We start from the raw sequence: 56,459 nt of genomic DNA, 5'->3' as shown, positions 1-56,459 counted from the left end.
ATGCCACGGCGTTCGTGCATCAATACCCCGGCACGCCTGAGCCTCTGATCTGGGAAGGCATCATCAACAGCAGTTGGGCGGGCGCCGTCGGTGGCCTGGGCGCGCTAGGCAAGGTCAAGGCGGCCAAGGCTAGCCTGGAACAGGCCATGAAACTCGACCCCAACGCCCTGCAGGGCTCGGCCTATACCAGTCTGGGCACGCTCTACGACCAGGTTCCGGGCTGGCCGATCGGTTTTGGCGACAGTGAAATGGCCGACAAGCTGCTGCGCAAGGCCCTGCAGATCAACCCCAATGGGATCGACAGCAACTACTTCTGGGGCGATCATCTGTATCGGCAAAAGCGCTACCCTGAAGCCACTGCCGCCTTGCAGAAGGCTTTGCAGGCGCCGCCCCGGCCAGGGCGCGAGCTGGCCGACCAGGGCCGGCGTGGCGATATCGATGCTTTACTCAAGGCCATCAAGGACAAACAGGACTGAACATGCGGCTGCTGCTGCTTGAGGACGATACCGCGCTGGGTGAGGGCATTTGCGACGGCTTGCGCCAGGCGGGCTACACGCTCGACTGGCTGCGTGATGGCGTGAGTGGCTTGCATGCGTTGCAGCACGAAGGGTTCGACCTGGTGATCCTGGATCTCGGCTTGCCCCGCCTCGATGGTATCGAACTGCTGCGTCGCGTGAGGGCAGGGGGTAACAGCCTGCCGGTGCTGATCCTCACCGCACGGGACAGCCTCGATGATCGTATCACCGGGCTGGATGCAGGCGCCGATGATTACCTGGTGAAGCCTTTCGACCTCAACGAGCTGAAGGCCCGGTTGCGTGCCTTGCTGCGGCGAAGCGCCGGGCGTGCGACGGTGCTGATCGAACATGCCGGTGTGAGCCTCGACCCTGCCACCCGGCAAGTGCACTACAACGGTGTGGAAGTCATCCTGACCCCCAAGGAGTATCGACTGCTGCATGAGTTGCTGGCCCAACCCGGCAAGGTCTTCACCCGCGAACGCCTGACCCAGCTGCTGTACGGTTGGGATGAGGAGCCCGAGAGCAATACGCTGGAGGTGAACATCTACCACCTGCGCAAGAAACTCTTCAATGGCCTGATCCGCACGGTCCGCGGTATTGGCTATCTGGTCGAGGGCAAGGCATGAGTTCGCTGCGTCAACGCACACTCTGGCGGGTCATGTTCCTGCTGTTGGCCGGCACTGGCCTGCTGGTGCTCTACAACTACCACGACAGCCGCCATGAAATTAACGAAGTGTATGACGCGCATCTCGCCCAGAATGCGCGCCTGCTTCAGGGGGTCATGAGCATGCCTGTGCAGGGCAGCTCGCGTGACGACATGTACCGCGCTTTCAACGAAGCGTTGGGGCAAGCCGGTCGCAGAGGGGGCGGCCACCCTTACGAAAGCAAGCTGGCATTTCAGGTCTGGGGGGAGGGTGGTGTGCTGCTGGTGCATACGCCGAGCGCCCCCCGGCTTGATCCGATGCCGAGCGCCCCGGGTTTCTACGACTTTGTCAGTGGCGACAAGCAATGGCGCGGTTTCGTCTTGCAGGTACCGGAAAAGAACTGGTTGATCTGGGTCGGCGAGCGTGACGATGTGCGTTACGACCTGATCGACCGGATCGTCCGCCACACCGTGTTCCCGTTCCTGCTTGGTAGCCTGGCCCTGGCGCTGTTGGTCTGGGCCGCCATTGGCTGGGGGCTGCGGCCGTTGCAGAACATGGCCAATGTCATCCGTGGGCGGCACGCCAATTCGCTGGAACCGCTGCAACTGGTACCTCTGCCATCGGAGCTTGAACCCATGCAGGCGGCCATCAACCGCCTGCTGGCGCAGATCGAGGACTTGCTGCGGCGTGAGCATCGCTTCATTGCCGATGCCGCCCATGAGATGCGTACGCCGCTGGCGGTGCTGCGCCTGCACGCGCAGAACGCGCTCGAGGCCAGTCAAGAGGCGGAGCGCCACAAGGCCTTGGGTTTTGTCATCGGCGGGGTCGACCGCTTGACCCGGGTGGTCAATCAACTGCTGACCCTGGCCCGTGTCGAGCCTCGCCTGGGGCAACGCGCTACCGCTCAGGTCGACCTTGCCGAGGTGGTGACCGATACCATGGCCGAGCTGACCCCCTGGATACTGAACCGTGGCCTGGAGCCTTCGCTGGATATCGGCGAAGGGGATCATCATCTGGCCATCGATGCCGGTGCGCTGACGATCGCCCTGCAGAACCTGGTTTCCAACGCGGTGGAACATTCGCCACCCGGTGGGCGCATCACGGTGCTGCTCAGGCGTCTGGACAGTCGTTTCGAACTGATCGTCGAGGATGAGGGGCCGGGTATCGACGAGGCGGAGTTGTCGCGCGTTTTCGAGCGCTTCTACAGCCGTAACAGCCCCAATGGGGCTGGCCTTGGATTGTCCATCGTGACCACCATCATCGACCGGCTTGGCGGCCACGTGCGTCTCGAAAACCGTGTCAGTGGCGGATTGGCTGCCACCATGTCACTGCCGCTGGCCTGAGGCAGCCGCAGCGCTCACCTCAGACTCCCTGCACTGACTTGATCGGCATTCGATCAGGCGCCCGTCGACGGGTTTCGGTATCAATACCTCGCGCTGCCAGACGGTTACCCCTGAGGCCAAAGCCACTCAAGCAGTCGCTGCCCTTAGAACTGAGCCCCGGCGTCGCATGCTGTGCTGACAGTGTTCGCCCTGAGCATGATGGGAACCGTTGCACCTGGCTACCCTGCCTGCCTGTCAACGGCGTAATCCTTGAAACCAGCCACCCGATTCCATGGAAGCACTGCACATGCCTATCGACTTCAGGCCTGCCCAAGCCACGGACGCGCACGATATTGCGCGCTTCTTTCAACTGACATCGGAGGGCATGGCCGATTACATATGGAGCAAGCTTGCCGCACCTGGAGAAGCATTGCTTAGCGTCGGTGCGTACCGCTATGCCAGGGAGCAGGGCGACTTCTCCTATAAGAACTGCCTGATGGCCACGTCCGAAGGGCGCGTAATCGGCATGATGCACAGCTATGCCTTGCACGAGACGCCTGACCGGCCTGTCGAGACAGACCCGGTCCTGGCGCCTTATTGCGAAATGGAAATACCCGACACCTTGTACATCTCCAGCCTGGCCCTGGAGGAGGGATGGCGCAGCCAGGGCCTGGGCGCCCAATTTCTTCGCCATGCCCAGCAGCGCGCCGAGGGCGCTGGCCTGGATGGGCTGTGCCTGATCGATTATGCAGAAAACCACGGTGCACGCCGCTTCTACGAGCGTCACGGTTTTCAGATTGTGAAAACCTGCCAGATCGTTGCGCACCCGATGCTGAGGGTCACCGGTGACGCCTATTTGATGTATCGCCCCAACCACAACGTGCTCGAGAAAAGATCATGAACCAGAAACTCACCGTGTTCCGCGAACTGGATATCCAACCGGTGCGCGACCTTCCTTTTTTTGCCGAGGTCGTGGAGGGCAGCCCCCATACGCTGACGTCCAGTTACTATCACGATGAACAGCAAGGTCGCATTTCCGGCGAATGGGAGGCCACTACCGGAGCGTGGCGCATCGACTACAAAGTCTGGGAGTTTTGCCATGTCCTCAGTGGCCGCTGCGTCATCGAGCTTGAGGGTTGCGCCCCCGTCACACTGGCCGCTGGCGATACGTTCATCATCGAACCGGGCGCCAAGGGTAGATGGACCGTACTGGAAGACATGAAAAAGAACTTCGTGATCCTGGTGCCCACGAACTAGGACCGTTCACCCCGGTTGACAGCTGGCTGCATCACGCCAGCCAGTATGGCCGGCGCCTGAAACCTGTATCAGGCCTGCCCGCGCACGGCTGTTCAGCATCGTCGAAGTCTTCCTGTCGACGAGAAACACAACGTGAACCTCGCAACGATCATCACTCGTAGTGCCCACTACTGGCCGCACCACATTGCCGCGGCCGACAGTCACAACCGTGTGACCTACACCCAGCTGGAACGGTGCGGCAGCAGGGTGATCCATGCCTGCAAAAAAATACCCTGTCCGCTTCGCTGCCACGTTCAGCATGAATAGGTCCTTCGATGTTAAAATCTATACAAGTCAGCTAAAATATCTGTACATTGTGCTAGTGTTGTACAGTATTTAGGCGTGCTCGAGGTCAGTATGGCGCACCCTGGTCGTTGGACCGCGCTTTGCCTGCTAGTGGTTGCCCTGTCAGCGGCAGCGGACTGGCGGGCGGAACTGCCAGCTGCGCAACGGCTGGGTGCCGGTGAGTTCACCTGGTTTGGCCTGCGTCTATACACAGCTCAATTGTGGACAGTAGGTCCTGTTCATGACTGGAACCAGCCTTTCGCCCTTGAGCTGCTGTATCACCGCTCGCTGTCCAGGGACACGTTGGTGCAGGCCAGTCTCGAAGAAATGCGCCGCCTCGATACGGGCGGAATGACGCCGCAGCAACGTACCGCGTGGACCGATGCAATTGAGCAGGCATTCGTCGACGTGCATGCCGGTACGCGCATTACTGGCCTGTACCTGCCGGGGCAAGGCTGTCGCTTCTACGTAGATGGCAAGCTCAGCCGCGAAATTGCCGACCCGGTCTTTGCTCGCCAGTTCTTCGCCATCTGGCTCGACCCCCGCGCCAGGGATACCCAACTGCGTCAGCGCCTGCTTGGGCTGGCTGGCAACGACCAAGGACCATGAACATGTACAAGGCGCTGTTGCTGGCTTTCTGTGTGCTTCTGGGCAGCTGTGGCAATGTCGGTGTCGAGCAGTATGCCCAGCAGCAACCCAAACTGGACCTGGCTGCGTTCTTCTCGCGACCGGTGCAGGCCTGGGGGATGTTCCAGAAGCGTTCCGGGGAGGTGGTCAAGCGCTTCCACGTGCGCATTCACAGTCACCGCGAAGGTGAGCGTCTGATTCTCGACGAGCAGTTTCTCTATAGCGATGGCACACGCCAGCAACGTACCTGGACGCTGGTGCCCGACGGCCCCGGCCGCTGGCGCGGAACGGCGGGGGACGTGATCGGTGAAGCCCGAGGCGAAGTGGCGGGCAACGCACTGCGATGGCGTTACCAGCTGGACCTGCCAGTTGACGGAAACCACTGGCAAGTGGACCTGGACGACTGGATGTACCTCATGGATGACGACACCCTGATCAACCGCTCGAGCATGAGCAAACTGGGCGTGGAGATAGGGCAGATCACCCTGTTCTTCCGCCGTCTGCCGGAGGGCACACCATGAACTTGATCGCGCTCACTGAACTGGTTTCGACCGGCGAGGCAAAGGAACTTGAACTGCTGTCGCTGGAAGGAGGCTTCTACCTGCTGCGCGCCTTGACTGACGTAGGCCCCGTGACCTTGAGCGATGCCCTAGGGCAGCCCGTTCGGGTGCGCTCCACTACTGAACTGAGGCATTTGCTCGGCGGCCTGCCCCCCGTGCCGTGCATGCTGGTACAGCAGGTGGTGCATGATGAGATGTGCGGGCAACGTGACGGCCCGGTTGCGCCGCTGCGGCTGCCGATATCGCTCGCCAGCCAGTGGTAGCCTGAACGATGCGCCTGGGCCTGGTGCTGGGTGACCAGCTGTCGTTCGACCTGGCAAGCCTGGCCACGCTTGACCCTGCCCGCGATGCGATCCTGATGGCGGAAGTTGAGGGTGAGGCCCGGTACGTGCCGCACCACCCGATGAAGATCGTGCTTATCTTCAGTGCCATGCGGCACTTTGCCCAGGCCCTGCGGGAGCGGGGTTGGCAGGTGCATTATGTCGAGCTCGATGCTGACGGCAACAGCGGTAGCATCGTTGGCGAGTTGCGGCGCTGGCAACACGCCTTGGGCGCCACCCACATTCACCTGACCGAATGCGGGGAGTGGCGCCTGGAGCAGGCTTTGCGCGATGCCGGCTTGCCCCTTGTTTGGCATCGGGATACGCGTTTTCTATGCTCCCGCGAAGCCTTCGCGCGCTGGGCCGACGCGCGTCGCCAACTGCGTATGGAGCACTTTTACCGTGGCATGCGCAAGCGAACCGGCCTGCTGATGGAGGCCGATGGCACCCCGGCAGGTGGGGCCTGGAATTTTGACGGCGACAACCGCAAGCCGTTACCGCGCCAGCTACGCGGGCCGTTCGCTGCGCATTTCGCGCAGGACGGGATCACGGCAGCGGTGGTCGCCCTGGTACGTCAGCGCTTCAGCGACCACTATGGAGCCATCGACGGCTTCGACTACCCGGTGACCCATGCCGAGGCACGTCAGCTCTGGCAACATTTTCTGGACTTCGGGATGGCGGCCTTCGGTGACTACCAGGACGCTATGGCCGAAGGCGAGCCCTTCCTGTTCCATGCGCGCATTAGTGCGGCGCTCAACATCGGGCTGCTCGATCTGCGTTGCCTGTGCCAAGAGGTCGACAAAGCCTGGCGCGAGGGGCGGGTGCCGCTCAATGCTGCCGAAGGTTTCATCCGCCAGTTGATCGGCTGGCGCGAATATGTGCGGGGCATCTACTGGCTGCGCATGCCGGAATATGCCGGGCTCAATCATCTGGGCAACGAGCGTGCGCTGCCGGCATTCTACTGGACCGGGCGCACCCGCATGCGCTGCATGGAGCAAGCTATCGGGCAGACCCTGCGACTGGGGTACGCTCACCATATCCAGCGGCTGATGGTGACCGGCAACTTCGCATTGCTGGCCGGCATTGTGCCTGGCGCGATCTGTGAATGGTACCTGGCGGTTTACATGGATGCCTTCGACTGGGTGGAGTTGCCCAACACGCTCGGCATGGTAATGCATGCCGATGGCGGCTACCTGGGGTCCAAGCCCTACTGCGCCAGTGGTCGTTACATCCAGCGCATGTCCGATCACTGCAAGGCGTGCAGCTACAGGGTCGACCAGGTGATCGAGGAAGATGCCTGCCCGTTCAATGCCCTTTACTGGCATTTTCTCATCCGTCATCGGCCTCAGCTCTCGGCCAATCCGAGGCTGGCGCTGGTCTATCGTAGCCTCGATCAAATGTCGGCCGACCGTCGCGATGCGGTTTGGCAGCGTGGCCAGGTACTGTTGGCCCGGCTCGATGCCGCGCAACCAATATGAAAAAGCGGGTTGCCCTGACCGGGTATGGATGTTCAGTCAGCGCTCGGCCTGCCCCAGTTGCCGGCGCAACTCAGCCACTTCAGCCTCCAGCTCGCGTACCTTTTCCTCAGCGAAAATCTGTGCTGTGACGTCGCGCTGAATGCCGATGTAGTACGTCAGCTGGTCCGCCTCGTTGTGCACGGGAGTGATCGATAATTCGTTCCAGAACAGGCTTCCGTCCTTGCGGTAGTTGCGCAGCACCTGGCGGCAGGGCCTGCCTTCGCGGATCGCCTTGCGGATGACTGCAAGGCTCTCCTGGTCATGATCCTCGCCCTGAAGAAAGCGGCAGTCCTGATAGAGGATGTCGTCCGCGTAGTAACCGGTGAGGTGCTGGAAAGCGGGGTTGACGTAAACAAGGATGCTGTCATCGCCTTCCTGCTCGGCGACGACGATGCCATCGTTTGACTGCTCAACCATCAGTTGCAGGAGTTTCGCGTTTATCATGGGGCCACCCTACAGGCGTTTCGTATGCGATATGCGCAGCGTATCTTCTATGCAGAAGGTTTCGGCGATGTATGTTGCATCATGAACCAAGACGGCTCAGCGCAGAAGGCGCATATGGGTTTAGAATGTTTCACCCTCTGGATGCCCCTCGTTATGACTGACGCCACTTCACCCGACCTGCTACCGATGCGCGATGTAGTCAGCTTGACCGGCGTCAACCCGGTGACCTTGCGTGCCTGGGAGCGGCGGCATGGCTTGATCAGCCCGCAGCGCACCGAGGGCGGCCATCGCCTGTACACGGCGCGGGATGTCCAGCGCATACGCGACATCTTGCGTTGGACTGGCAACGGCGTGCCGATCAGCAAGGTCGGCGAAAGGCTCGCGGGCCAGCCTGAGGTCTCTGCACAGCAGCTCTCGGCCTTTGACCAATGGCGCGCCAGCGTGGCGCGCGCCTCCAAGGCTTTCGATGCAACGGCGCTTGAAGGCATCCATGGGCAGTTGTGCACACTTTTCCCCACGGCCACCGTCCTGCGGCAAGTGCTGATGCCGGTTTGGCACGACCTGGCTGCAGGGGCTGCGCCAGGCGAGCGCAGCCAATGGCTGTTTCTCGACACGTTCTTGCGTGCACGCTTGCTGCTGCGCCTGCAAATGAACCAGGCCGATGCGCCGCGAGTGTTGCTGGCCGCTACCGAGGGGCAAGCCGAACTCAAGGTGCTGTGCGCCGGGCTGCTGTTGAGCAGTGCGCAGCAGCGAATCGAAGTGCTCGGTTGCGGGCAGCCGCTGGAAGAGCTCCCTGTCGTGTGTGCGGCGATGCGGCCTGCGGCACTGGTGATAAAAGTCCAGGCCCCGCTGAGCCCCGCCTTGATCAGGCGCTTGCGCGCGTTGCAGATGGAAATCGAATGCCCGCTGGCCTTGGTTGGCGAGGGGCTTGTCGATACTCAACCCGCCTTGAGTGAAGTGCCCCTCGCTCTGCTGGACGAGGGTAGCGCTGACACTGCGCGCATGCTGAACGCCTTGCACCGTGGTGCCCTCGACCTTTGATCGATGGGCTTGCTTCTGGACACCACCTCGTCTTCCACAACAGCTCATGATTCAACGGCGCAAAAAAGCGCGTACTCAATAGAGCTTGATCACAGACTATCGGGATCGCCGAAGAACATTTGTATCCTCGACCTCAACCAGCGTTCCGCCGGGTCGTTGTCCTGCGCCCCGCGCCAGGCCATATGCAGCTCGAATGAGCGCACGTCCATCGGCAGGTCCTCAGCCCGCAAGCCTCCCGCCGAGGTCAAGGCATCGGCCGTATAGTCCGGCACCGTGGCGACGATATCGGTGCCCGCCAGCAAACTCCCCAGGCCATTGAACTGCGGTACCGCCAGCACCACATGGCGCTTGCGGCCTATCTCCTCCAGCGCCTCGTCGATGAAGCCCGACAAGTCCCCGGCAAACGAAACCAGCGCATGCGGCCGCGCGCAGAAGTCATCGAGGGTGATGCTGCCCGGCACGCTGTCGGCGCGCAGCAGCTTGGGCTTGCTGCGCCGCAGCACCTTGCGCTTGGCGTTGGCTGGCAGTTCGCTGGTATAGCTGACGCCCACGGAGATTTCGCCCGAGGCCAGCAGGGTTGGCATCAACAGGTAATTGACCCGACGTACCACCAGGACGATGCCGGGGGCTTCGGCGCGGATGCGCTTGAGCAATTGCGGCAGCAAGGCGAATTCGGCGTCGTCCGACAGGCCGATGCGGAACACTGCGTTGCTGGTGGCCGGGTCGAACTCGGCGGCGCGGCTGACCGCGGTGGAGATCGAATCCAGCGCCGGTGACAGCAGGGCGAAGATTTCATGAGCGCGTGCCGACGGCTCCATGCTGCGGCCGGTACGCACGAACAGCGGGTCGTCGAACAGGTTGCGCAGGCGCGACAGGGCCGCGCTGATTGCCGGCTGGCCGAGGAACAGCTTCTCGGCTGCGCGGGTCACGCTACGCTCATGCATGAGGGTTTCGAACACGATCAGCAGGTTGAGGTCTACGCGACGCAGGTCGTTTCGATTCATCGGTGCGCTTCGCCTAAAGTGGGGCAGGGGTGAATCTTAAGGCCAAAGGCTGTTACCCTGCACCGATTTCCGGGGGCCAATGCACAGGAAAGTCAGGTGCCCAATCGATGACAGGCATGTCGACTATTAATAGCCACTGATGGTCTAACCGCAAAAGCCCGGATAAAGTCCGTGGTAATACGAGATTCACACAGGCGAGGTATGCGATGTCCCGCATGATCCGTTTCCACAAGTTCGGCGCTGCCGATGTGCTCCGTTGCGAGGAGCAGGCCGAACCGTCACCTGCCGTCGGCGAGGTGCAGATCCGCGTCGAGGCGATCGGCGTGAGCTGGTATGACGTGCTCTGGCGGCAGAACCTGGCGCCCTCCCAAGCCCGTCTGCCGGCAGGGATCGGCCACGAGATGGCCGGTGTGGTGACTGCGGTCGGCGAAGGCGTCGATGACATCGCAGTGGGCGACCGGGTCGCCAGCTTCCCGGCCACCAGTGCCAACGATCACCCGGTGTATGGTGATGTCATCGTGCTGCCGCGCACCGCCATCACCCGCTATCCGGACCTGCTGTCGCCGATCGAGGCCAGCGTGCACTACACGCCGCTTTTGATCGCCTATTTCGCCTACGTCGACCTGGCACGCGCCAAGGCCGGGCAGACCGCGCTGGTCACCGATGCCAGCCATTGTGCCGGGCCGGCCTTCGTGCAACTGGGCAAGGCGCTCGGCCTCAAGGTGTTCGCCGCCACCCGCGAGCCCGAGCAACGTGACTACCTGCTGGGCCTGGGGGCCGACAAGGTGATCGTCACCGAGGAGCAGGACTTGCTGATGCAGGTTGGCAAGTACACCGACGGACGCGGCGTGGACATGGTCCTCGATGGCATGGGCGGGCCGCAGATGTCGCTGCTGGGCGATGTGCTGGCGCCGCGCGGCAGCCTGGTACTGTATGGCCTGCAGGGGGGCAACCAGACACCGTTTCCTGCCTGTGCGGCATTCCAGAAGAACATCCAGTTTTACGTGCACTGTATCGGCAACTTCACCGGCAAGCCGGAACTGGGCATCAGCCAGGATCAGGTGGCGCTGCAACGGGCCTTGCGCGATATCAACCAGTTCACCGCCGATCAGTTGCTGACTCCGCAGATCATCAAGGTGTATCCGTTCGCCAAGGTGGTCGAGGCCCATAGGTACATGGACGAGTGCCCATGTGGTGGGCGGGTGGTGCTGGACATGGCTACGGCCTGAAGCACGTGGGTAATGAAAAACCGGGCTGATGCCCGGTTTTTTGCATTATGGCTGGTTATATTTACATGGACTGCGGTCATTAACTTTGTAAATAGATGTTTCCATTAGCAACATGGAAGTGTTTTCAAGTGAGGTTTCCGCGCTGTGCGGGGTTGTGTTTGCCGATTTCTGAATGGTGTTTTCAGCAAGATCTGTATCTTTTAATCCTTGGTCAACGCTCGATAATGGCGTATCGATAGTTGGCGCAAGGAGCGTGCAGTGGAGAACAACAGGCACAGCAGTGCGCGATTGAAGATGAGGGTAAGTCCATGGATGGGTTCATGTTTTGCGTTCGTGGAACGACAGCGTATTACAACTTCGAAGTTTCCCGGATTTTTGTAGGAAGTTTCTTCAAATTAAATCCGCTGTACTAAATCCTGTGCAGCGAATTTTGTTGTGAAATGAAGTTGAGGTAACGCCGTGAGCATTGTGCACGACCAGGCTATGCACTTTATCTACCAACAGGTGCTGGAACGCCTGTTGAGCCATATGTCGAAGGAGCAACGCGCCTCCCTGCAGTTATTGATACAGCGTCTGCTGGTGGCCGCTGGCGGGCCGGAATATATCGGTACGTTCAGGTTGCTGGTGGTACACGGGGCAGATTGTCGTAGTGCCCGGCTATTGGCGATCTTGCGGGCCGCCCAGTTGAGCATTGCCTTGCGAGCACCGGTCACCTTCAAGTTACGGGTGTTGGTGGCCTGTTTGCCCACAGCCAGCAGCGCCGTGCTGGAGCAGCACGAGCGCACCTTCAGCGCCTTGTTCATGCATGATGACCCGCGGGTGCTGTTGCAGATGGTCGAGGGCGCCGACGTGGTGCCCTTCTGTCGCCGCGCCGATGCCGCAGCCCGGCAGTGGCCGTTGACACGCGAAGCGTTGCTCTTGTTCGGTCACCTGGTCGATGCGCGCCCGCAAGCGTTGCTGGGCAGCCGCACCCACCTGGAACTGGCCGATGCCGTTCGCCGGGCACTGGCCGAGTACCCGGGTGCCGATGCACTGGTTACCGCCGTGCCCGCCCATCAGCGACGGCGCTTTGCGGCCTGGGCCCGGCGCAGCCTGCGCTTGGCAGGTGCCACCCGCCTTGGCTCGCTGCATCAATGCGTCGATAGCCTGGCCAGCGGGTTGGGCCAGTTGCGTGCCGCCGTCGATTCACCGGGTGTGGCCATCGCTGTGTCCGATAGCACCCGTTCAAGGGCATTGCCGATGCGGGTCATCGTGATCGACGATCTGTTGGCCCAGTTGCTCCGCGACGGCCAACTGGACGTGATCTTGGGTTGCGGCCTCGAGGTGATACAGGAAGGCCCGCCGCTGGCGGCGTTTGTCGACCCTCTGGCGCTGGCGCAGCTGCCAGAAACAGGCGCTTGCGGACAGGCGCCTGACGCATCCCGGTTCAGCCAGAGCGAACCGGCCGGGCCGCAGGCGCTGCCGCCGAGGCGCTTGGCCAAGGGCTACGGGCTTGAGCAGACCCAGGTCGCCTGCATGTTGTACCGGCCGTTTTGCGACCAGGGGGCGGGTCTGGAGCGGTTTCTGCAGTGTTGTCACGCTGACATGCTGGTCGCGTTGCCTTACCTGCATCGGGCCTTGCAGGGCAAGTCCTGCCCTGATGCCGTCAAGGACTGGATCGTCAACACCAGCGGCTTGCAGTTGGCACAGTTGCGCATGGTCTACAAGGGGCGGTTGGGCACGGGAGTACGGCCTTTGCTCGCCAACCTGGCAAGGCGCGATGTGCAGTTGCGGTTGCTGAGCAGCCCTGCGCCGTTCAAGGCCTCATCCTGATGGGCCGTGAATTCGCCTATCAGGTGGTGTACCGCTATCTGGTCGCCTTGATCGACGAAGCCGAGCGGGGAGGGCAGCCACGCTTGCCTTCGCTGAGGGCCTTGTCCAGACGCCTGGGGGTTTCATTGGCCACGGTGCAAGCGGCCTACAGCCTGCTCGAGCATGAAGGGCGGGTACATTCGGTGCCAAAATCCGGCTATTTCGCCCAGGTTGGCCTGCAAGCTGGCCGGGCCGACGTGGTCCAGGCGCTGCCCGCGCAGCCGCTGCTGCGCGCACTGTTCGCCCATGAGCGGCGCCTGGGGCGGCTGCGTACGCAACCCGCGCGGGTGCTGGGCGGGCCACGCCTGCGTGATGCCCTGGCCGAACGCTATACGCGCGCTTCGCGTCAGTACTGGCGGCCTGAGGATGTGCACCTGGGCCCGGATGTCCAGGCGTTGCTGGAAACGCTGCTGCTGGCGTTGGGGCTGCGTGGCTGTGCCGTGGTGGTCGCTTCGCCCTGCTGTTGGCGGATCCTGCGGGTATTGCAACGCTGTGACATGCGGGTCCTCGAACTGCCGCTCGATAGCGGCGGCAGTCCGGATATCGGCAGCCTGTCGACGCTGCTGGGCTGTGAGCCAGTGCGCATGATGATCATGCCTTCGTGCCTGGGTTTTCCTGCGGGGCGCCTGATGCCCCAGCACGCCCAGCAGCAGCTTGCCGAGCTGCTGGCGTTGCACCCGGTCTGGTTGCTGGAGAACGATCTCGACAGCGAGTTGTGTTTTTCCTTGCCTGTGGGGTCTCGGCTGCGCGACTGGGTTGACCCGCGTCGGCTACTGGTACTGGGTTCGCTGGAGGCGAGCATGGGGGCCGAGGTACCCTATGCCTACCTGTTGGGGTGCCACCCGGCGTTGGCAGAGGCGTTCTCCCAGCGAGCCTTCCAGCTTGCCCCGCTGCGCCAGCAGGCGCTGGCGCAGATGATCAGTTCGGGCGAAATCGACCAGCACCTGGGGCGGATGCGGGGGGTACTGCAGGGGCGTATGGCACAACTTTGCCAGCATTTGAGGGCGGTGTTGGGAGCGCAGGTGGCGTTCGACATGCCTGATGGCGGGTGCGCCTTGTGGGTGCGCCTGTCACCGGAAAGTGTCGGCGCTCGAGCCGTGGCGGCGACAGCGGGCTCGGCATTACAGGTGCTGGCCGGTGAGCAATTCAGCGTCCACGGGCGTTATCGGCAATTTCTACTGCTGACCTGGTTGGGCGAGCAGCCCGGTACACTGATCGAGGCGCTGCAACGCCTGGGGTTGGCCTTGGCGGTTGACACCGTTCGTCGGTAGAGCGCCGCAATCAACCACGGTGCTTGCCTGTGCAGCTGGTCTGTATGTATAAACAGTGTTCACTCTGGCTGCCTGACCCCGTCTTGTGATCGCTCACCCTGTCGATGACCCGCTGTATTACCTGCACAACTTCCGCCAGGTACTGCAGTGGGTCGACTCACGTTACGCCGACCTGCTCGACGAGCAGGAGCGGGCCTTTCTCCATGCCTTTGCCAAACTGGCGCAGCCGGCCCAGGCGCTGATGGTGCGCATGGTGATGCGCAAAGGCGAGCTGTTTCGCTGTGACCGCCTGGACTATGCCGAAATCGGCGACAGCATGGCTGCCTTGCAACCGCTGTTGGCATTGGGTTGGGTGCGCGAGCCGGAGGTCCTGAGCCTTGAACAGCTGTTCGCGCTGTTGCGCAAGGATGAACTCGCCGCAGGTTTCGCTGGGCTGTTAAGCCGCCCGCGGGCGGCCAAAGGCGACCTGCTTGAACAACTGCGGCCCCTGTCGCTGGTCCCCAGGCCGTTGCGCGAATGGTTTGCCCAGGCCCCGGTGGGGATCGTGCAATGGTGCCTGCAGCCACTGTGCGATCGCATGCGGCTGCTGTTTTTCGGCAACCTGTATCAAGACTGGTCGGAGTTTGTGCTGGCCGACCTGGGCGTGCTGCGTTTCGAGCAGGTCGCGTTCAGCCCTGACTCACGCGCTCTGCAGCAGCGCAGCGAGGTCGATCAGGCAATGGCGCTGCACCAGTGTGGCGAGCGTCTGGAGCGGGGGGAAGACCCCGCGTCGATCCTCGCGTCACTGGCCGACCTGAGCTTCGACAACCCGTGGCTGGCGCGGCGCCATGGCCGGCTGCTGTTTGCCCTGGGCCAACAGTGCGAGCGCCTGGGTGACTGGGACCAGGCCCTGGCGGTGTATGCCCGCAGCAGCCATGCGCAAGCGCGTATCCGCCAGGTTCGCGTGTTCGAGCGCAGCGAGCGTTGGCAGCAGGCTTATGCCTATGCACGGGAGCTGGCGGCTGCACCGGCCAATGCCCTGGAAGTGCAAGCGCTGCAGCGCATGTTGCCGCGGCTGGCACGCAAGCTCGGCGGGCCGGCGCAGCGCCGCCGGCGTGCAGCACCCCTGGAGCTGATCGAACTGGAGCTGCCACGCGAGCAGGCCGGGCTGGGTGTGGAGGAGGCCGTGCGGCAACACCTGGCGCAAGCGGGAGGGCAGGCGTATTACGTGGAAAACACATTGTTCAACAGCCTGTTCGGCTTGTTGTGCTGGGAGGCGATCTTCGCTCCGATTCCGGGGGCCTTTTTCAACCCGTTCCAGGCGGCGCCCCAGGACTTGCATGACAGCGACTTCCAGCACCGGCGTGCGGAACAGTTCCTGGCCTGCCTGGGGCGCCTGGACGATGGCTCCCATCGCCAGGCCATCCTCGACTGCTACGCGGCCAAGCAAGGCCTGCAATCGCCGTTCGTGTTCTGGCCCATGCTCAACGAAGTGCTGCTTGATGAAGCATTGGCGTGTCTGCCCGCCGCGCACTTGAAACAGTGTTTCCTGCGCCTGTTGCAGGATATTCGCAACAACCGCGCCGGCATGCCTGACCTGATCCAGTTCTGGCCGGAGCAGCAGCGCTATCGGATGGTCGAGGTCAAGGGCCCGGGTGATCGCCTGCAAGACAATCAGCTGCGCTGGCTGGAGTTCTGCGCCGAACAGGGTTTGCCGGTTGCGGTCTGCCATGTGCGTTGGAGCGAGGCACCATGAGCTACCGCGTGGCAGTGCGGGCGTTGTGCGAGTTCAGCGCCAAGGTCGGTGACCTGGACCTGCGCTTTACCCCGTCCCCCACGGCCCAGGAAGGTATCGAAGGGCATCGCCGGGTGGTCGCCCGGCGCGCAACAGGCTATGAGGCGGAAATTGCCCTTGAGGGCCAATACCAGAGCCTGCTGGTGCGCGGGCGTGCCGATGGCTACGACCCGGCCGCCAATCGCCTGGAAGAAATCAAGACCTACCGTGGCGACCTGGCCCGCCAGCCGGCCAATCACCGGCAACTGCACTGGGCCCAGGCCAAGGTCTATGCCTGGCTGCTGTGCCAGGCCCGGCAGTTGCCGGCCATCGAGGTGGCGCTGGTCTACCTGGATGTCGACAACGACAGCCAGACGCTGATCAGCGAGTCCTGTCGCGCCGATGAATTGCAGGGCTTCTTCGACACCCAGTGCCAACGGTTTCTCGGCTGGGCCCAGGCCCAGCAACAGCGACTTGCCGAGCGCGACCAGGGTTTGCTGGGGTTGGGCTTTCCTTACCCGCAGTTTCGCCAGGGCCAGCGGCAACTGGCCGAAACCGTGTACAAGGCGGTCAGCACTGGCCGCTGCCTGATGGCGCAGGCCAGTACCGGGATCGGCAAGACCCTCGGCACCGTGTTCCCGCTACTCAAGGCGATGGTCCCGCAGAAGCTCGACAAGGTGTTCTTCCTCACTGCAAAGACCCCCGGGCGGGCGCTGGCGCTTGACGCCCTGCGCCAGATCAGCGCGGGTTCGCCACAGCCGGCCTTGCGCACCCTGGAGCTGATCGCCCGGGACAAGGCCTGCGAATACCCGGGCAAAGCCTGCCATGGCGAGTCCTGCCCGTTGGCCCAAGGCTTCTACGACCGCCTCCCGGCCGCACGCGCGGCGGCGGCTTTGCGGCCCATGCTCGACCGCGCCGGCTTGCGCGAAGTGGCATTGGCGCATCAGGTGTGCCCGTACTACCTCGGCCAGGAAATGGCCCGTTGGGTGGACGTACTGGTGGCCGACTACAACTACTATTTCGATGCCCACGCGTTGCTGTTCAGCCTGACCCAGCTCAACCAGTGGCGGGTTGCGGTGCTGGTAGACGAGGCGCACAACCTGGTGGAGCGCGGCCGCAACATGTACAGCGCCAGCCTTGACCAGGGCCAGCTGCTCGCCTTGCGCCAAAGCAAGCCGCAAGGGCTCGGCAGTGCCCTGGACCGGCTGAACCGGCAGTGGAACGCGCTGTACAAGGAGCAGCGCGCGCCTTACCAGGCCAGCGACCAGTTGCCGGAGTCCTTCCTGCGTGCCCTGCAGCAATGCATCGGGTTGATCCAGGAGCGGATGAATGAAAAGCCGGCCGAAGTCGATGCCCAGGTGCTGCAGTTTTTCTACCAGGCGCTGCAGTTCAGCCGGGTGGCGGAACTGTTCGGCGAGGATTTCCTGTTCGACGTCAGCCTGCGCGAGGGCTCGCGCAAACGGCGCCTGGCCAGCCTGTGCCTGCGTAACGTCACCCCGGCCCGGTTGCTTGCGCCGCGCATGCAGGCCGCGCGCAGTGTGGCGCTGTTTTCCGCCACCTTGAGCCCGAGGCCATTCTACGCCGACCTGCTCGGCATGCCTGCGGACTCCGCCTGGCTGGATGTGGCGGCGCCGTTCCGTGCCGAGCAGCTCGAGGTGCGCATCGCCAGCCAGGTCTCGACTCGCTATCGGGAACGCCAGGCCTCACTGGCGCCGATCACCGAGCTGATTGCCGACCAGTATCAGCGCCAGCCAGGCAACTACCTGGCGTTCTTCAGCAGTTTCGACTACCTGCAGCAGGTAGCCGGGCTGGTCGCCGAGCGCTATCCGGGCATCCCGCTCTGGGCGCAGGCGCCGGGCATGGATGAAGGCGCACGCCAGGGCTTTCTCGATCGCTTCGTCGCGAACGGGCAGGGCGTGGGCTTTGCCGTGCTCGGTGGCGCGTTCGGCGAGGGTGTCGACTTGCCTGGCACGCGCCTGATCGGCGCCTTCGTCGCCACCCTTGGCCTGCCCCAGGTCAACCCGGTCAACGAACAGTTCCGGCAACGTCTGCAGCGGCAGTTTGGCGCCGGTTTCGACTACGCCTACCTGTACCCCGGTGTGCGCAAGGTCATCCAGGCCGCCGGCCGGGTCATACGAGGCGACCAGGACCGCGGTGTGCTGGTGCTGATCGACGAACGTTTCGCCGAGTCCAGGGTGCAGCAGATGTTTCCCGCATGGTGGCAGGTGGCAGTTAAATAATCCCGGGTGGCCCCATCGCACGGCATTGCAACTCCCAGTACACTGCGTGTTCCAACACCAACATCCGTTGAACTCGAGGTTTTTGCATGACGCTCAGTCCTTTGGCAGGCAAGCCGGCTCCGGCCAGCGTGCTGGTCGATATTCCCCGCCTGCTCACCGCCTATTACACCGGCCGCCCCGACGCCGCCGTGGCGGCTCAGCGCGTGGCCTTCGGCACTTCGGGGCACCGGGGCAGCTCGTTCGACCTGAGTTTCAACGAGCACCACGTGCTGGCGATCACCCAGGCCATCTGCCTGTACCGCCAGGAAAAAGGCATCGACGGCCCGCTGTTCATCGGCGCCGACACTCACGCGTTGTCCGCGCCGGCCGCAGCCAGTGCACTGGAAGTGCTGGCCGCCAATGGCGTGCAGGTGATGCTGTCCAAGGATGACGAATACACCCCGACTCCGGCGGTGTCCCATGCCATCCTCTGCTACAACCGTGGCCGCAGCCAGGGCCTGGCCGATGGCATCGTCATCACCCCGTCGCACAACCCCCCGCAGAGTGGCGGCTTCAAGTACAACCCGCCCAACGGCGGCCCGGCCGACAGCGACGTGACCAAGTGGATCGAGGCCAAGGCCAACGAACTGCTGGCTGCGAACCTTGCCGGGGTCAAGCGCATGGCCTATGCCCAGGCGCTGCAGGCTGCCACCACCAAGCGCCACGACTACGTGGCCAGTTACGTGGCCGACCTGGAAAACGTCATCGATTTCGACGTCATTCGTGGCGCCAACCTGCGCCTGGGCGTCGATCCGCTGGGTGGGGCAGGGGTGCGCTACTGGTCGGCGATCGCCGAGCGCTACCAGCTGAACCTGGAAGTGGTGAACACCGAAGTCGACCCGACCTTCCGCTTCATGTGCGTGGACTGGGACGGGCAGATCCGCATGGACCCATCCTCGCCTTACGCCATGCAGGGCCTGATTGGTCTGCGTGATCGCTTCGACGTGGCCTTCGCCTGTGACCCGGACCATGACCGCCACGGCATCGTCACCGCCGATGGCCTGCTGCAGCCGAACAACTACCTGGCCGTGGCCATCGACTACCTGTACCGCAACCGCCCGCAATGGCGCAGCGACGCTGCGGTGGGCAAGACCGTGGTGTCCAGCGGCCTGATCGACCGCGTCACCGAGCGCCTGGGCCGTGAACTTTATGAAGTGCCGGTGGGCTTCAAGTACTTCGCCCAGGGCCTGTTCGACGGCTCGCTCGGCTTTGGTGGTGAGGAGAGTGCCGGTGCCTCGTTCCTGCGCAAGGACGGCACGGTCTGGGCAACGGACAAGGACGGCCTGATTCCAGCGTTGCTGGCAGCGGAGATGACTGCCCGCACCGGTCGGAACCCGAGCCAGGCCTACAACGACTTGACCGCAGCGCTGGGCAAGCCATACGCCACCCGCGTCGAGGCCAAGGCCGATGCCCGGCAGAAGGCCGCCCTGAGCAAGCTGGCGCCGGAGCAGGTGAAGTCGACCGAACTGGCCGGTGAGCCGATCGTGCAGATCCTCAGCCAGGCGCCGGGCAATGGCCAGGCGATTGGTGGCCTGAAGGTGATGACCGCCAATGGCTGGTTTGCTGCGCGGCCTTCGGGGACGGAAGACATCTACAAGATCTACGCCGAGAGCTTTGTCGATGAGGCGCACCTCAAGCGCCTGGTGGAAGAGGCGCAGGTGCTGGTGGATGCAGCGATTGCCTGATTGACCTGAGCGGGGCCGCGCTGCGGCCCATTCGCGACACAAGGCCGCTCCTACAGGAGAATGCATATCCCCTGTAGGAGCGGCCTTGTGTTGCGAAAGGGCTGCACAGCAGCCCCCTGGGTCCGAAAGTCAGGCGACATCGACCAGGACGATTTCGCTGTCCTCGATCGCGGTCACCCGCAGCACTTCTTCTTCCTCGATCGCCACACCATCCCGGCCCTTGACACGCAGTCCATTGACCTCCACCAGCCCCTTGGCCGGCACCAGGTAACCCCGGCGCCCGGCATCGAAGCGGTATTCGGCGGTTTCGCCAGCCCGCAGTGTCGCAGCCACCAGCCGTGCGTCGGTACGGATCTGCAGGCTGTCTTCATCACCGGCCCGGCCGCTGGCCAGGGTCACGAAGCCTTCGCCGCGCTTGCCTTTAGGGAATGGGCGGGTCCCCCACGACGGTGCATCGCCTACCTTCTCCGGCACGATCCAGATCTGGAAGATGCGGGTGTCGACCTCTTCGAGGTTGTACTCGCTGTGCACGATGCCGCTTCCCGCACTCATCACCTGCACGTCGCCAGCTTCGGTACGACCTTTGTTGCCGAGGCTGTCCTGGTGGGTAATGGCGCCTTCACGCACATAGGTGATGATTTCCATGTCGCGGTGCGGGTGTGGTGGGAACCCGCTGCCGGCGGCGATCAGGTCATCGTTCCACACCCGCAGGTTGCCCCAGTGCATGCGCGCCGGGTCGTAGTATTCGGCGAACGAGAAGTGGTGGTGAGCGTCGAGCCAGCCGTGGTTGGCGTGGCCGAGGCCTTCGAACGGTCGCAGTTGCAGCATGGTCGTGCTCCTTGAGTCAGTGGAATGAAGCCATGATGCGCCAAATAAACATCGAAAATAAGCGTAAATATCGGCTGATAATCATCATATTAATAGATTGATGATGGCGAAGTGGATTATGCGATTCATCGCCTAATACACTGATCTGCAAGCATTCGCTGGCGATTTTCAGCAGATGCGGCGAACATGGCCTGCTGATTTGATTTTCAACGGAGTGACCGTGGCCCACGAGCAACCCCAGGCCCCCGCCGAACTGACCCCGCCCGCTCAATTACCCTGGTTGCGCCGCCTGGCGGCCCGCCTGCTGGGCCGCGGCTTGACCCGCCTGCAGGCACAACATCGCGACTCCTGGTTCCTGGGCCACGTCACGGGCCAGCGCAGCGGCCATGCCGATGGCCTGCGCGAAGGGTTCGAGCGCGGGCGAGCGGAAGGCTTTGAGGCCGGGCGCCAGGTGCTGGTGATCCGCGACGCCCGCCCTGATACCGCCGCCGTGCCTGGGCAGGACGACAATCTGTTCGACGATTGGCGTCTGCCTTTGAATGCCGAGCTGAAAAAGCGCTTCAAGGCCGACGTTGCCCAGCGCCTGCCCGCCGAGGCCCAACCCAGTGCTGCGCAGTGGAAGCTGATTTTCAGCGACACACCGTCCACCTGTGTGGTGGCCGGCGCCGGGGCAGGCAAGTCGACCTCGCTGGTGCTGCGCATCCTGCTGTTGCGTCACTACCTGGGCTACGAGCTGGACGCGATGACTGTGGTCACCTTCACCCGCGAGTCGCGCAAGGACTTCATCAAGCGCCTGGTGCAGGTGTTCGCCCTCTGGCAGCTCGACCTGCAACCGGCCAAGGCGCGCGAGCTGGTGCGCACCTTCCATTCACGGATCCTGCCACTGGTGCGCAGCTTGCCAGGCTTCGGCCAGGTGCGCGCGTTCGAAACCCTGGGCAATGAGATGCCGGCCGGCCGCGAAGCAGAGGCCGACAGCAACCCGTTCGACCTGCGCCTGAACGATGCCCAGCGGCAACAGCTCAACCAGTGCTACAGCCAGTTGCTCGGCGCCAGCCCGCGCTTCGCCGAAATCATCGCCACCTTGCGCCGCGAGGCCCTCCAACTCAAGCCGTTGGACCCGGACCACCCGGACGTGCAGAAGCGCGTGCAGGTTACCCAGCTAGCCGCCCAGCGTGACGAAGAACTGTGCGATGTAATCGAAGACCTGTGGTTCGCTGCTGGCGCCTGGCCGATCAAGGGGATCGAGCCGTGCCGCGAAACGGTCGAGATCCGCGGCAGCCGCTTCCATGTGCACGGCCGCCTGGAAGGCCTCGATGCCTGGGTGGTGCTGGGCTTCGACCCCGCCGAAAGCGCCCAGTACCAACGCCCCGGCGCCAAGCTGGCGGTGCGTGCCGAGTGGGCGGTCAAGCGCACCTTGCTGCAGGCGTTCTGCGACAAGCCGCTGATCTGGCTGGACAACTACGCCATGGCCCGGCGCCTGGCCGCATCGCTGGCCGGTGATGCCGTGGCCGGGCCGGGATTCGAGTACAAGGTCAAAGGCGAGCTGGCCCCGGCGCCGTTGCTCGACGCCTTTGTCGGTGCCGCCAACTTCATCGAGAACCTTGGCCTCGAGGTGAACCCGGCCGTGGCGGCCATGAGCTTCCCGCCCGGCGACACCGACGCGCTGTTCTTCGAGGCGTTGGCGCTGTACTGGAAAGCCCTGGAAGCGCACTTGCTCGACCAGTCGCCACCGGTGATGAGCTACAACCGCATGTTCGCCCTGTTCGGCGAGAACAACCCGGAGAACCTGCAGCTGCTGCCCGACCCGCTGCTGCGGCCACTGGCGCACCTGATGATCGACGAGTTCCAGGACGTCTCGCCGCAGATCGTCAGCTGGCTGCGGGCCAGCCTCGCGGAAATCCGCCGCCGCGGCCCGGCCATGCACACCGGGCGCAATGCCCAGCATGCCTCGTTGATGTGCGTGGGGGATGACTGGCAGTCGATCTACGGTTGGCGCGGCAGTTCACCGAAGTACTTCATGGAGTTCACCAAGGCTTTTCCGTCGCCGGCCAATACGCGGGTGATGCTGGTCGACAACTACCGCTGCCAGCAGCAGGTGATCGATGCCGCCGAACACTTGGTCAAAGGCACCCCGGCGATTGCCGGCAAGAAGGCCCGCGCCAGTGGGCCGGCCGCTGAGCTGCCGGTGGCCCCGGTGCGGGTCTTCGACCGTGATGAGGCGGCGCTGGGTGAGACGCTGATCGAGCATTACCAGCGCGGCGAGTCGGTGATGATGCTGTACCGCAAGGGCAGCGACAAAGCCCTGATGAACGAGCACCTGCAAAGTGTCCTGCACGCCGAAGCCCAGTTGCCTGCCGAGCAGCGGCGCCTGCGCCAGTTGACCTACCATAGCGCCAAAGGCTTGCAGGCCGATGCCGTGTTCATGCTCGGCGATTGCCAGTACCTGAGCAGCTCGCCCTACAAGAACCAGGTGTACCGCCAGGCGGGCCTGGGCAAGGCCGGCGATGCCCAGCCGTTCGATACGGCGCAGAAGGAGGAGGTGCAGCGCCTGGCCTATGTGGCGGTGACGCGTGCGGTCAGGCACTGCTATTGGCATGTCGAAGCGGCCAACGCAGAGGCAGCGGGTGTGCCGCGCGCGTCGAGCCAGGTGGATGGGCGGCAGGCCTTCTTCGAAGACCTGCGCGGTCAATGATCAGTCGTTGAGGGTTTCCGCTTGCCGGGTAAGGCTCAGTAGCAGCCCGGCCTCGACTTGTTGCTGCTCGTGCGTCAAGGCGCCCATCGCCTTGTAGAAAGCGGCCTGTTCGAGTGGCAATCGGCGTAACAGGCCGCTTTCGTCCAAGGGCGAAGCCGGCATGTACGCGCTCAGCGTGCGCGTGATGGCGCTGTCCAGCCAGGTGACCGGCTCATAAGCCGCGTCCCAACAATAGAACAGGTAGTCGATGCCGGGTCGCCAGAAGTCGGTAATGGCTTCAAACTGGCTCGCATATCGGGTTTTCAGGTAGTCGACCCAGACGGTTTGCCCGGCCATCCATTGTTGACGTGCACTGGCGTCGGCATCGAGTTCGAGCACGGCAGTGCCCACGTTGTCGATTATCGTCTGGTTGATCCTCGCAGTACCTCGATAAAGCATGCCCCTGCTGGGTTCGGGAAAGTCGAGGCTTTCGGCCAGGGACTGACGCAGGGCCAGGCGGACTTCAATGTCATCGACCAGACCGGTTTCCAGGTCCACATCGGGAAAGGCTACAGGGGAGTCCAGCACATCGTAGGCTGGCAGCTCGTCGTCCATGACATCGTCCAGCAGCGCCTGCTTGCGTTGATTGCGCTTGAGACTGATGCGGTCAGCCAGTTCGTTGACCTTTTCCCGGCGATACAACTGGCGGTACAAGTCGGCAAGCGGCTTGATGCTGCCCTGTGCCTGGCCCGCTGCCCGGTTGGCCAGCAATTCGACCTCCAAGGCGCTGAAGGCCTCGGCGCCGGCATCGCCACAGGTGGGCGGGTAGAGTTGCGCCACTTCCGTCAGGCGGTCTCGCAGCGCGGTGTCTTCGCTGGCTTGCTCGAGCAGCGACCATACACGCATGCGCAGCCCTTGCGGATCGCTTTGCGCTTCTTTCGAATAGGTCAGGCGCTCGATCACGCCTTGCAGGGCACCGTTTTCGTTCTGGTCAAACAAGTCGGCCCAGAGCTGATCCTGGCGGCTGCTCGCCGGGTCTCGCCAGAACTCCTGCCACTCCGGCCTCTCGGGCGTATGCTCGAAGGTGTTGACACCGCTGGCGCGTAGACGCCTGAGGGATTCGGCCTCGATATTGTTGTAATTGAACAGCCAGTTGCGTTCAGGCAGGCGGGCGGCGACATCGCGTGCAAACGGGCTGCGGAGTATGTTGGGCAGGTCCTGGACATGGTGGATACGGTTGCACGACAGGTTCAGATAGCGCAGCTGATACTGGGGTTGGTTCATCAACGTGGTGAGGCCGTTGGGCCATGCCTGCAACTGGCAGTTGTTCAAGTCCAGATGGCGGAGCCGAGCCATGAAACCGACGTCGGGGGCGACTTGCAAGGGATTGAAGTCCAGCTCCAGCCGTTGCGGATGGACAAGGTCCTGGAACCGTGCCGCGAGGTCTTCATCGAGTGTGATGCGGTTGCTGCCCAGCCTCAGGACATCTAGGGGCCTGTTGCACAGAAAGGCCAGTGTGTCCTGGTCGAGGGTCAGCCGGTTACGACGCAGGTTCAACTGGCGCAGGTCGGGCATCGCGGTCAGCACCCGCTGCGCAGTGGGCGAGAGGACTTCCAGCGTATTGCTGGTCAGGTCGAGCGCGCGCAGCTTGGGCACCGCCGCAAGCGCCTGATACAGCGCCTCTGCAGGGAGGTGCGGGTTGTCGGTCACTTCCAGCATTTGCAGGTTGGGGAAGCATGACAGAAACTGCTGGTCCAGATGTTGCAGTTCCAGGCCGGTCAGTTTCAGTTCCCGGACATGAGGCAGGCGGGCGTTGATTGCGGGTAGTCGGGGTATACGCATGCGTTCCAGCACGAGCACCTGCTGGTGGCTGCCTCCCTCCCGACGCCAGGCCTGTATGAGTTGCTCGGCACACTGTTGTCGATCGAAACGATCGTCCAGGCCTTGCGCATCCTTGACCCATTTGCGCAAGTCATTATCGAGATCGCGCAGTTCTGCGCGCAAGCGTCCGATCGCAGAGCCGAGGTCGCCGGTCTCGGCCAGTTCGGCCTGCAAGGCCGCAATCTGTCGACCGTTCAGGCCAGGGAACAGTGAGCGCAGCCGCCGCGCAGCAACGCTGGCATCGAGGTGAGTGGCGCCGCGACCACTGAGCGGGTAACCGATTTGACCATGGGCCAGGCGCATCGGCGAGCGCACACCGGGCTTGATCGGTTGCTGGCCAAGCAGCGTCGCACAGCCAGGGCGGTCGGCAAGCGCGATGTCCAGCAATCGGGCTTCACCCGCTTGCGGATGTGCAGTTTGCAGGGCTTGGCGCAGCAGCGCGCTGTCCGCATTGGCCAGGTTGGGCCGGTACAGGCCCAGCAGGGCACGGTCAAGGCGGGCGCGGGCTTGCAGGTAGCGCGCTTCTTCAGCCACGCGCAAGGGCACGCGGCCACTCGCCATGCGTCGCCGCTCGCTGCTGCCAGCATGGGCAACCAGCTCTTCCAGTGCGTTGTCGGGCAAGCCGGGAAACTGCCGGCCGAGCGTTTGTGCCTCGGCGCTGAGAGGCGTTTGCTGGCTTTTGCGCATGCTGTCGAAGAGATCGCCGCGGCGTTCTGTCAAACGGTTCGCCAATTGCTCATCCAGAGCGCGTGCTCGCTGTTCCGGCGCCATGCCTGGCAACAACTGTTGCAAGGCTTGCTCATCCATCTGCTCGACGACGACATTGCTCAGGTTACCTGAGTCGAGATCTTCCCGGCCGATCTCGATGGATAACGCATCGGGCGCGCCTTCAGCACCGAAGTACACGGCATCCCCCCAATTTTCAGGTCCCGTGAACACCTTCAACCGGTAACGCGCTGGCCACCCCGGCATGTTGGTCAGTTCCGGCAGCGCAAATTTCTTGTAGGCCGCCAGTGGCAGGCCGTGGCGCACCCGGGTGATGATGCTCTGGGTTTCGTTATCCAGACGCAGGCGCAGCAAGGTATCGGCCAGCAACGCTGGCGGGCGAACGCCATTGATCTGGCTGTGGCGCAGGCTGTCTGCATCGCCACCGGCAATGCGCAGGGCCGTGAGTTGTTCCGAAGGCTCAAGGCCGTCGCTGAACTGGCCAAGCCCGTTCAACAGCTTGCTGTCGTCCCATTCGAGCGGGTCGTCATGATCCAGCTGCCAACGTTTGTCACCCAGATAGCGCAACGCCGGGCTATAGGCATCGGGGGTTTGAGGATGGCGGACACGCCATCTACCGTCGCCGCCTTCGAACACTTCGTACAGCTGCCCCTCAAGCAGTAGATGGTCTTTGCCACTGATGACGTAGAGCCCCAGGTCGTTGGGCTGTGCGTCTGCAGGCAGCAGTTCGCCGCTGGCATAAGGGCGCATGTCAGGCTGCCAAAGGCTTTGACGGCCACCTTTCCAGACGCTTTCCAGGGCATCGACAAACCCCGACGCCTTGAGCAGTTTTGCACCGACTGCAACGCCCCCGATCGTAGCCGCGTTGATGGCCAGTGATTCCAGTTGCAACAATGCCTCATGGGTATCGCCGTTCTCCCAGGCCTCAAAGCCGGTGAACACCGAGTCCATGATGTCGTAGGCGAACACGCCGAGCATGACGACGTCCAGGCCTGGCACGAAGAACGCAGCCACATTGAGCACGGTCATACCGATATCTAGCCACCGTGCAAGCCGTGCCTTGCGTGCCTTGGCGTCGGCCTCGGCAGTGGGCACCGCAATCGCTCGCGCATCAGCCATCAGGCGTCGCGTGTGGTTGCGGTACAGCACCGGCCAGATGGGCAAGGCCAGCTTGGCGGAGTCGAACGGCACGTGGGGCTTCACTACGGGCTTGCGCTCGGAAGGGGGGCCTTCGAAGAGGGCGGCTTCCAGCTTTTCGGTGAGTCTGGCTTGATTGTCCTGGTCAGCGGATGCGATCAGTTGGTGGCGGAATGTGGTTTGCAGCAAGCGTTGCAGTAAATGCGCGCCAGCCTTCTGCAACGAGGGGAATTCCCTGAGGGGTTGCTCCTGATCCTGGGGAATGTAGAGCATGCAAGGGTTGGCCTGGTCGGTACGATCCGGGCCAATCAGCAGGGCATCATTCAGCGGGATGCCGAACAGGCTGAAGCGCCAGCAGTGAAGCGTGTCGCCGGCATAGTGCGGTGTAGGGTGGTTATCGCATAACTGGGTCAGCGCATCGCGCCCCTTGCGCGTCAAAAAGCCTTTGAGGCAGGCAATCATTGCCTGGGTTTTCAGCGCCTGCCGGCTTGCTTCAATCCATCGCTGTTCGATCTCTGCTTGCCGGGGCCCCTTGTAAATGGCTTGCAGGTGGTCTTGATAGCGCTGGCCCAGGTCCAGCGCTCGGCATTGATCGATGAACATCTGTGGCGTGAGGCCGCGGAGTCTTGTGTTGTTGCGGCCTTTGGTCAGGGTGTCATACGGGCCTGCTTGCTCAGACGCGGCAAAATTATGCAGGGCGGCTTCCATCAGGGAGCGTGGTTGCGGCGGCCCGTCGGGTTCGGTGATGAAGGGTTGGGGCTGGTCCAGTGAAATCTCCAGGCCGGGCGGGTTTGTTTGCTTGATGAACACCTTGTAGGGCTGGTGGATGTATTGGGCCTGGTCCACTTCGACATCCAGGCCCAATTGCTCGCTCAGCAACGGTTTGCAGAACTCATGGATCTGCTTGAAACCCCTGAGCGCGCCGCGCAACGCCTTGAACTGCGCATCGCGATCGCCAATGAGTTGCTGCACAAGCGCCTGGTCGTCGTGACTGGCCCCAGCGTACCAACTGTACGGCGCGCCATTTTCATCCAGGTAGTCCTTGCGCACGGCCTGGACGATGCGGCGGGTATGCTCAGGATGCATCGTTCTCGCCCAGAGCGGCAGGCTGCGATCAATCTGGGCTTGATGGTAGGGCATGGGTGGGGTTGGCATGATGGTACTCCTGTCGAAAGAAGCGCCATTCGGCAGCCTGCCCGGCCTCACGAGGTGGTAATCAGTTGCGTGCAGCGGTCGGTCCTGTGCATGCAGGGGTCGGCGAGGGGCCAGCGTGGGCAGGCTGACTGAGGGATGGTGGAGTACGGCATGTTTTCAGGGAGAACTCCAATGCATTCGCTGTGCAGTCCCAAGGATCATTTGCTGGACCTCGATGGTATTGAAATTGCGGTACGCACCTGGGGGCCAGAAGACGGCATCCCAGTGCTGGCCTTGCATGGCTGGCTGGACAATGCGGCCTCGTTCGAGCGCCTGGGGCCATTGCTGGAAGGTTGCTTCGTGGTGGCCCCCGACCTGATCGGCCATGGCCGTTCCGATCACCGCCGCCACGACAGTGGCTATTACCTCTGGGAGCATGCCGAGGACATGCTGGCGGTCACCGACAGCCTGGGCCTGTCCCGGTTTCACGTACTTGCCCATGGCATGGGCACCGGCATCGCCTCGCTGCTTGCGGCCATGACCAGTGGCATCGCCAGCATGATCTTCCTCGATGGCATCGGCGCGCCGTTCACCGTGGCCGAGGATGACCGTGTACAGCACCTGGCACGCGCGTATCGGCTGAAGAAGATGGTCCAGCGCAGCCAGTTGCAAGGTGCTGGCGAGCCCCATGGCAGCCGGTTCGACAACCTGGAAACAGCGCTCGAACAACGGCGCAAGCGCCTGGACGGCGAACTGAGTGAGGATGCCGCGCGCCTGCTGGCCCTGCGCGACCTGCTGCAATTGCCTGACGGTTACTGTTGGCGCCACGACCCACGGCTGGTGCTGCCCGAGCCGATGCCGCTGACCGAGCGCGAGGCGTGTGACCTGTTGCGGGAAATCCGCTGCCCGTTGTACCTGATGTTCGGCAGGCAGGGCGCATTCAGCGGCCACGGTTTCGAACGGCGCCAGGCGGCTTTGCCGGGCCATGCCAAGGTGTCCTGGCACCCCGGTGGGCACCATTTCCATCTCGAGGCGCCGGACCGCGCGCTGGTCGACCAGCTTCTACGCATCCTCGCCCGCCATGAGGGGGGGCTGCTACAGCGCCTGGTGAACGAATAGCGGGCTATGGGATTTCGTGGCGGCGCAACTGCAGCGGTTTCTGGGGTGAGGGTATCTGGCGATGCTGGCAAGTGGATATTGCCGCAAAGCCGATTATGCTTCAGTTACCTTGCTGCGATCCGGGGCGGCTGACCTCGTCGTGCTTCGCGCAACCTTTGTAGCCCTTGGGCCTGGGTGCGACGGTTAAATGGAAGTGAGGTACTCCGGCCTGCGATTAGCGACAAGACGGAGGCAACCCATGGCGGTTCTCGACAGCGCTTCCACGGGCAGTAGCGCGCCCCAACGGGGCATCACCAAGGAGGAGCGCAAGGTCATCTTCGCCTCCTCGCTGGGCACCGTGTTCGAATGGTACGACTTTTACCTGTACGGCTCGCTGGCAGCGATCATCGCCAAGCACTTCTTCGCCGGCGTCAATGAAACCACCTCGTTCATCTTTGCCTTGCTGGCCTTTGCCGCGGGCTTTGCCGTGCGGCCGTTCGGCGCCATCGTGTTCGGCCGCCTGGGCGACATGATCGGGCGCAAGTACACCTTTCTCATCACTATCGTCATCATGGGCCTGTCTACCGCAGTGGTGGGGCTGCTGCCCAGCTATGCGGCGATTGGTGTGGCGGCTCCGGTCATCCTGATCACCTTGCGCCTGCTTCAGGGGTTGGCGCTGGGTGGCGAGTATGGCGGTGCAGCCACCTATGTCGCCGAGCATGCGCCCAAAGGCCGGCGTGGCTTCTTCACGGCGTGGATCCAGACCACCGCCACGCTGGGTTTATTCCTGTCGTTGCTGGTGATCCTGGCCTGCCGCACCGTCATGGGTACCGAAGTGTTCGAGGCCTGGGGCTGGCGAGTGCCGTTCCTGCTGTCGATCGTGCTGCTGGCGATTTCGGTGTATATCCGCATGCAGCTCAACGAGTCGCCGGTATTCATGAAGATGAAGGCCGAGGGCAAGGCGTCCAAGGCGCCGCTGACCGAGTCGTTCGCCCGCTGGGACAACCTCAGGGTGGTGATCATGTCGCTGTTGGGCGGCACGGCCGGGCAGGCGGTGGTGTGGTACACCGGGCAATTCTATGCGCTGTTCTTCCTGCTGCAGATGCTCAAGATCGACCCACAGACCGCCAACCTGCTGATCGCCGGGTCCTTGCTGATCGGCACGCCGTTCTTCATCTTCTTCGGCAGCCTGTCGGACCGTATCGGCCGCAAGAAGATCGTCATGGCCGGCTGCATCATCGCTGCGCTGACCTACTTCCCGATCTTCAAGGCGCTGACCGAGTACGGCAACCCGGACGTGTTCGTTGCCCAGGAGCAGAACCCGGTGGTGGTGGTCGCCGACCCTGGCCAGTGCGCGTTCCAGTTCGACCCGGTGGGCAAGGCCAAATTCACCAGCTCGTGTGACATTGCCAAAAGCCTCCTGGCCAAGCGCGCGATCCCCTACACAAACCAGGCAGCCGAACCTGGCAGCGTGGCGCAGGTTCGTATCGGTGAGCGGGTGATTCCGAGCTTCGATGGCAGCAGCCTGGCGGCTGCCGACTTGAAGACCCAGGCCGATGCCTTCACCGCGACCATGGCCGGGGCCTTGAAGGAGGCCGGTTACCCGGAAAAGGCCGACCCGGCGAAGATCCATTACCCGATGGTGCTGTTGCTGCTGACCCTGCTGGTGATCTACGTGACCATGGTCTACGGGCCGATCGCGGCCTGGCTGGTTGAACTGTTCCCGGCGCGCATCCGCTACACCTCGATGTCGCTGCCGTACCACATCGGTAATGGCTGGTTCGGTGGTTTCCTGCCGACAGTGGCGTTCGCCATGGTGGCGGCGACCGGGGACATCTACTACGGGCTGTGGTACCCCATCGTGATTGCGCTGATGACGGCGGTGTTGGGTATCTTGTTCCTGCCGGAGACCAAGGACCGCGATATCTCATAGGCAGGTCCGGCCTCTTCGCGGCGCAAACCGCTCCCACAGGTGCAGTGCAGGGCCTGTGGGGGTGGCTCAGCGACCGCTCAATCGAAATAGCCACGCAGGGTGAAGGCATACCCGGTATCCACCGCCTTGGCCTCGCCCCGGTTCCAGCGTTTGGTCAACACGAACTCGAACGCCGGTTCGTACAACCCGTCCCTGATCAGCGCCCCCGCCAGCACCTCGACGTCATACCAGCCGTTTTCCAGCTCGATCATCGGCCGCCCCGGCACCTGGTAGCGGGCCAGCAGGTCACCCAGCGTCTTCGGGGTGAAGTGCTGCAGGATGCGCCAGGTGTACAGCATCAGCGCACGGTTCTCCACGTGCAGCACATAGCCGTTGCGCCGGTGCTTGAGACGGCTGCCGGGTTCGAGCAGGGCGGGTGGATGGCCATCGAGGGTGAACAAGATGTGATAGGGCAGGTTGTCGACGCCTGCCAGGGGTATCACCACGCCTTCGGCCACGGCCTTGTCGCCACTGTCGTTGCTGGTGAATTCACGAGCCAGGTCGTCGGACAGGTGATTTTCTTCTTTGAAACGATCGAGCAGCTGGATATCGCCCAGCAGGAAATAGTCGACCAGGTCGTTGAGCACTTCGCTGAATTCGTGGCGCATCTGTTTTCCTTGTTGTGGCGCACGGGATACAGCTGCAATGTAGCCAATGGCAGCACCGGCTGCCATGGGCGCCGCTCAGTGTTTCTGAGCGATCTGGATCAGGTTGCCGCAGGTGTCGTCGAACACCGCGACAGTGACCGGGCCCAAGTCGGTGGGCTCCTTGGTGAACTTCACGTTGGCCTTGCACAACCGGGCATACTCGGCCTGGATGTCGCGCACGCCGAAAGTGGCGGCTGCAATGCCGTCCTGTTTCAGCGCTTGCTTGTAGAGCTTGGCGGCGGGGTGCGCATCGGGCTCCAGCAGCAGCTCGACACCATTCGGGTCATTGGGTGAGGTCAGCGTCAGCCAGCGATGCTGGCCCATGGGGATGTCGTGCCTGGGCTCGAAGCCCAGTATGTAATGGTAGAAAGCCAAGGCCTTGGCCTGGTCGTCGACGAGGATGCTGGTGACAACGATCTTCATAGGCGTACACCGTACCTGCGGGTCGTTACCTACCAGTAAAGACGTTCTGGCCTGTTTCACCAGCCTTGAGCATTGAAGCGCCTCTACGCTGCGTCAAATTTGTAATACCTTTCGTTGATTTATGTAAGGCTGCTCCCTAACTGAGTCAAACCACTTTTCCCCCCTGCGTATGCAACTATCGTGTGGTTCCTTAACACGCGTAAGAGGAACAGACATGACGCTCAAATCCATGCTCGTTGCTACTGCCATCAGCATCCCGGCGATCACTCAAGCAGCCACTGCTGAGCCGATCAAGGTCCCTGTTGGCTCCCCTACCATGGTTCATCATTTGAAGTACGAGGTGATGTACAGCGAAAAGCCGTTCGAGCTGGCGAGCATCTACTACTACGACAATGGTATCTACAAGATCGTGTCGCCTGGCGAAGATCACTATGGTGTATACGTGATCGTGGGGCAGTCGACCGATTCGGTCTACAAGATCAGTTACCTGTCACTGCCCTCCGAAGATTGGGGCAGAAATGTCGCAAGGCATGATCTGACCTTCGACAATCAGAAGCAGGTCTTCACTCAGCAAGCCCTTGCTTACACGGACCAGAACATACCCCCGCAGCATGGCAGCTTCGTTCAGGCAGAAAACACGGCTAGCGATCATGCCAGTGTTAGCTGGCAACATCCCTGACGGCAGGTACGGGGCACTGACGGCTTGGTACCAATGTCCGGCCGGCGCTGGTAACACAAAAAGTATGTTCAAGCCTTAGGCAAATCCTTCATCACCCAGCAGCCCGCTGAACCAGGCCACAAGGTAAAGTGACAGGAAAATTCCAAGGCGCCCGCGAGCGGCGCCAACGAGGTGCCTGTGGCTTCCTACACCCTGCGACAACTCAAATACTTCGTCACCACCGTCGAGGCCGGCAGCGTCGCCGAGGCCTCGCGGCAGCTGTACATCGCCCAGCCGTCGATCTCCACGGCGATCAAGAGCCTGGAAGAAAGCTTTGGTGTGCAACTGTTCATCCGCCACCACGCCCAGGGCGTCTCGCTGACGCCAAGTGGCAAGCGTTTCTACGCCAAGACCAAGTCGTTGTTGCAGATGGCTCACGAGTTCGAGCAGAACGCCCTGGCCGACAACGACACCGTGGCCGGTCAGATCGACATCGGTTGTTTCGAAACCGTGGCGCCGCTGTATCTGCCGCGGCTGATCGCCGGATTTCGCGAGCGCTATCCGGGCGTGGACATCCGCCTGCGCGACGGCGAGCAACAAGACCTGATCCAGGGCCTGACTGCGGGTACCTTCGACCTGGCGTTTCTGTATGACCACGACCTGGACGGCACCATTGAAGCCGAACCCTTGATGCCGCCACAGAAGCCATACGTGCTGCTGCCCGAGAAGCACCGCTTCGCCGGCCAGGCGCAGGTGTCGCTGCGCGACCTGTGCCCGGAGCCGATGATCCTGCTGGACGTGGCGCCTAGCCGGACCTACTTCGTCAGCCTGTTCAATGAAATGGGCCTGACACCGAACATCGTCTTCAGTTCGCCGTCGATCGAGATGGTGCGCGGGATGGTGGGGCAGGGCTTCGGGTTTTCGCTGCTGGTGACCCGGCCGCATTCGGAATGCACTTATGACGGGCAAAAGCTGGTGACGATCGACATCGCCGAGCCGGTGGCGTTGTCGGGGCTGGCGGCGGCGCACCTGAAGCGGGTGCAGCTGACTAAACCCGCGCAGTTGTTCGTCGAGTTCTGCCGCGAAGAATTGGCCAGGTTCTGAATATCCGGGACCGCGAAGCGGCCCCAGCTATCTCAAACGGATCACTGCTGATCCGGCACCACCGCAATCACGTCGATTTCCATCAGCCACTCGGCCTGAGCCAAGCCGGCGACCACCAGCCCGGTGGAAATCGGGAACACGCCCTTGAGCCATTTCCCCACTTCCTTGTACACCGGCTCGCGGAAGCGTGGGTCGGTGATGTAGGTGGTGGTCTTGACGATGTGCGACAGGTCGGAACCCGCCTCTTCGAGCAGCTGCTTGACGTTCTTCATCGCCTGCTCGGTCTGCGCCCGAGGATCACCCAGGCCCACCAGCTTGCCTTCGAAGTCGGTACCGACCTGGCCGCGTACATAGATGGTGTTACCGGCCCGCACGGCCTGGCACAGGTCGTTATCCAGGGTCTGGTTGGGGTAGGTTTCCTTGGTGTTGAACATGCGGATGCGAGTATGGGTAGGCATCAGTGGGCTCCAAAGCTGCTGACATTGCTGATCGGGTTTGCTTGGCCATCCGCTTCGCGCTGCTCGCGGTCGCGGTAGGCCAGGTAGGTGCGCTGCGTGGCGATGTGGCCGGCGACGTGCTTGGCGTCATGCCACACGCCCCAGATGAACGACGAGCCGCGGCGCGACAGCCAGGGCAGGCCCAGGAAGTACACACCCGGCTCGCGGGCTACGCCGCGCTGGTGCTGGGGCTTGCCGTTGGCGTCGAAGGTGTCGACCTGCAACCAGCTGAAGTCGACGGCGTAGCCGGTGGCCCAGATGATGCTGGTGACGCCGGCCTGGGCCAGGTCCAGTTGCTGCAACGGGTTGACCATGCATTGCGGGTCAGCCAGGCGCTTGCGTGCTTCAGGCTCTTGCGGCAGGTCCAGGCCGTTGCGCTCGATGTAGGCATCGGCGGCATCCAGCAGGGCCAGGTAGTTCTCGTCGCCGCGGTTGATGTTATCGACCAGGTTGTCCTGGAAGTGGGCCACGCCGTTTTCGAACGACTGGGTCAGGCCGACCAGGGTCATGCCTTGGTGAGCGAGGGCGCGGAAGTCCACGGTGTGGCCGCCACGGGCGCCGCTGACGGCGATGGTCACATGCTCGCGGCCCGGCTTGGCGATTTCCGCGTCCCATTCGCCGAGCACACCCAGCCACCAGCAGAAGTCGCGGTTGCGGTAGGATCGCGGCGGGCGGTCGTGGGCACCGACCGACAGGTATACCTGGCGCCCGGCACGCATCAGCTCTTCGGCAATCTGCACGCCGGAGGAACCAGCACCCACCACCAGCACGGCGCCGTCAGGCAGCTGCCCGGGGTTGTAGTAGGCGGCGGAGTGGATCTGGTGCAGGTTGGCATCTTTCGGGGCGATCGCCGGGATCACCGGTTTCTGGAACGGGCCAGTGGCGGCCACCACGCGGTTGGCGCGGATCACGCCTTCGTTGGTCTCGATGGTGAAGCCAGGGCGGTCGGCGTTGCGTACCACCTTCTTGACTTCGATGCCGGTGCGTACCGGCAGGTTGTATTTGCGTACGTACTGCTCGAAGTAGTCGGCGACCTGGTCCTTGCCGGCGAAGGCATCAGCGTCGAGGTTGAATTCCAGCCCCGGGAAGCGGTCGTGCCAGACCGGGCCGTTGGCTACCAGGGAATCCCAGCGGCCGGTGCGCCAGGCCTCGGCGATGCGCTTGCGTTCCAGCACCAGGTGCGGCACGCCAAGCTTGCTCAGGTGTTCACTCATGGCCACGCCGGCCTGGCCGGCGCCAACCACGAGGGTGTCGATTTCGATGTTGTTCAGTGTCATGTCCGAGCCCTTGTTAAGGCGGTTTTTGTCAGGTCGGTTTGGAGGACCGCCGTTGCCTGGGGCCAGACTAGGGATGCCTGGAAAATCGCGAAAATAGTATTTAGCTGGGGCTTGCCGATAAAACGGCGAAGGCCGCGTTTTGCCTGGGCTCGGCCAGGGGGCTGGCTTTGCGAGCGGTGTTGGCCGGCCTTAGTTTTTTCCTGTTCAAGGCACAGGAAAATGTTGGTTTCGTGGCCCTGAAGGTTCCGCCCAGAATGCCGGGCATCGCACAGAACAACAGGAGCTCCACCATGACTTTCTCCATCATCGGTCGCTGCCAGGAAACCGGCCAGGTCGGTATCGCCATCAGTTCGTCGAGTATCGCCGTCGGCGCCCGCTGCCCATGGGTACGGGCAGGCGTCGGTGCCGTGTCCACCCAGAACATCACCTTGCCGGCCCTCGGCCCGCAAATCCTCGATGCCCTGGAGCAGGGCCAGCTGCCTCCTGCCGCCGCACTGGACCGGGTGTTGAGCGCCAATGGCTGGAGCGAGTATCGCCAGGTCACGGTGATCGACAGCCAAGGCCAGGTGGCACTGTTCACCGGCAAGGAAGCGTTGGGCGTGCATGACGCTGTGGCCGGTGAACAGTGCGCGGCCGCTGGCAACCTGCTGTCTTCGCGCCAGGTGATCGATGCCATGGTGCAGGCCTTTGAACAGGCAGGCGGGCATCTGGCCGACCGCCTGTTGGCAGCGATGCATGCGGCGATGGCGGCGGGGGGTGAAGCCGGCCCGGTGCATTCGGCGGCGCTGAAGATTGCTGGCGAATTGACCTGGCCGCTGGTGGACCTGCGCGTGGACTGGGCCGATGAGGACCCGATCGGTGTGCTCGACGGCCTGTGGCAGGCGTACCGCCCACAGATGCAGGACTACGTCACCCGCGCCCTCGACCCGACCGCCGCCCCCAGCTACGGGGTGCCGGGCGATGAGTGAAGTCAGCAGCCGCGCCTTGCTGGAACGGCTGATCGGCTTTGCTACGGTCAGTCGCGACTCCAACCTCGAACTGATCGCGTTCATCCGTGACTACCTGGCCGGGCAGGGGGTGGCGTGCGAGCTGTTCCATAACCCGGAAGGCACCAAGGCCAACCTGTTCGCCAGCATCGGCCCCGCGGATGTCGGCGGTATCGTGTTATCCGGCCACACCGATGTGGTGCCGGTGGACGGCCAGGCCTGGACGCTGCCGGCCTTCAACCTCACTGAACGTGACGGGCGCCTGTACGGTCGTGGGACCGCTGACATGAAAGGTTTCATCGCCTCGGTGCTGGCGGCCGTGCCAAGGTTCCTGGCGCAGCCGCTGCGCATGCCGGTGCACCTGGCGTTTTCCTATGATGAGGAAGTCGGTTGCCTGGGCGTGCGCTCGATGCTGGCCGCACTGGGAAATCGCCCGATCAAGCCACGGCTGTGCCTGATCGGTGAGCCTACCGAGCTGAAGCCGGTGCTGGGCCACAAGGGCAAGTTGGCGATGCGCTGTGAGGTGCATGGCGCGGCGTGTCACTCGGCGTACGCACCTTACGGGGTGAATGCCATCGAGTACGCTGCCAAGCTGATCGGCAAGCTGGGCGAAATCGGTGATGCCCTGGCGCTGCCGGCGCATCACGACGGGCGCTTCGACCCGCCGTTCTCCACGGTGCAGACAGGGGTGATCAAAGGGGGCAGGGCGCTGAACATTGTGCCGGAGGAGTGTGCGTTCGATTTCGAGGTGCGCGCGCTGCCGGGGTTTGAAGCACAGGCAGTGGCCGACCAGCTGCAGACCTACGCCGAGGCCGAGTTGCTGCCACGCATGCGCAAGGTCAACGCGGGCAGTGCAATCCGCCTGCAACCGTTGAGTGCGTATCCGGGGCTGGCCACGCCGCCCGACAGCGAGGCCGCGCGCTTGGTGGCATTGCTCAGTGGCTCGGAGGATTTCGGTACCGTGGCGTTCGGCACCGAGGGTGGGCTGTTCGACCAGGCGGGGATACCGACCGTGGTGTGTGGGCCGGGCAGCATGGACCAAGGGCACAAGGCGGATGAGTTCGTCAGTGTCGAACAGCTTGAGGGTTGTGATGCGATGTTGTTGAGGTTGGTGGATTATCTCAGGCAGGAATGACGGTATTGGCTTCTTCGCGGATAAATCCGCTCCTACAGTACGAAGCATGGCCCGGGCCCCGTAGGAGCGGATTTATCCGCGAATGGGCCGCAGAGCGGCCCCGGCGATTCTAAAAGGTCGCCTTGACCTGCAGGCCAACTACCAGCGCATTGTCGATGTCTTTGCCCGAGAACGCCCCCGGCTCGATGATGTACTGCACATCCGGGCGCAGGTTCAGCCACGGCGTTGCCTGGTAGCCATAGCTCAGTTCGATCAGTTGCTCGGCGTTGTCGATATTGGGGAATTGCTGCCCGGCGTTGAATGCGGCGTCTTCCAGCACATCGCGGCTACGCGGATTCGGCACGGCGCGGCCATAGCCCAGGGCCAGGGTGTCGCGCGGGCGGCCTTCGAACGGCTTGTACAGCACCACACCGGCGCCATACCACTTGGTGAATGGCGAGGCGGCCTCGCTCGCTGCCGAATACTGGCCGAACGCGTGAAGGCTGCGCCCCGGCGAGCCGGCATCGTTCCACACCGCCTGGTCAACCAGCAGGTAGTGACCACCGCGACCGGACACTTCCTTGCTGCTGTCGACGCGCTTCACGTCGGAGCTGTCGTAGTAGTAGCCCAGCTTGTACTCACCCGGCAGTTCGCCCTGCAGCTTGTACACCAGCTCCACCGGCACCACGGTACCGGTGGTGTGCTTGGGCCCCAGGTGCCAGGCGCGGCTGGAGTTGCCGTTGCTTTCCGGGTCGACGTTGAACGCCGCCACGCGCAGCTGCCAGGACGGCGACAGGTCGTACTTCACGCGCACGCCGAGGTGGGCGTTGGGGTAGTTGGTCCAGCCGCTGCCACCGGACATGTTCAGCGGGTGGCCACAGAAGCCGGCGTTCATGAAGTTGCACAGGATGCCGCTGTCGAGGCCGCCGAGGTCGTTGCCCATGGCCATGTAGCCGAGCTTGACGTTGAGTGCCGGGGTGAACAGGGTGCGCTCGTAGCTCAGTTCGGTCAGGCGGGTGTACAGGCCGCCGTAGTTTTCCTGGATCGGCAAACGGTTGCCGACCAGGTCTTCCGAGGCGCTGTTGCCGCGGCGGTCGTTGATGGTCAGTTGGACCTTGCCGCCGTTTTCCAGGCCGTAAATTTTCGACAGGTCGAACTGTGCGCCGAGCTTGATGTTCTGCGAGTAGCGCGCCGAGCGGTGCAGGCCACCGTGGGCGTTGTAGGCGGTTTCACCGCTGTAGTCGCCGGTGAGCTTGACACCGTCTTCTTCGAGCTGGTGGCGCAGGCCGCCCCAGTCACCAGTCATGGTGCTGCGGTTGAGCAGGTCGCCGTCGGCCAGGGCAGGGGTGCTGGCCAGGGCCAGAAGCAGGGTTGGGGTGATGCGGATTGCGGATGGCATTGCTGTGTCTCGTGTTGTTTTTGGGGGGGCATTCGCGAACAAGCCCGCTCTCACCAGGATCAGCGCAGAACCTGTGGGAGCGGGCTTGCCCGCGAATGCAGCGACGCGGTCTTACGGCAGGGCGTAAGAAATCACGTAGTCGCCACGGTCAGTCGACTGGCGCGCACCGCCAGCGGTGATCACCACGTACTGCTTGCCGGTCTTCGGCGAAACGTAGGTCATCGGGCCACCCTGGCTGCCTACTGGCAGGCGGGCTTTCCAGATTTCGTTACCGTTGCTGCTGTCGTAGGCGCGCAGGTAGAAGTCCTGGGTCCCGGCGATGAACACCAGGCCGCCTTGGGTCGACAGGGTGCCGCCGAGGGTCGGCAGGCCGATCTTGATCGGCAGGTGCATGCGGATGCCCAGGGGGCCGGTGTCTTCCACGGTGCCGACCGGTACCTGCCAGGCGATCTGGCGGGTCTTCATGTCGATGGCGGTCAGGGTGCCGAACGGCGGCGCCTGGCACGGGATGCCGGCAACCGACAGGAAGCGGTTCTTGTTGACTGCGTATGGGGTGCCCTTGAGCGGTACGGCGCCCATGCCGGTGTTCAGTGCTTCACCGCCGGAGGCTGCGTCGCCCTTGTTCTGCGACGGGATCATCTGGATCCACAGGCCCAGGCGCATGTCGTTGACGAAGATGAAGCCATGCACCGGGTCGGTGGACAGGCTGCCCCAGTTCATGCCGCCCAGCGAACCCGGGAAGCTCAGCGACAGGTCAGTACCCGGCGCGGTGTACAGGCCGTCGTAGCGCATCTTCTTGAAGTCGATACGGCACAGCAGCTGGTCGTACGGCGTGGCACCCCACATGTCCGACTCGGTCAGGGTCTGCGCGCCGATCTGCGGCATGCCTACCGATTTCGGCTGGGTCGGGGAATACGGCTCGTTGGGGATGTTGCTTGGCTTGACCGGTACCTCGTCGACCTGGGTCAGCGGTTTGCCGGTGGCGCGGTCGAGCACGTAGATTTGCCCGGCCTTGGTGCCGATCACCACCGCTGGCACGGATTTGCCGTCGTCCTTGGTGAAGTCGATCAGGCTCGGCTGCATCGGCAGGTCAAAGTCCCAGAGGTCGTTGTGCACGGTCTGGAATACCCACTTCTGGTTGCCGGTGGTGGCGTCCAGGGCCAGTACGGAAGCGCCGTAGGTGTGGTCCAGCTTGCTGCGCTCCACCCCGTAAATGTCAGTGGACGACGAGCCCATCGGCAGGAACACGGTGTTCATCGCCGGGTCGTAGGACATCGGCGCCCAGCTGTTCGGGGTGCTGCGCACATAGGTGCGGCCATCGGCCGGCGCCTTGCGGTCTTCCGGGTTGCCCGGGTCGAAGGCCCAGCGCATTTCCCCGGTGATAACGTCGAAACCGCGGATCACGCCGCCTGGCATGTCGGTCTGGACGTTGTCGGCGATACGGCCGCCAACCACCACGGTGGTACCGGCCATCAACGGTGCGGAGGACAGCTGGTAGTAGGAGTCCGGTACGTCACCCAGGCCGGCCTTCAGGTCGACCTGGCCGTTGTTGCCGAAGCCTTGGCAGAACTGGCCGTTGTCGGCGTCAACGGCGATCAGGCGGCCGTCGATGGTATTGGTCAGCAGGCGACGCTGGCAGTTGGCACCGGCCGGCACGCTACCGACAGGGATCGGCGAACTGTTCGGCTGGGTCGGCTGGGCGATCGCCGCGGTGGCGTCGAAGTAGGCCATGCCACGGCAACGCTGCCAGACCTTGGACTGAGCGTTGATCGCGTTCTTCCACAGCTCTTTGCCGGTGTCGGCGTCGAGGGCGATCAGGTTGTTGTGCGGGGTGCAGATGAACACCTTGTTGCCGATCTGCAGCGGGGTCAGCTGGTCTTCGGCGCCGTTGCCGTCACTGATGGCGACGTCACCGGTGTGGTAGGTCCAGGCCACCTTGAGCTTGTTGACGTTGTCGCGGTTGATCTGGTCCAGCGCTGCGAAGCGGCTGCCCCCTTCGGTGTTGCCGTAGTGGGCCCAGTCCTTCTGCTCCTTGCCGGCCTCGACCGGGGTGATGCCCGGGCCTTTGCCGGTGGGGGCAACGCTTGGGTGGGCGACGAACATGTTGCCTGCGGCGATCACCAGCAGCACGGCCAGCACACCGGCGATGCCGTATGCACCACGGCCGGCGCTGGCGCCATTGGCGCGTGCGAGCATCGGGTAGACCAGCGCCACCACCATGCCGATTGCGCCGAACATGAACAGGCGCGAGAACAGTGGCCAGAACACCAGGCCGGCGTCGATCAGTGCCCAGACCACGGTACCGACCAGAAACGCCGCGTACAGCCAGGCGCCGGCCGGCTTGCGGCGAGCGATGAGAACACCGGCGATGGCCATGGCCAGGCCGCCGATCAGGAAGTACCAGGAACCGCCCAGGCCGGCGAGCTTGACGCCGCCAGCGGCCAGGAGCAGGCCGAGCAGGGCGACGATCACGCCCAAGCCGACCAGGATGATAGTTGTGGCGCCAGAGGCGCGCGGTGTTTCGTTCATGCCAGGGATCTCAGCAGGTGGAATGAGCGCAGTTTAAGCCCTTAGCTTGCTAATTAACAAGTTAGTACATAATTTAATGAGGCTGATTGTCGCAGGGGCAAACTTGCAAAGGTGTGGCTAAAAGTGTAGATCACGCGTTGAAAATTGCAGTAAACGTGGCGTTTAACCCGCCTGTAAATTTTCGAGGGCTGGACGTTTGCAACAGGCGATGGGGTATCTCAATGAGGTGGCCATGGCGTGTCGATACCATGAAACACGGCAAGCCAGACGGTCGGTTGCCCTCGGGCAGTCCATTCCACCCGATGCCGGCAATGCGCCGGAATGTCCAGGCAATCACCCGGCAGCAGCAAGCGGGAGTAGTTCTCGCACTCAAAGCGCAGCCCGGCTCTGCCGGTCAACAGCAGGATCCATTCGCTTTCGGCCTGGTCGTACCAGAAGCCGTGCGGGCTGGCCTGGCCGCAGGAGACGATGCGCTCGATGCGCAGCCCAGGGCGTTGCAGCAGTTCATCGACCCGCTCGGCTGCGGCAGGGTCGCAATGGGGCAGGGCATTGAGCAGGTTGGCAATGGGCATGGGATGTTCTCGCACTGACGGAGGTGTTTCCACTATGGACCTGATCGCTCTGTTGTGCGCTTCTTGACCCGCCTTGCCGATTGTAGGAGTGTTCCGAAATTCGAAAACTGGAGTAGCTATGGACAAGCTCCTGGCGATGAAGATGTTTACCGCAACAGTGGATGCCCAGGGCTTTTCTGCGGCTGCGCGCAGGCTCGGCGTCGCTACTTCGTCGGTGACGCGTCTGGTCGATGCTCTGGAGTCGGAGCTCGGCACGACCTTGCTCAACCGCTCCACACGCCAGGTCAGCCTGACCGAAGCGGGTGCACGTTACTACGCAAGGGCGAGGGACATCTTCGACGCGCTGGATGAGGCCGACGCCAGCGTCGCCGACCGAGGCGATGAGCCGGTCGGTGTGCTGCGCCTGTGCCTGCCGGTCGAGTTCGGCCGACGCGTGATCGCACCGCACCTTGGGCCATTCCTCGCCCGTCACCCGTCGCTGGAGCTGGACATCGACATGAGCGACCGGCTCGATGACCTGCTCGACGGCCGCTACGATCTGTCCATTCGCCTCGGCGACCCGTCGCCAAACGGCGAGCTGGTGTGCCGGCAACTTGGCCGCTTTCAGCGCTGGCTGGTGGCAAGCCCCGACTACCTGGCCAGGCGTGACGCGTTGCTGCACCCCGAGCAACTGCTGCAGCAGGCCTGCCTGCGTTTCCGCTACGGGCAGAAGGCGCGCGCCTGGCGCCTGCAGCGCGCCGACGAGGTGCTGGAACTGGAAGTGAGCGGGCCGCTGCGCAGTGCCAACGCCGACCTGTTGCGCGAAGCGGCGCTGGCTGGCAGCGGCATTGCCTTGCTGGCCGACTGGCTGGTGCGCGAGGACGTCGCTGCCGGGCGCCTGCAGCGGCTGTTTGCGGACTGGCAGGCGAGCCCCGGCACGGCCAACGACAGCATCAATGCCCTGTACTTGCCCAACCACCGCGGCTCACGGCGGGTCAACGCATTCATCGGCTTTTGCGAAGGCCTGCTCAAGCCCTGACCCCTACCGTTGCGCCTGGCGCAAAGCCTCGTTGCGCCGGGGCTGGATTCTCTCGCAGGCAAGCGCTCGGTAAGGTGCCTGGCATATTCCAACCCGATGCCGAGGTACCTCGCATGAATCCCTCCCTTGCTGCTGCCCAGCCAGCCCATGCCGGCCTGAGCCGTGCCCTGGTCGCGCTGCTGGCGTTCTGCTGCGGCGCAATCGTCGCCAATATCTATTACGCACAGCCCATCGTTGGGCTGATCGCCCCGGACCTGGGCCTGTCTACCGAGCGCGCCAGCCTGATCGTGTCGTTGACCCAACTGGGCTACGCGCTGGGCCTTTTGTTGCTGGTGCCACTGGCCGACCTGGTGGAAAACCGCCGGTTGATGATCACCACTGCCGTGCTGGCCTGCGTCAGCCTGTTGCTGGCAGGGACCAGCAGCAGCGGGCAGGGGCAACTGTTCCTGATGTATGCCTTGCTGATCGGTTTCAGTTCGGTGGCTGTGCAGATGCTCATTCCGTTGGCCGCTCACCTTGCGCCTGAGCAAGAGCGCGGGCGGGTGGTCGGCAACATCATGGGTGGCCTGCTGCTGGGCATTTTGCTGGCACGGCCGTTGTCGAGCCTGGTCGCCGACCATTTTGGCTGGCGCACGGTGTTCATCGGCGCCGCTGGCCTGATGTTGGCAATCATCCTGTTGTTGGCGTTGACCCTGCCGCGCCGGGTACCTGAGCACAAGGCCAGTTATGCCGGGCTGATGTTGTCGCTGGTCGCCCTGTTGCGCCAATACCCGGTGCTGCGTCAGCGCTCGCTGTATCAGGCGTTGATGTTTGCGGCGTTCAGCCTCTACTGGACCGCAGTACCGTTGGCCCTGGCCAGTGAGCATGGCCTGTCCCAAAGCCAGATCGCGTTGTTCGCCCTGGTTGGCGCGGTCGGCGCCATCGCAGCACCGATGGCTGGGCGCCTGGCCGACGCTGGCCATGCCCGTGCCGGTTCGTTGCTGGCCCTGGTGCTGGCGCCCCTGGCGCTGATGCTGGGCTTGACCACACCCGGCTACAGCGTGATCGGCCTGGGGCTGACCGGGGTGCTGCTGGATTTTGCCGTGCAGATGAACATGGTCATCGGCCAGCGTGAGGTCTATGCCCTGGACCCGGCCAGCCGCGGGCGGCTGAATGCGCTGTACATGACCAGCATCTTCCTGGGCGGGGCAGTGGGTTCGGCGGTGGCCAGCGCGGTGTTTGCCCAGTACGGCTGGCACGGTGTGGCGCTGGTGGGCGCCGCGTTGCCCGGCTTGGCTCTGCTGGTCTTCCTGCTGGTTTCGCGGCGCGCTTGAGCACTACCGGCCCAGCGGCAAGGCGACGCCAATCAGGGCGAACAGGCTCGCGCAACAGCGATTGAACCCCTTGCCGCCCTTGGCCAGCCACGGCCGGATACGAAAGGCCAGGCGCGCCAGCACGTATTCGACCACGCATTCCACGCTGGCAAAGGTCGCCGCCATGATCACGAACTGCAGCAACAACCCACGCTGGGGCTCGATGAACTGCGGCAAGAAAGCGCCGTAGAACAACAGGACCTTGGGGTTGGCAAGCGCCGACAGCAGGCCTTGGCGGAACATCCCCGGGTTGCTCAGGCGTGCAGTGCGCTCGGTCACCTCCAGCTGCAAGCCAGGGCTGCGCCACAGCTGGATGCCCAGCCACACCAGATAGGCGCCACCGACCCACTTGAGCACGATCAGTACCGAGGCTGACGTCTGCAGCAGCGCAGTCAACCCGAACATCGCCAGGGCAATCAGCGCACTGAAGCCGAACACCCCGCCAACGATGGTGAACAGCGTCCGGCGCGCACCATACAGTGCGCCGTGGGTCAGGGCCAGCAGGCTGTTCGGGCCGGGCGTCAGCGACAGGCCGATGCTCGCCAGCAGGTAGAGGAGCCAGGTATCCAACGCCATGGTGTGCGCCTCAGCTGTTCACGTGTGTGTTCTGGACCTGAGTCGCGCTCATTGCGGCGTGCCGAACAGGCCGGTCCAGTAGATGCCGGCATCGCTCTTCGGGTCTACCGCATAGGCCGCGCCCATTTCGCGGAAGTCCGGGTTCATCAAAGTGGCGCAGTGGCCAGGGCTGTCGAGCCAGCCATCCACCACCTTCTGCGCGGTGTCGCGCCCGGCGGCAATGTCTTCGCCGATCTGCCGGTACAGGTAGCCGGCCAGCTCCGCCCGGTCACCGGGCGTGCGCCCGTCCTTGTCGATATGGTCGAAGAAATTCTGGTTGGCCATGGCCCGCGTGTGGCTGGCAGCCACGCCTGCCAGCGCCGTGCTCCAGCTCAGCGCAGGCGCTGCAGCGAACGGCTGGCCACCGCATTGTCGGGGTGCCTTGCGTGCGGCATTGATGGCCTGCAGCACCTTTTGCCCCTCGGCTTGCCAATCGCCCAGGCGCCCGCTGAGCAAGGGCCGGGCGAGCACGATACGCCAGTCGCGACCTTCCTGGCTGACGCCGATATCGACAAACTGCGGGTCGAGCACGACCTGGCAGAAGCTCTCTTCGATGGCGTGCATGGCCGCACGGGCATCGCGTGGGCCGGACAGGCTGATGGCCTGGACATTGACCATGGGGTAGGCGGCGCGGCTCATGGCCTGTTGCAGGTCGCGAGTGCCTTCCGGCGACAGTGCCAGACGGGTATCGCTGTTGAGCGGCGGCAGCTCCACCGACACCTCGTCACCGCAGCGCTGGGCCTGGCTGCGGTAGGCATTGATCGATTCGATCAGCTGCGCCTCTTCGCCGGTGGCGGCCATGGCCCCGGTCGACATGATCAGGCCCAGCGACAAGGCGGCAACGGATGACAGGACGCGCATGTGGATCTCCCTGTGGCTGGCAGCGTCTTGGTATGCGCTGCTCATCCTACACAAGCGCGAGGCTTTTGGCCCGGTCTCGTGCAAAGCAAAGAAAACGCCAGCAAAGACTTGCGGGCGGCAAAAGAGGGAGTAGACCGGATAACGCCAGAAAAGTGCGATTGCGTGTCAGCGGGCCAGCGCCTGGTTCGGTTTGTAGAACAGGAAGTGCCGGGTTTCGGTCGTCTTGCGATAGGCCTTGGCCCAGTCCGGGTGCACATTGCGGTCATGAAAATACAGCGCGCCTCCCGTCGAGTCCTTGAGCTGCTGGTTCAGGGCCTTGCGCGCAATCTCCTTGGCCACATCGTAGCGCTGCGCTTCCTCGACCTGGTCGGAACGCCCGTCACACCACCAGGAAAATTGGCAGGACTTGGTCTCCACGCCTTGCTTGACCACGCCGCAGATGGTGTCGGGAAACCCTTCTTGGCCCAAGCGGTTGAGCACCACGCTGGCCACTGCGCTCATGTCCTGGGCGTCGGCGCCCTTGGCTTCCCAGTAGAGGGTGCGGGCCAGGCAGGTGATGCTGTCGTCCAGCGGCGCCTGGCCTGCCGGGTCCACTGCCTGCACCTCGGCAGGGGTGATGGTTTCTGTCTTTTTGGGGGGCGGGGCATCATCCACCACCTTTTTCTCCAGCTTCTCTGCCTTGTCTTCGGCCACGGCGGCCTTGGCACTTTCCTCGGCATGCAAAGGGCTGGCGAGCAGGGGCAAAGTCAGGCAGATCACTGTCCAGTAGAGGCGCATGGTCGCGTATCCGAAGTGTGGGCTGATTCACAGTCTAGCCAAGCGGCTTCACTTCAGCGCCAGCATGAGCACCAATGGCAAGGTGACTGCGGCCAGCACGGTCTGCAAGGCGATGATGGTGGCCATCAGCGGTGCGTTGCCGCCCATCTGCCGCGCCATCACGTAAGACGACGAGGCTGTCGGCAAGGCCTGGAACAGCACGGCCACCACCGCCGCCTGGCCACCCAGCCCCAGCAGGCGGCACAGGCCCCAGGTGGTCAGCGGCATGACCAGGAACTTGAAGGCCGATGCTGCCAGCAGTGGCCGCGCCTGCTGGCCCAGGCTGGCACCACCCAGTGCCGCCCCCACGCACAGCAGGCCCAGGGGCAGGGCGGCCTGGCCCAGCGCCTTGACGGTGGGTTCCAGGCCCGCCGGCAGTCCCAGGCCGGTGACCCGCAGCAACAGGCCGCCGGCGCAGCCGACGATCAAAGGGTTGGCAAAGATGGCCCGCAACACCGTCGCCGGGGAGCTGTGGCGTGCGCTGAATCGGGCGAACACCAGCACGCAAAGCAGATTGACCAGGGGTACGATGGCGGCGTTGGCCACCGCCGCCAGGGCAATCCCGGCGCTGCCATAGAGGCCGGCGGCGAGGGTGGCACCGATGTAGTTGTTGAAGCGCACGCCGCCCTGGAACACCGAGGTGAAGTCAGCGCCCTCGTGGTTGACCGCACCTTGGTAGAGCACCAGCAGCGCGGCCCCCAGCAGGGTCGAAAGCATCAGTACGCCGACCATGCCCAGCACCGGCACGCCATCGAGATTGGCCGTGGCCAGGCCATGCAGGAACAATGACGGCAGCAGCACGAAATAGCTCAGGCGTTCAGCGCCCGGCCAGAACGACTCGCCAAGAAAGCCGCGGATACGCAGGAAGGTGCCCAGGGCAATCAGCAAAATGATGGGCACCAGGGTGGTCAGCAGCAGGTGGAGCATGGGGGGATGTCCGTGGTCGGGTACGAGCAAAGGTTAGCGTGGTCGATCGATTGGGAAAAACGTTGATTTCTGCAGTGACCGTTGAGAAAAACTGTACGTTCAGGCGTCCATGGCAGCCTTCAACACGGCAGTCAGGTGCCGCCGCTGACTCTTCTGGTGTTCCAGCAACACCACCCGTCGCACCAGCTGCGGCTCGCCAAAGGGCAGGCAGGTGGCCGCCGGCAAGCGTTGCAGGTCGTCATCGGCCATGGGAATGATCGCCACCCCCAGCCCCATCACCGCCATGCGCGCCAGTGCCTCCTGACTGTCCAGTTCCATTTGTTCGCTGACCTGCAAATGCTGGCGGCGAAGCTCCTGCTCGATCTGCCGCCCGGCCCAGGCACGCTTGTCGAAGCGCAGGAACGGCTGGCTGGCCAACAGCTGTGGCAGGCTCTGGCCGGCCAGGTCGGGGCTGGCGATCGCCCAGAAACGGTCTTCGAACAGGGGCGTGAAAACCAGGCTCTGCGGGTAGGGGCTGACCGGTTCCGTGGTGATCGCTGCATCCAGCTCGCCGTCTTCGACCCGCCGTGCAAGTTCCGCCGACATCCCTGAGTTGACGCTGATGTGCAGTTCCGGGTGGTGCGCCTTGATCCAGACCAGGGCCTTGGGCAGGCGTCGCGCCAGGACCGTGTGGATCGCCCCCAGGCGCAGCCGGCCACGCAGGCTTGGGCCGCTGGCCAAGGTGTCGGCCAGTTCGTCGTAGGCGCCGAGGATGTGTTCGGCCCGGGCAACGGCCAGTTGCCCGGCCTCGGTCAATACCACCTAGCGGCGGCTGCGGTCGAACAGTGCGACCTTGAGTTCGTCCTCGAGGGTCTTGATGTGCAGGCTCACGGCCGAAGGGGTGAGGCTGAGCAGGTCGGCGGCACGGGCGAAGGTGCCGTGGCGGGCGATGGCAACCAGGGTGCGCAAGGCTTTGAGGGACACGCGAACGGGCTCCGGGCGGCTAGGGAAGTGTTTCAGTCTGTGGCTGAACGGAATGGCTGGCAAGCTGCGCAGTCCCACTCGTGACGCGGGAAAGAAACCCGCCTGACCCCAACCATGGAGAAAGTACATGAAAGCAGTCATCTTCACCGCCTTGCTGGCCTCGGCCGGTCTCGCCCAGGCCGCGCAAACGGTGGAATTGAAGCTGGCCGGGACGGATGGCCCGGGCAAGTCGGTCGGGACCATCAGCATCGAGCAGAACCAGTACGGCACCGTGCTCACCCCGGATCTCAAGGACCTGCCGCCGGGTGTACACGGTTTCCACCTGCATCAGAAGGGTTCATGCGCAGCGGCAGAGGAAAACGGCAAAGCGGTGCCAGCGGGTGCGGCAGGCGGGCACTGGGACCCTGACGCCACCAACGCCCACAAGGGTCCCTATGACGACAGCGGCCACCGGGGTGACCTGCCGGCGCTGTATGTCGGTGCCGACGGCAAGGCCACCTACCCGGTGTTGGCGCCACGCCTGAAAGCCGCAGATTTCAAAGGTCATGCGTTGATGGTGCATGCAGGTGGCGATAACCACAGCGACCATCCCGAGAAGCTGGGCGGTGGCGGTGCCCGCGTGGCCTGCGGGGTGGTTCAGTAAGCCAGGAGCCGCTCAGGGCTGGCGTTCGGCTACCGCACGCAATGTACGCAGCGTCACCACCGGAGCGTCTACCACAAACCGGTTGGCCAACCAGCCCGGTACGTCCCCGGCCGGGTCTGCCTGCAACTGGTAGGTCACCTCGGTTTCCCGTTCGCCAAGCGGCTTCATGATCCATTCGCCCGACAGGTGCTGCACGCGAATCAACCCCGGCTCTTCTGGCAGGCGGTTCGGTTCGGCGCTCAGGTGGCGCACCAGCGCGCCGTCATCCAGGCGTTCGGTGCGGACCTTGAGTATGATGTCGCGCGGCAGGGTCGGCCATGGCAGGTTGGTGGTCAGGTAGACCCAGGTCGTGTCGCCTTCCACCTGCAGCAGGCGCATCTGCTCGCAGGCATACAGCCACTTGCAGGCCACCCGCAGGTTTTCCTGAAGGTCGGTGAGCGTGCGTACACTGGCTTTCATGGTACTGACGCCGCGAAACTGCTGGTAGGGCGAATCAGCTGCCGCGGCGAGGTAAACGCGGATACCTTCGCGGTCGTAGGCGATCTTCCAGTCGTCAGCCGCCAGGCTGGCAATGGAGACAAGCAGCAGGGCAAGCATCAGGCAGCGGTTCATGGCGTGTACCGCGCTAGGGCAGGGCTAGTCAGTATGCGCGGCAAACAGAAAGCCCGCCAGGTGGCGGGCTTTCGGCATCAGCCTGAACTCAACGCTGTGGGTTGAGGGTCAGGTGCACGTGACGGTTGACGTCCTTGTACAGCAGGTAGCTGAACTTGCCTGGGCCGCCGGCGTAGCAGGCCTGCGGGCAGAAGGCGCGCAGCCACATGAAGTCACCGGCTTCCACTTCGACCCAGTCCTGGTTCAGGCGGTATACCGCCTTGCCTTCCAGTACGTACAGGCCGTGCTCCATGACGTGGGTTTCAGCGAACGGGATCACCCCGCCAGGCTGGAAGGTGACGATGTTGACGTGCATGTCGTGGCGCATGTCGGCCATGTCGACGAAGCGGGTGGTGACCCAGCGGCCTTCGGTACCCGGCATTTCGATGACGGTGGCGTTGTCGCGGTGGGTGACGAACGACTCCGGCACGGCCAGGCCTTCGACTTTCTGGTAGTGCTTGCGCAGCCAGTGGAAGGTGACGTTGGCCTTGCTGTTGTTGCGCAGGCTCCACTCGGCGCCAGGGGCGAGGAACGCATAGCCGCCTGGGGTCAGGGTGTGGTGCTTGCCTTCGACGGTGATGTCCAGCTCGCCTTCGACGATGAACACCACGGCTTCGGCGTTCGGGTCCAGCTCAGGGCGCTCGCTGCCGCCTTCCGGGGCTACTTCGACGATGTACTGCGAGAAGGTTTCGGCGAAACCGGTCAGCGGGCGGGCGATGACCCACATGCGCATCTTGTCCCAGAACGGCAGGTGGCTGGTGACGATGTCACGCATCACGCCTTTAGGGATGACGGCATAGGCTTCGGTGAACATGGCACGGTCAGTCAGCAGCTCGGTCTGAGCTGGGTGCCCACCGTGGGGGGCGAAGTAGGAGTGGTTCGACATGAGCAGTCTCGACTTGTTGTTCTCTCCCCGTGCCTTGGACCACACCGGCCGGTGCGTGCAGGGGATGTGCGGACAGCATAGGGGGCAGCCCGCATCATCCACAAATTAAATGTTGAAATACTCGACATTCAGTTACTGAATGCGAGCCTGACGCCCGGCGTGCCCATCGGGCAGCCGGTCGCCGTGGCCGAACAACTTGTGGCGCAAGGTGCCGTCGGTGTAGTTCAGCGGGTAGCGGCCACGACGCTGCAGCTCCGGCACCAGCAGATCGACGACATTGGCCAGGTCGTCCGGTTGCACGGCGTAGGTGAGGTTGAAACCGTCGATGCCGGTCTGGTCGAGCCAGTGTTCCAGCTGGTCGGCAATTTCGCCGGGCGAACCGACCAGTACCGGGCCACGCCCGCCCAGGCCGACGAATTCGGCGGCTTCGCGCACGCTCCAGCGGCGGTTCGGGTCGGCGGCGGTGAACGCCGCCAGGGCCGCACGGCCAGCATCGTTTTCAACGTATTCGATGGGCGCATCCGGGTCTAGGCCGGCGAAATCGATGCCGGTCCAGCCCGAAAGCAGGGCAAGGGCGGCGTCCAGGTCGACGTAGCGGCGGTATTCGGCAAAGCGCGCCTGGGCCTCTTGCGAGGTCGGCGCGACGATCAGCAGCGCCTGGGCATAGATCAGCACCTCGTCCCGCCCACGCCCGGCCACCTCGCTGGCCTGGCGGATGCCGTCGGCGTAGCGGCGCAGCACGGCGGGCGTCGGGCCGCTGATGAACACGCACTCGGCATGCCGGGCGGCGAATTGCTGGCCACGCGCCGAGGCGCCGGCCTGGAACAATACCGGGGTGCGCTGGGGCGAAGGCTGGCACAGGTGCATGCCGGGCACCTGGAAGTGTTCGCCAGCGTGGTTGATGGCGTGCACCTTCGACGGTTCGATGTAGCGTCCGGCTTCGCGATCCTGTTTTACGGCATCGTCTTCCCAGCTTTTCTCCCAGAGTTTGTACAGCACCTCCAGGTACTCCTCGGCCAGATCGTAGCGCTGGTCATGGCCCAGCTGCCGGGCCAGGCCCAGATTGCGCGCAGCGCTGTCGAGGTAGCCGGTGACGATGTTCCAGCCGACCCGGCCATTGCTCAAATGGTCGAGCGTGGACATACGCCGGGCAAAGGGATAAGGGTGTTCATACGTCAGCGAAAAGGTGACGCCGAACCCCAGGTGCTCGGTGACCCCGGCCATGGCCGGCACCAGCAACAGCGGGTCGTTGACCGGCACTTGCACGCCACCGCGCAGGGCGGCTTGCGGGCCACCCTGGTAGACGTCGTAGATGCCCAGAACGTCAGCGATGAACAGCGCATCGAACAACCCGCGCTCCAGCAGGCGCGCGAGGTCGGTCCAGTAGTCCAGGCGGTTGAACGCCACGCTGGTGTTGCGCGGGTGACGCCACAGCCCCGGGGACTGGTGGCTGGCGGCGTTCATGCTGAAAGCGTTGAAGCGGATGTGGCGGGGCATTGCCTTCACTCCCTGGTCACGGCAATACGGAAGCCGGGTAGATCGCATCGGCCACCTGCAGCTTGTGCGGGATCAGGCCCAGACCCTGGAAGGTATCGGCCAGTTTCTGCTGCTCGGCGATGATCTGCGGGGTGATGGCCACGGCGTTATAGTTGCGCCGCTCGCTGGCCACCTCCAGCACATTGGCGCTGATGCCCAATTGCGGTGCCAGCAGTGCGGCCACTTCGGCGGGCTTGGCGTTGGCCCACTGGCTGACCTTGCCCAGCTCGCTGAAGAAGGTTTTCAGCAGCGCGCGGTGCTGGTCGGCGAAGGTGGCGGTAGACAGATAGAAGGTGCGGTTGTTGGTCAGGCCGCTGCCGTCGCGCAGGTTTTTCAGGCCTGGCTGGCTTTCGGCCGCAGCGAGGAAAGGGTCCCACAGGGTAACGGCTTGCACGCTGCCCGATTGCAGGGCGGCGACGGCATCGGCGGCGTTGTTGACATAGGCTGGGGTGATGTCCTGATAGCTCAGGCCGGCCTGTTCCAGGGCCACCGCCAGCAGGTATTGGGCGTTCCAGCCGCGGCCGGTGGCCACGCGCTTGCCTTTGAGGTCCTGCACTGCGGTGAGATGATCCTGTTCTCGCACCACCAGGCCGATGCCACGCGGGTAGGGTTGTTCGGCGGCCAGGTAGACCACCGGCTTGCCGGCAGCCTGGGCGAATACCGATGGCGCGTCGGCCGCGTGGCCCAAGTCGATGGCGCCGGTGCTCAGCGCTTCGAGCAGTTGCGGGCCGGCGGCGAATTCGTGCCAGCTGACCTTCACGCCTTGGGGGGCCAGGGCCTTTTCCAACGCGCCGCTGCCTTTGAGGATGTTGATGCTGTTGAATTTCTGATAACCGATACGCAGGGTCTTGGCGTCTTCGGCGAAGGCGCTGGACCACGGCAGCAGGCTGCTGGCCACAGTCGCCAGGAGGCCGCCGACGAGCAGGCGGCGCAAGGGGGAGAAAGGCATGGTCGACGCTCCTTGAGCAGGGTGGGAAACGGTGTACCCAGCCTAAGGAGGACGCGTTTGGCTTTCAATTTTTTAATTCCATTTGGTTAGATTTTTTTGTTCTTTTTATATCCTTTTGTGATTGCCTGGTCGTTGACGAAATTTTCACATCCTCTTGCTAGGATTCGGGCCCAACAAAAGGAGCCCCGTTCATGCCCATCCTGCGTCGGCGCAGCACCCGCATTGCCCTGACTGTATCTACCGGCCTGGTGGCTGCCACTTTGGGTTTTTTCGCCTGGCAGTCGTTCTACCCGGTGCAGGCCGCCAGTGGCTGGCGGGTCGAGGTGCTGCATCGTGACGTGGCCAAGGCCGCTTCGCTGCTGCCCCAGGCCGACGGCAGCCTGCTGGTCAGCCGCGAGCTGGATGACGGCAAAGGCAGCATTCTGAAGATCAGCGCCAGCGGCGATCGGGTCGTGCTGATCGACAACCTGTCCAAACCCGACGGCATGGTCGCGGCACAGGAGGGTTGGGTATTCAGCCAGGAAGGTGGCCACGCGCCTGTCAGCCTGTCCCGCGATGGCCAGGTCACCCGCCTGTTCGACGGCGACAGTGTGCAGGGGCTATGGAACGACGGCGATCACCTGTATGCCATCGAAGACCGCAAGGGCAATGGGCGCCTGATGCGTTATGAGTGGGCCAGCGGCCAGCTTGACGTCCTGCGCTCGGGGCTGACCGAAACCGAGGGCCTGACCCGTTGCGCCGACGGCCGCCTGCTGTACACCGAGAAGGGCACCGGCATCGTTCGTGCAGTGTCCGAGGACGGTAGGGACCCGGTGGTGGTAGAGGGCCTGCGCCATCCGACCTTCCTGATGTGCGATCAGCGCGGCCTGTGGATCAGCGAAGACAATACCCACCGCGCACGTTTGTTGCGGGTGGACGCTGATGGCACCCAGCACGTGGTGCTGACCTTCCTCAAGGCGCCGCAGTCGATCATCGCCGATGGCAAGGGTGGCTACCTGCTCGCCGAAGGCGGGCGTGATCGCATACTGAAGCTGAGCCCGTCCGTGGACCAGGCCACAGCCCAGCGTTAACCGGGGGACGCGCCCCTAGAGTAAAAGCGTGGGATCGGGCTACTCGGCAATCATCAGCAATGACTGCGGCAGCGGGCTCTGCGGATGCTGCGGCTCCTGCAGGCTCAGCAAGCGGAACCCGGCCATGTCCAGGGCATTCAGCCAGCTGGCCAGGGTCCGGAAGTACCACGGCATCGGCTGCCAGTCCCCGGCAAACCCGGCAAAAGACTCCTCGCGCCAGCCGTCCTGATAGTCCCCGTCTGCCACGCTCCAAGGGTGCAAGGTCTGGATCACCAGCACGCCACCGGGCGCCAGCCGTGCTTTCATCGCCGCCAGCAAGGGGATGATGTCTTGTTGCAACAGAGCGAAATTGGCACAGATCAGCGTATAGCCACGGCCGATATCCACTTCACCTGCGGCGAGCTGCGCATAGCTGGCCTAGTGTACGGGCGTCGAGCCTGAGGCCCGCGCCGCCTCGACCAACACGATGTCGCCATCTACGCCAGTCACTTCTATGCCGCGATCAGCCAGCGCCCGCAGCAACCAGCCTTCGCCGCAGCCCAGGTCCAGCACACGCTCAGGCTGGCGGCCGAGGATCGCCAGCAAAATTGCCTGGTCGGTGACCTGCCGGCGGCTCTCGATGAGGCCGCCACGCACCGCATCTATCCACGCCTGGGCGTTGTGCTGCCAACTGTGCAGCAGGGCGTCTTCGGGGTTGGGCATGTCGCTGATCCTGAGCAGTGGCATCGCTCAAGCATAGGCGTTCACCGTCGCCTTGTCCGAGGGGGACCGAGCGGGCGCCTGGAGTGCCTCGCGGCCATAGAAGCCCAGGGCGGTGGCCCAGGTGGTCAGCCACACGAAGATGCCGGCCCAGAAGGTATGCGACATGTAGTGCCAGCCTTGCAGCACGCGGGTGGTGCCGTAGACGAAGCCGATCAGCAGGATGGCCACCAGCAGCTTGCGTGCATGCTGCCAGCGGTAACGCAGCGCCACGAAGTACAGTGCCAGCAGGGTGAAACCGCTGGACGCATGGCCGCCCGGCCAGCAACGGCCTTCACCGGCCTTGCTGAACCAGCTGAACTGCTCGTACCACTCCACGCGCGCCTCTGGGCCACCGTAGAGGGTAGTTTCCACCGGGCAATACACACTGGTGTGGCTTTTCAGGTAATGGATGACGGTGGTGCACAGGGCAAATGCCACCACCACGAACAGAAAGTCGCGGCGATGACGGTGGGTGAAACGCAGCACCGGGCTGATTCTGGCGGCATTCAGGCCACGGGTGATCAGAGCATCGGGATGGTTGGCCAGGCGCGGCCAGATGAACGACAGCAGCGAACCGATGATCGCCGCCTCACCGGTCCAGTTCGGTAGCACGCGTGGCCATTTGTGGGTCAATTTTTCGAACAACTGGTCATGCAGCAGCGGGAATTGCCCGCTGACGGGATCGAGCAACAGGTTGCTGATCCAGCGGTCCAGTTCGGTGAGATCGAACAGCAGGAACGTGATTGCCGCCAGCAGCAGCGGCAATAGCAAATTGTTGACGTAGAAAGCGGTGCGTGGAGAAACGGGCATGCTTACATCCCTGTGCTGCTGTTGAGTGTCTGCCATTGGTTGGCGTTGAGTTGCCCGAGCAAGTGGGCCTTGCCGTTGCTGTCTTTGCTGACGAACAGTGCACTGGCATAGCCGGCAACCCGTTCGCCGCCTGCGACGCGCAGCTGCCGCTCGAGGTGGTCGATGCAGCCGCTGTGGGTGATCAGCACCAGGTTGTGACCCTCGCGCTTGTGAGCCAGGGCAGCGTTGGCAAAGGTACTGTCACAGCGTGCCAGCCAGTCCTGGGTTTCGATGGCTTTGCCAAACACGGCTGACGCCGTCTGCTGGGTGCGCACCTCTGGGCTGC

At 63.5% G+C, this 56,459-nt stretch carries 48 protein-coding genes and 3 pseudogenes (2 of these 51 only partly in view); 27 read left to right on the top strand and 24 right to left on the bottom strand.

What is annotated here, in order from left to right; genetic code table 11:
• The 5 genes from APH33_RS25000 to APH33_RS24980 all read left to right on the top strand — a co-directional run.
• Positions 1–476 carry the 3' portion of a hypothetical protein gene (locus APH33_RS25000; RefSeq protein WP_054887718.1) on the top strand. It extends 166 nt beyond the left edge of the window, so 476 of the gene's 642 nt are visible here — the last part of the coding sequence; the start codon falls outside the window, past its left edge; it ends in the stop codon at positions 474–476.
• 2 nt (positions 477–478) lie between these two features.
• Complete coding sequence (locus tag APH33_RS24995) at positions 479–1,141, top strand: response regulator (RefSeq protein WP_054887717.1); 663 nt, start codon at positions 479–481, stop codon at positions 1,139–1,141.
• Positions 1,138–2,502, top strand: coding sequence for a sensor histidine kinase (locus tag APH33_RS24990; protein ID WP_054887716.1), 1,365 nt, complete (start codon positions 1,138–1,140; stop codon positions 2,500–2,502). Before APH33_RS24995 ends, APH33_RS24990 begins: the two co-directional genes overlap by 4 nt.
• Before the next feature lie 286 nt (positions 2,503–2,788).
• Positions 2,789–3,382: a GNAT family N-acetyltransferase gene (locus tag APH33_RS24985; protein WP_177332446.1), complete on the top strand. Its 594-nt coding sequence runs from the start codon at positions 2,789–2,791 to the stop codon at positions 3,380–3,382.
• Positions 3,379–3,738, top strand: coding sequence for a cupin domain-containing protein (locus APH33_RS24980; protein ID WP_054887714.1), 360 nt, complete (start codon positions 3,379–3,381; stop codon positions 3,736–3,738). The genes APH33_RS24985 and APH33_RS24980 overlap by 4 nt, the downstream gene beginning before the upstream one ends.
• A 6-nt stretch (positions 3,739–3,744) precedes the next feature.
• On the opposite strand, the gene APH33_RS27305 is transcribed toward APH33_RS24980, so the two are convergent.
• Positions 3,745–4,038, bottom strand: coding sequence for a hypothetical protein (locus APH33_RS27305; RefSeq protein ID WP_156352050.1), 294 nt, complete (start codon positions 4,036–4,038; stop codon positions 3,745–3,747).
• A gap of 96 nt (positions 4,039–4,134) precedes the next feature.
• Between APH33_RS27305 and APH33_RS24975 the strand changes: the two genes are divergently transcribed.
• The 4 genes from APH33_RS24975 to APH33_RS24960 are packed head-to-tail and all read left to right on the top strand — an operon-like array spanning position 4,135 to position 7,047.
• A complete protein-coding gene (locus tag APH33_RS24975; protein ID WP_054887713.1) occupies positions 4,135–4,671 on the top strand; it encodes a chalcone isomerase family protein in 537 nt (178 codons plus the stop codon).
• Between the two features lie 2 nt (positions 4,672–4,673).
• The gene (locus tag APH33_RS24970; RefSeq protein WP_054887712.1) at positions 4,674–5,210 is read left to right on the top strand and encodes a DUF3833 domain-containing protein; all 537 of its coding nucleotides are present in this window, start codon (positions 4,674–4,676) and stop codon (positions 5,208–5,210) included.
• Entirely contained in the window at positions 5,207–5,512 is a 306-nt protein-coding gene (locus APH33_RS24965) for a DUF6482 family protein (RefSeq protein WP_054887711.1), read from the top strand. Before APH33_RS24970 ends, APH33_RS24965 begins: the two co-directional genes overlap by 4 nt.
• A gap of 8 nt (positions 5,513–5,520) precedes the next feature.
• Positions 5,521–7,047, top strand: coding sequence for a cryptochrome/photolyase family protein (locus APH33_RS24960; protein WP_054887710.1), 1,527 nt, complete (start codon positions 5,521–5,523; stop codon positions 7,045–7,047).
• A 36-nt stretch (positions 7,048–7,083) separates the two neighbouring features.
• Here APH33_RS24960 and APH33_RS24955 read toward each other — a convergent pair whose 3' ends face one another.
• Positions 7,084–7,530, bottom strand: coding sequence for a PAS domain S-box protein (locus tag APH33_RS24955; protein WP_054887709.1), 447 nt, complete (start codon positions 7,528–7,530; stop codon positions 7,084–7,086).
• Positions 7,531–7,683: 153 nt separating this feature from the next.
• Here APH33_RS24955 and APH33_RS24950 point away from each other — a divergent pair, with 153 nt between their 5' ends.
• A complete protein-coding gene (locus tag APH33_RS24950) occupies positions 7,684–8,571 on the top strand; it encodes a MerR family transcriptional regulator (protein ID WP_054887708.1) in 888 nt (295 codons plus the stop codon).
• Between the two features lie 89 nt (positions 8,572–8,660).
• Here the strand turns inward: APH33_RS24950 and APH33_RS24945 are convergent, their stop codons facing one another.
• Entirely contained in the window at positions 8,661–9,575 is a 915-nt protein-coding gene (locus tag APH33_RS24945; protein ID WP_054887707.1) for a LysR family transcriptional regulator, read from the bottom strand.
• 206 nt (positions 9,576–9,781) lie between these two features.
• On the opposite strand from APH33_RS24945, the gene APH33_RS24940 reads away from it, so the two are divergent.
• The 6 genes from APH33_RS24940 to pgm all read left to right on the top strand — a co-directional run bounded on the left by APH33_RS24940 (position 9,782) and on the right by pgm (position 19,643).
• Positions 9,782–10,804 (top strand): zinc-dependent alcohol dehydrogenase family protein, encoded by a 1,023-nt coding sequence (locus APH33_RS24940; protein WP_054887706.1) that lies wholly within the window; start codon positions 9,782–9,784, stop codon positions 10,802–10,804.
• Between the two features lie 459 nt (positions 10,805–11,263).
• On the top strand, positions 11,264–12,616 hold the full coding sequence (locus tag APH33_RS24935; RefSeq protein ID WP_054887705.1) for a hypothetical protein: 1,353 nt from the start codon (positions 11,264–11,266) through the stop codon (positions 12,614–12,616).
• Positions 12,616–13,926 carry an aminotransferase class I/II-fold pyridoxal phosphate-dependent enzyme gene (locus APH33_RS24930; RefSeq protein ID WP_054887704.1) on the top strand — a complete coding sequence of 437 codons (1,311 nt, stop codon included), beginning with the start codon at positions 12,616–12,618 and terminating at the stop codon, positions 13,924–13,926. The genes APH33_RS24935 and APH33_RS24930 overlap by 1 nt, the downstream gene beginning before the upstream one ends.
• An 85-nt stretch (positions 13,927–14,011) precedes the next feature.
• Positions 14,012–15,661 (top strand): VRR-NUC domain-containing protein, encoded by a 1,650-nt coding sequence (locus APH33_RS24925; RefSeq protein WP_054887703.1) that lies wholly within the window; start codon positions 14,012–14,014, stop codon positions 15,659–15,661.
• Complete coding sequence (locus tag APH33_RS24920) at positions 15,658–17,919, top strand: ATP-dependent DNA helicase (RefSeq protein ID WP_054887702.1); 2,262 nt, start codon at positions 15,658–15,660, stop codon at positions 17,917–17,919. Before APH33_RS24925 ends, APH33_RS24920 begins: the two co-directional genes overlap by 4 nt.
• Positions 17,920–18,005: 86 nt before the next feature.
• Positions 18,006–19,643 carry a phosphoglucomutase (alpha-D-glucose-1,6-bisphosphate-dependent) gene (gene pgm, locus APH33_RS24915; protein WP_054887701.1) on the top strand — a complete coding sequence of 546 codons (1,638 nt, stop codon included), beginning with the start codon at positions 18,006–18,008 and terminating at the stop codon, positions 19,641–19,643.
• A 129-nt stretch (positions 19,644–19,772) separates the two neighbouring features.
• On the opposite strand, the gene APH33_RS24910 is transcribed toward pgm, so the two are convergent.
• Positions 19,773–20,471, bottom strand: coding sequence for a pirin family protein (locus APH33_RS24910; protein WP_054887700.1), 699 nt, complete (start codon positions 20,469–20,471; stop codon positions 19,773–19,775).
• 175 nt (positions 20,472–20,646) lie between these two features.
• On the opposite strand from APH33_RS24910, the gene APH33_RS24905 reads away from it, so the two are divergent.
• The gene (locus APH33_RS24905) at positions 20,647–23,163 is read left to right on the top strand and encodes a UvrD-helicase domain-containing protein (protein WP_054887699.1); all 2,517 of its coding nucleotides are present in this window, start codon (positions 20,647–20,649) and stop codon (positions 23,161–23,163) included.
• On the opposite strand, the gene APH33_RS24900 is transcribed toward APH33_RS24905, so the two are convergent.
• On the bottom strand, positions 23,164–28,041 hold the full coding sequence (locus APH33_RS24900) for an NEL-type E3 ubiquitin ligase domain-containing protein (RefSeq protein ID WP_371263273.1): 4,878 nt from the start codon (positions 28,039–28,041) through the stop codon (positions 23,164–23,166).
• 171 nt (positions 28,042–28,212) lie between these two features.
• Here APH33_RS24900 and APH33_RS24895 point away from each other — a divergent pair, with 171 nt between their 5' ends.
• Together APH33_RS24895 and APH33_RS24890 are read left to right on the top strand one after the other, a co-directional pair.
• Positions 28,213–29,139 (top strand): alpha/beta fold hydrolase, encoded by a 927-nt coding sequence (locus APH33_RS24895; protein WP_054887698.1) that lies wholly within the window; start codon positions 28,213–28,215, stop codon positions 29,137–29,139.
• A gap of 238 nt (positions 29,140–29,377) precedes the next feature.
• On the top strand, positions 29,378–31,051 hold the full coding sequence (locus tag APH33_RS24890; RefSeq protein ID WP_054887697.1) for an MFS transporter: 1,674 nt from the start codon (positions 29,378–29,380) through the stop codon (positions 31,049–31,051).
• Between the two features lie 77 nt (positions 31,052–31,128).
• On the opposite strand, the gene APH33_RS24885 is transcribed toward APH33_RS24890, so the two are convergent.
• On the bottom strand, positions 31,129–31,698 hold the full coding sequence (locus tag APH33_RS24885; protein WP_054887696.1) for a hypothetical protein: 570 nt from the start codon (positions 31,696–31,698) through the stop codon (positions 31,129–31,131).
• 75 nt (positions 31,699–31,773) lie between these two features.
• Positions 31,774–32,160, bottom strand: a complete 387-nt coding sequence (locus tag APH33_RS24880; protein WP_054887695.1) for a VOC family protein — start codon at positions 32,158–32,160, stop codon at positions 31,774–31,776.
• A gap of 214 nt (positions 32,161–32,374) precedes the next feature.
• Between APH33_RS24880 and APH33_RS24875 the strand changes: the two genes are divergently transcribed.
• Both APH33_RS24875 and APH33_RS24870 read left to right on the top strand, forming a co-directional pair.
• Positions 32,375–32,839, top strand: a complete 465-nt coding sequence (locus APH33_RS24875; protein ID WP_054887694.1) for a hypothetical protein — start codon at positions 32,375–32,377, stop codon at positions 32,837–32,839.
• A gap of 177 nt (positions 32,840–33,016) precedes the next feature.
• Positions 33,017–33,922 (top strand): LysR family transcriptional regulator, encoded by a 906-nt coding sequence (locus APH33_RS24870; RefSeq protein WP_054887693.1) that lies wholly within the window; start codon positions 33,017–33,019, stop codon positions 33,920–33,922.
• 41 nt (positions 33,923–33,963) lie between these two features.
• On the opposite strand, the gene APH33_RS24865 is transcribed toward APH33_RS24870, so the two are convergent.
• Complete coding sequence (locus APH33_RS24865) at positions 33,964–34,380, bottom strand: RidA family protein (protein WP_014590706.1); 417 nt, start codon at positions 34,378–34,380, stop codon at positions 33,964–33,966.
• Positions 34,380–35,782, bottom strand: a pseudogene (locus tag APH33_RS24860) (flavin-containing monooxygenase). Before APH33_RS24860 ends, APH33_RS24865 begins: the two are co-directional and overlap by 1 nt.
• 204 nt (positions 35,783–35,986) lie before the next feature.
• Here APH33_RS24860 and APH33_RS24850 point away from each other — a divergent pair.
• Complete coding sequence (locus tag APH33_RS24850) at positions 35,987–36,664, top strand: DUF1028 domain-containing protein (protein WP_054887690.1); 678 nt, start codon at positions 35,987–35,989, stop codon at positions 36,662–36,664.
• Complete coding sequence (gene argE / locus APH33_RS24845; protein ID WP_054887689.1) at positions 36,657–37,817, top strand: acetylornithine deacetylase; 1,161 nt, start codon at positions 36,657–36,659, stop codon at positions 37,815–37,817. Before APH33_RS24850 ends, argE begins: the two co-directional genes overlap by 8 nt.
• A 109-nt stretch (positions 37,818–37,926) precedes the next feature.
• On the opposite strand, the gene APH33_RS24840 is transcribed toward argE, so the two are convergent.
• From APH33_RS24840 to APH33_RS24830, 3 genes are all read right to left on the bottom strand, one after another.
• Positions 37,927–39,195 carry a carbohydrate porin gene (locus APH33_RS24840; protein ID WP_054887688.1) on the bottom strand — a complete coding sequence of 423 codons (1,269 nt, stop codon included), beginning with the start codon at positions 39,193–39,195 and terminating at the stop codon, positions 37,927–37,929.
• A gap of 111 nt (positions 39,196–39,306) precedes the next feature.
• Complete coding sequence (locus APH33_RS24835) at positions 39,307–41,724, bottom strand: glucose/quinate/shikimate family membrane-bound PQQ-dependent dehydrogenase (protein WP_054887687.1); 2,418 nt, start codon at positions 41,722–41,724, stop codon at positions 39,307–39,309.
• Between the two features lie 218 nt (positions 41,725–41,942).
• The gene (locus APH33_RS24830) at positions 41,943–42,296 is read right to left on the bottom strand and encodes a hypothetical protein (RefSeq protein WP_054887686.1); all 354 of its coding nucleotides are present in this window, start codon (positions 42,294–42,296) and stop codon (positions 41,943–41,945) included.
• A gap of 118 nt (positions 42,297–42,414) precedes the next feature.
• Between APH33_RS24830 and APH33_RS24825 the strand changes: the two genes are divergently transcribed.
• The gene (locus APH33_RS24825) at positions 42,415–43,314 is read left to right on the top strand and encodes a LysR family transcriptional regulator (RefSeq protein ID WP_054887685.1); all 900 of its coding nucleotides are present in this window, start codon (positions 42,415–42,417) and stop codon (positions 43,312–43,314) included.
• A gap of 113 nt (positions 43,315–43,427) precedes the next feature.
• Positions 43,428–44,627 (top strand): MFS transporter, encoded by a 1,200-nt coding sequence (locus APH33_RS24820; RefSeq protein ID WP_054887684.1) that lies wholly within the window; start codon positions 43,428–43,430, stop codon positions 44,625–44,627.
• A gap of 3 nt (positions 44,628–44,630) precedes the next feature.
• On the opposite strand, the gene APH33_RS24815 is transcribed toward APH33_RS24820, so the two are convergent.
• From APH33_RS24815 to APH33_RS24795, 5 genes and pseudogenes are all read right to left on the bottom strand, one after another.
• Entirely contained in the window at positions 44,631–45,242 is a 612-nt protein-coding gene (locus APH33_RS24815) for a LysE family translocator (protein WP_054887683.1), read from the bottom strand.
• 48 nt (positions 45,243–45,290) lie between these two features.
• Positions 45,291–46,142 carry a CAP domain-containing protein gene (locus APH33_RS24810; RefSeq protein ID WP_054887682.1) on the bottom strand — a complete coding sequence of 284 codons (852 nt, stop codon included), beginning with the start codon at positions 46,140–46,142 and terminating at the stop codon, positions 45,291–45,293.
• Positions 46,143–46,307: 165 nt separating this feature from the next.
• Complete coding sequence (locus APH33_RS24805) at positions 46,308–46,919, bottom strand: cell wall hydrolase (protein WP_054887681.1); 612 nt, start codon at positions 46,917–46,919, stop codon at positions 46,308–46,310.
• Between the two features lie 48 nt (positions 46,920–46,967).
• Complete coding sequence (locus tag APH33_RS24800; RefSeq protein ID WP_054887680.1) at positions 46,968–47,885, bottom strand: AEC family transporter; 918 nt, start codon at positions 47,883–47,885, stop codon at positions 46,968–46,970.
• Positions 47,886–47,984: 99 nt separating this feature from the next.
• Positions 47,985–48,848, bottom strand: a pseudogene (locus APH33_RS24795) (LysR family transcriptional regulator).
• 127 nt (positions 48,849–48,975) lie between these two features.
• Between APH33_RS24795 and sodC the strand changes: the two are divergent.
• The gene (gene sodC / locus APH33_RS24790) at positions 48,976–49,491 is read left to right on the top strand and encodes a superoxide dismutase family protein (RefSeq protein WP_054887679.1); all 516 of its coding nucleotides are present in this window, start codon (positions 48,976–48,978) and stop codon (positions 49,489–49,491) included.
• 12 nt (positions 49,492–49,503) lie between these two features.
• Here sodC and APH33_RS24785 read toward each other — a convergent pair whose 3' ends face one another.
• From APH33_RS24785 to APH33_RS24770, 4 genes are all read right to left on the bottom strand, one after another.
• Positions 49,504–50,103, bottom strand: coding sequence for an START domain-containing protein (locus APH33_RS24785; protein WP_054887678.1), 600 nt, complete (start codon positions 50,101–50,103; stop codon positions 49,504–49,506).
• 88 nt (positions 50,104–50,191) lie between these two features.
• On the bottom strand, positions 50,192–51,028 hold the full coding sequence (locus tag APH33_RS24780) for a bifunctional allantoicase/(S)-ureidoglycine aminohydrolase (RefSeq protein ID WP_027918838.1): 837 nt from the start codon (positions 51,026–51,028) through the stop codon (positions 50,192–50,194).
• A gap of 132 nt (positions 51,029–51,160) precedes the next feature.
• On the bottom strand, positions 51,161–52,525 hold the full coding sequence (locus APH33_RS24775) for an LLM class flavin-dependent oxidoreductase (RefSeq protein ID WP_054887677.1): 1,365 nt from the start codon (positions 52,523–52,525) through the stop codon (positions 51,161–51,163).
• A 16-nt stretch (positions 52,526–52,541) separates the two neighbouring features.
• Positions 52,542–53,513, bottom strand: coding sequence for an aliphatic sulfonate ABC transporter substrate-binding protein (locus APH33_RS24770; protein WP_054887676.1), 972 nt, complete (start codon positions 53,511–53,513; stop codon positions 52,542–52,544).
• 191 nt (positions 53,514–53,704) lie between these two features.
• Here APH33_RS24770 and APH33_RS24765 point away from each other — a divergent pair, with 191 nt between their 5' ends.
• Positions 53,705–54,583, top strand: coding sequence for a hypothetical protein (locus APH33_RS24765; protein WP_054887675.1), 879 nt, complete (start codon positions 53,705–53,707; stop codon positions 54,581–54,583).
• Positions 54,584–54,622: 39 nt separating this feature from the next.
• Here the strand turns inward: APH33_RS24765 and APH33_RS24760 are convergent.
• The 3 genes and pseudogenes from APH33_RS24760 to APH33_RS24750 all read right to left on the bottom strand — a co-directional run.
• A pseudogene (locus APH33_RS24760) lies at positions 54,623–55,285 on the bottom strand (class I SAM-dependent methyltransferase).
• Positions 55,286–55,312: 27 nt separating this feature from the next.
• Positions 55,313–56,134, bottom strand: coding sequence for a phosphatase PAP2 family protein (locus APH33_RS24755; RefSeq protein WP_054887674.1), 822 nt, complete (start codon positions 56,132–56,134; stop codon positions 55,313–55,315).
• A 2-nt stretch (positions 56,135–56,136) separates the two neighbouring features.
• Positions 56,137–56,459, bottom strand: partial view of a histidine phosphatase family protein gene (locus APH33_RS24750; RefSeq protein WP_054887673.1) — the 3' end only. The gene runs 355 nt beyond the window's last position; only the last 323 of its 678 coding nucleotides appear in the window; its start codon lies beyond the right edge, outside the window; its stop codon occupies positions 56,137–56,139.

This window comes from Pseudomonas sp. NBRC 111130 (assembly GCF_001320485.1).
Classification (GTDB): Bacteria; Pseudomonadota; Gammaproteobacteria; order Pseudomonadales; family Pseudomonadaceae; genus Aquipseudomonas; species Aquipseudomonas vlassakiae.
Note: the sequence above shows the minus strand (reverse complement) of the source record. Positions and strands in the feature narration are given on the sequence as shown.

Bases quoted from the DNA above. Each gene is read 5' to 3' on its own strand.
- APH33_RS24960 (WP_054887710.1), top strand. From the start codon at position 5,521: ATGCGCCTGGGCCTGGTGCTGGGTGACCAGCTGTCGTTCGACCTGGCA.
- APH33_RS24865 (WP_014590706.1), bottom strand. From the start codon at position 34,380: ATGCCTACCCATACTCGCATCCGCATGTTCAACACCAAGGAAACCTAC.
- APH33_RS24950 (WP_054887708.1), top strand. From the start codon at position 7,684: ATGACTGACGCCACTTCACCCGACCTGCTACCGATGCGCGATGTAGTC.
- APH33_RS24770 (WP_054887676.1), bottom strand. From the start codon at position 53,513: ATGCCTTTCTCCCCCTTGCGCCGCCTGCTCGTCGGCGGCCTCCTGGCG.
- APH33_RS24905 (WP_054887699.1), top strand. From the start codon at position 20,647: ATGCGGCGAACATGGCCTGCTGATTTGATTTTCAACGGAGTGACCGTG.
- APH33_RS24940 (WP_054887706.1), top strand. From the start codon at position 9,782: ATGTCCCGCATGATCCGTTTCCACAAGTTCGGCGCTGCCGATGTGCTC.
- APH33_RS24805 (WP_054887681.1), bottom strand. From the start codon at position 46,919: ATGCGCCTCTACTGGACAGTGATCTGCCTGACTTTGCCCCTGCTCGCC.
- APH33_RS24830 (WP_054887686.1), bottom strand. From the start codon at position 42,296: ATGCCCATTGCCAACCTGCTCAATGCCCTGCCCCATTGCGACCCTGCC.
- APH33_RS24785 (WP_054887678.1), bottom strand. From the start codon at position 50,103: ATGAACCGCTGCCTGATGCTTGCCCTGCTGCTTGTCTCCATTGCCAGC.
- APH33_RS24780 (WP_027918838.1), bottom strand. From the start codon at position 51,028: ATGTCGAACCACTCCTACTTCGCCCCCCACGGTGGGCACCCAGCTCAG.
- APH33_RS24990 (WP_054887716.1), top strand. From the start codon at position 1,138: ATGAGTTCGCTGCGTCAACGCACACTCTGGCGGGTCATGTTCCTGCTG.
- APH33_RS24910 (WP_054887700.1), bottom strand. From the start codon at position 20,471: ATGCTGCAACTGCGACCGTTCGAAGGCCTCGGCCACGCCAACCACGGC.
- APH33_RS24840 (WP_054887688.1), bottom strand. From the start codon at position 39,195: ATGCCATCCGCAATCCGCATCACCCCAACCCTGCTTCTGGCCCTGGCC.
- sodC (WP_054887679.1), top strand. From the start codon at position 48,976: ATGAAAGCAGTCATCTTCACCGCCTTGCTGGCCTCGGCCGGTCTCGCC.
- APH33_RS24980 (WP_054887714.1), top strand. From the start codon at position 3,379: ATGAACCAGAAACTCACCGTGTTCCGCGAACTGGATATCCAACCGGTG.
- APH33_RS24825 (WP_054887685.1), top strand. From the start codon at position 42,415: ATGGACAAGCTCCTGGCGATGAAGATGTTTACCGCAACAGTGGATGCC.
- APH33_RS24880 (WP_054887695.1), bottom strand. From the start codon at position 32,160: ATGAAGATCGTTGTCACCAGCATCCTCGTCGACGACCAGGCCAAGGCC.
- APH33_RS24810 (WP_054887682.1), bottom strand. From the start codon at position 46,142: ATGCGCGTCCTGTCATCCGTTGCCGCCTTGTCGCTGGGCCTGATCATG.
- APH33_RS24985 (WP_177332446.1), top strand. From the start codon at position 2,789: ATGCCTATCGACTTCAGGCCTGCCCAAGCCACGGACGCGCACGATATT.
- pgm (WP_054887701.1), top strand. From the start codon at position 18,006: ATGACGCTCAGTCCTTTGGCAGGCAAGCCGGCTCCGGCCAGCGTGCTG.
- APH33_RS24930 (WP_054887704.1), top strand. From the start codon at position 12,616: ATGGGCCGTGAATTCGCCTATCAGGTGGTGTACCGCTATCTGGTCGCC.
- argE (WP_054887689.1), top strand. From the start codon at position 36,657: ATGAGTGAAGTCAGCAGCCGCGCCTTGCTGGAACGGCTGATCGGCTTT.
- APH33_RS24920 (WP_054887702.1), top strand. From the start codon at position 15,658: ATGAGCTACCGCGTGGCAGTGCGGGCGTTGTGCGAGTTCAGCGCCAAG.
- APH33_RS24765 (WP_054887675.1), top strand. From the start codon at position 53,705: ATGCCCATCCTGCGTCGGCGCAGCACCCGCATTGCCCTGACTGTATCT.
- APH33_RS24755 (WP_054887674.1), bottom strand. From the start codon at position 56,134: ATGCCCGTTTCTCCACGCACCGCTTTCTACGTCAACAATTTGCTATTG.
- APH33_RS24945 (WP_054887707.1), bottom strand. From the start codon at position 9,575: ATGAATCGAAACGACCTGCGTCGCGTAGACCTCAACCTGCTGATCGTG.
- APH33_RS24875 (WP_054887694.1), top strand. From the start codon at position 32,375: ATGACGCTCAAATCCATGCTCGTTGCTACTGCCATCAGCATCCCGGCG.
- APH33_RS24965 (WP_054887711.1), top strand. From the start codon at position 5,207: ATGAACTTGATCGCGCTCACTGAACTGGTTTCGACCGGCGAGGCAAAG.
- APH33_RS24820 (WP_054887684.1), top strand. From the start codon at position 43,428: ATGAATCCCTCCCTTGCTGCTGCCCAGCCAGCCCATGCCGGCCTGAGC.
- APH33_RS24815 (WP_054887683.1), bottom strand. From the start codon at position 45,242: ATGGCGTTGGATACCTGGCTCCTCTACCTGCTGGCGAGCATCGGCCTG.
- APH33_RS24835 (WP_054887687.1), bottom strand. From the start codon at position 41,724: ATGAACGAAACACCGCGCGCCTCTGGCGCCACAACTATCATCCTGGTC.
- APH33_RS24955 (WP_054887709.1), bottom strand. From the start codon at position 7,530: ATGATAAACGCGAAACTCCTGCAACTGATGGTTGAGCAGTCAAACGAT.
- APH33_RS24890 (WP_054887697.1), top strand. From the start codon at position 29,378: ATGGCGGTTCTCGACAGCGCTTCCACGGGCAGTAGCGCGCCCCAACGG.
- APH33_RS24975 (WP_054887713.1), top strand. From the start codon at position 4,135: ATGGCGCACCCTGGTCGTTGGACCGCGCTTTGCCTGCTAGTGGTTGCC.
- APH33_RS27305 (WP_156352050.1), bottom strand. From the start codon at position 4,038: ATGCTGAACGTGGCAGCGAAGCGGACAGGGTATTTTTTTGCAGGCATG.
- APH33_RS24775 (WP_054887677.1), bottom strand. From the start codon at position 52,525: ATGCCCCGCCACATCCGCTTCAACGCTTTCAGCATGAACGCCGCCAGC.
- APH33_RS24800 (WP_054887680.1), bottom strand. From the start codon at position 47,885: ATGCTCCACCTGCTGCTGACCACCCTGGTGCCCATCATTTTGCTGATT.
- APH33_RS24900 (WP_371263273.1), bottom strand. From the start codon at position 28,041: ATGCCAACCCCACCCATGCCCTACCATCAAGCCCAGATTGATCGCAGC.
- APH33_RS24850 (WP_054887690.1), top strand. From the start codon at position 35,987: ATGACTTTCTCCATCATCGGTCGCTGCCAGGAAACCGGCCAGGTCGGT.
- APH33_RS24885 (WP_054887696.1), bottom strand. From the start codon at position 31,698: ATGCGCCACGAATTCAGCGAAGTGCTCAACGACCTGGTCGACTATTTC.
- APH33_RS24895 (WP_054887698.1), top strand. From the start codon at position 28,213: ATGCATTCGCTGTGCAGTCCCAAGGATCATTTGCTGGACCTCGATGGT.
- APH33_RS24995 (WP_054887717.1), top strand. From the start codon at position 479: ATGCGGCTGCTGCTGCTTGAGGACGATACCGCGCTGGGTGAGGGCATT.
- APH33_RS24970 (WP_054887712.1), top strand. From the start codon at position 4,674: ATGTACAAGGCGCTGTTGCTGGCTTTCTGTGTGCTTCTGGGCAGCTGT.